The 54,202-nt window shown below is 66.6% G+C and carries 57 protein-coding genes and 2 pseudogenes (2 of these 59 cut by a window edge); 25 read left to right on the top strand and 34 right to left on the bottom strand.

Annotated elements, in window-relative coordinates; translation table 11 throughout:
* From QO058_RS15870 to QO058_RS15860, 3 genes are all read right to left on the bottom strand, one after another.
* Positions 1-326: the 5' end (the start) of an ammonium transporter gene (locus tag QO058_RS15870; protein WP_284172919.1), read on the bottom strand. The gene continues 1,099 nt to the left of window position 1, outside the view; only the first 326 of its 1,425 coding nucleotides appear in the window; the start codon lies at positions 324-326; its stop codon lies beyond the left edge, outside the window.
* An 80-nt stretch (positions 327-406) separates the two neighbouring features.
* Positions 407-745, bottom strand: coding sequence for a P-II family nitrogen regulator (locus QO058_RS15865; protein WP_057192020.1), 339 nt, complete (start codon positions 743-745; stop codon positions 407-409).
* Positions 746-976: 231 nt separating this feature from the next.
* A complete protein-coding gene (locus tag QO058_RS15860; RefSeq protein WP_284167280.1) occupies positions 977-1,843 on the bottom strand; it encodes an acyl-CoA thioesterase in 867 nt (288 codons plus the stop codon).
* Between the two features lie 113 nt (positions 1,844-1,956).
* Between QO058_RS15860 and QO058_RS15855 the strand changes: the two genes are divergently transcribed.
* Positions 1,957-3,210: a ubiquinone biosynthesis hydroxylase gene (locus QO058_RS15855; RefSeq protein ID WP_284167279.1), complete on the top strand. Its 1,254-nt coding sequence runs from the start codon at positions 1,957-1,959 to the stop codon at positions 3,208-3,210.
* Between the two features lie 143 nt (positions 3,211-3,353).
* Here the strand turns inward: QO058_RS15855 and QO058_RS15850 are convergent, their stop codons facing one another.
* Positions 3,354-3,563, bottom strand: a complete 210-nt coding sequence (locus tag QO058_RS15850) for a Trm112 family protein (RefSeq protein WP_284167278.1) — start codon at positions 3,561-3,563, stop codon at positions 3,354-3,356.
* 19 nt (positions 3,564-3,582) lie between these two features.
* Entirely contained in the window at positions 3,583-8,421 is a 4,839-nt protein-coding gene (locus QO058_RS15845) for an NAD-glutamate dehydrogenase (protein WP_284167277.1), read from the bottom strand.
* Positions 8,422-8,598: 177 nt separating this feature from the next.
* Between QO058_RS15845 and QO058_RS15840 the strand changes: the two genes are divergently transcribed.
* Together QO058_RS15840 and QO058_RS15835 are read left to right on the top strand one after the other, a co-directional pair.
* Positions 8,599-9,192, top strand: a complete 594-nt coding sequence (locus QO058_RS15840; RefSeq protein WP_432212067.1) for a peroxidase-related enzyme — start codon at positions 8,599-8,601, stop codon at positions 9,190-9,192.
* A 306-nt stretch (positions 9,193-9,498) separates the two neighbouring features.
* On the top strand, positions 9,499-9,867 hold the full coding sequence (locus QO058_RS15835) for a DUF2794 domain-containing protein (protein ID WP_284167276.1): 369 nt from the start codon (positions 9,499-9,501) through the stop codon (positions 9,865-9,867).
* Positions 9,868-9,952: 85 nt separating this feature from the next.
* Here the strand turns inward: QO058_RS15835 and QO058_RS15830 are convergent, their stop codons facing one another.
* The 3 genes from QO058_RS15830 to QO058_RS15820 form a co-directional block, all read right to left on the bottom strand.
* Positions 9,953-10,729, bottom strand: a complete 777-nt coding sequence (locus QO058_RS15830) for a Bax inhibitor-1/YccA family protein (RefSeq protein WP_284167275.1) — start codon at positions 10,727-10,729, stop codon at positions 9,953-9,955.
* A gap of 217 nt (positions 10,730-10,946) precedes the next feature.
* Positions 10,947-13,538, bottom strand: a complete 2,592-nt coding sequence (locus QO058_RS15825) for an ABC transporter permease (RefSeq protein WP_284167274.1) — start codon at positions 13,536-13,538, stop codon at positions 10,947-10,949.
* A gap of 1 nt (position 13,539) precedes the next feature.
* Entirely contained in the window at positions 13,540-14,244 is a 705-nt protein-coding gene (locus QO058_RS15820; protein WP_284167273.1) for an ABC transporter ATP-binding protein, read from the bottom strand.
* 148 nt (positions 14,245-14,392) lie between these two features.
* On the opposite strand from QO058_RS15820, the gene QO058_RS15815 reads away from it, so the two are divergent.
* From QO058_RS15815 to QO058_RS15800, 4 genes are all read left to right on the top strand, one after another.
* Positions 14,393-15,022, top strand: a complete 630-nt coding sequence (locus QO058_RS15815) for an arylesterase (protein ID WP_432212066.1) — start codon at positions 14,393-14,395, stop codon at positions 15,020-15,022.
* Positions 15,023-15,096: 74 nt separating this feature from the next.
* The gene (locus tag QO058_RS15810) at positions 15,097-16,152 is read left to right on the top strand and encodes an aldo/keto reductase (protein WP_284167270.1); all 1,056 of its coding nucleotides are present in this window, start codon (positions 15,097-15,099) and stop codon (positions 16,150-16,152) included.
* A gap of 88 nt (positions 16,153-16,240) precedes the next feature.
* The gene (gene thpR, locus QO058_RS15805; RefSeq protein WP_284167268.1) at positions 16,241-16,819 is read left to right on the top strand and encodes an RNA 2',3'-cyclic phosphodiesterase; all 579 of its coding nucleotides are present in this window, start codon (positions 16,241-16,243) and stop codon (positions 16,817-16,819) included.
* A 2-nt stretch (positions 16,820-16,821) separates the two neighbouring features.
* Positions 16,822-17,124 (top strand): 4a-hydroxytetrahydrobiopterin dehydratase, encoded by a 303-nt coding sequence (locus QO058_RS15800; RefSeq protein ID WP_284167267.1) that lies wholly within the window; start codon positions 16,822-16,824, stop codon positions 17,122-17,124.
* Here QO058_RS15800 and QO058_RS15795 read toward each other — a convergent pair.
* The 3 genes from QO058_RS15795 to QO058_RS15785 all read right to left on the bottom strand — a co-directional run bounded on the left by QO058_RS15795 (position 17,121) and on the right by QO058_RS15785 (position 19,798).
* On the bottom strand, positions 17,121-18,305 hold the full coding sequence (locus QO058_RS15795) for a GNAT family N-acetyltransferase (protein ID WP_284167266.1): 1,185 nt from the start codon (positions 18,303-18,305) through the stop codon (positions 17,121-17,123). The two genes, QO058_RS15800 and QO058_RS15795, sit on opposite strands and share 4 nt — an antisense overlap.
* Before the next feature lie 2 nt (positions 18,306-18,307).
* Positions 18,308-18,961: a DUF6875 domain-containing protein gene (locus QO058_RS15790; RefSeq protein WP_284167265.1), complete on the bottom strand. Its 654-nt coding sequence runs from the start codon at positions 18,959-18,961 to the stop codon at positions 18,308-18,310.
* A gap of 93 nt (positions 18,962-19,054) precedes the next feature.
* A complete protein-coding gene (locus QO058_RS15785; RefSeq protein WP_284167264.1) occupies positions 19,055-19,798 on the bottom strand; it encodes an RluA family pseudouridine synthase in 744 nt (247 codons plus the stop codon).
* A 71-nt stretch (positions 19,799-19,869) separates the two neighbouring features.
* Here QO058_RS15785 and ftsY point away from each other — a divergent pair.
* Positions 19,870-21,031: pseudogene (gene ftsY / locus QO058_RS15780) on the top strand (signal recognition particle-docking protein FtsY).
* Positions 21,028-21,654 (top strand): septation protein A, encoded by a 627-nt coding sequence (locus tag QO058_RS15775; protein ID WP_284167263.1) that lies wholly within the window; start codon positions 21,028-21,030, stop codon positions 21,652-21,654. Before ftsY ends, QO058_RS15775 begins: the two are co-directional and overlap by 4 nt.
* Before the next feature lie 9 nt (positions 21,655-21,663).
* Here QO058_RS15775 and QO058_RS15770 read toward each other — a convergent pair.
* A pseudogene (locus QO058_RS15770) lies at positions 21,664-22,450 on the bottom strand (SDR family NAD(P)-dependent oxidoreductase).
* A gap of 169 nt (positions 22,451-22,619) precedes the next feature.
* Between QO058_RS15770 and QO058_RS15765 the strand changes: the two are divergent.
* On the top strand, positions 22,620-23,000 hold the full coding sequence (locus QO058_RS15765; protein WP_284167262.1) for a YkvA family protein: 381 nt from the start codon (positions 22,620-22,622) through the stop codon (positions 22,998-23,000).
* Positions 23,001-23,004: 4 nt separating this feature from the next.
* Here QO058_RS15765 and QO058_RS15760 read toward each other — a convergent pair whose 3' ends face one another.
* Complete coding sequence (locus QO058_RS15760; RefSeq protein ID WP_284167261.1) at positions 23,005-23,976, bottom strand: NADPH:quinone oxidoreductase family protein; 972 nt, start codon at positions 23,974-23,976, stop codon at positions 23,005-23,007.
* A gap of 254 nt (positions 23,977-24,230) precedes the next feature.
* Here QO058_RS15760 and QO058_RS15755 point away from each other — a divergent pair, with 254 nt between their 5' ends.
* From QO058_RS15755 to QO058_RS15745, 3 genes are all read left to right on the top strand, one after another.
* Complete coding sequence (locus QO058_RS15755) at positions 24,231-24,830, top strand: hypothetical protein (RefSeq protein ID WP_284167260.1); 600 nt, start codon at positions 24,231-24,233, stop codon at positions 24,828-24,830.
* Positions 24,831-25,010: 180 nt separating this feature from the next.
* On the top strand, positions 25,011-26,234 hold the full coding sequence (gene rlmN, locus QO058_RS15750) for a dual-specificity RNA methyltransferase RlmN (RefSeq protein WP_284167259.1): 1,224 nt from the start codon (positions 25,011-25,013) through the stop codon (positions 26,232-26,234).
* Position 26,235: 1 nt separating this feature from the next.
* A complete protein-coding gene (locus QO058_RS15745) occupies positions 26,236-26,724 on the top strand; it encodes a hypothetical protein (protein ID WP_284167258.1) in 489 nt (162 codons plus the stop codon).
* A gap of 119 nt (positions 26,725-26,843) precedes the next feature.
* Here the strand turns inward: QO058_RS15745 and ggt are convergent, their stop codons facing one another.
* Positions 26,844-28,604: a gamma-glutamyltransferase gene (gene ggt / locus QO058_RS15740; RefSeq protein ID WP_284167257.1), complete on the bottom strand. Its 1,761-nt coding sequence runs from the start codon at positions 28,602-28,604 to the stop codon at positions 26,844-26,846.
* A gap of 182 nt (positions 28,605-28,786) precedes the next feature.
* Here ggt and QO058_RS15735 point away from each other — a divergent pair, with 182 nt between their 5' ends.
* From QO058_RS15735 to QO058_RS15725, 3 genes are all read left to right on the top strand, one after another.
* Positions 28,787-29,353 (top strand): LemA family protein, encoded by a 567-nt coding sequence (locus tag QO058_RS15735; protein WP_284172917.1) that lies wholly within the window; start codon positions 28,787-28,789, stop codon positions 29,351-29,353.
* Positions 29,354-29,469: 116 nt separating this feature from the next.
* On the top strand, positions 29,470-30,267 hold the full coding sequence (locus QO058_RS15730; RefSeq protein WP_284167256.1) for a TPM domain-containing protein: 798 nt from the start codon (positions 29,470-29,472) through the stop codon (positions 30,265-30,267).
* Position 30,268: 1 nt separating this feature from the next.
* Complete coding sequence (locus QO058_RS15725) at positions 30,269-30,916, top strand: TPM domain-containing protein (protein WP_284167255.1); 648 nt, start codon at positions 30,269-30,271, stop codon at positions 30,914-30,916.
* Positions 30,917-30,944: 28 nt separating this feature from the next.
* Here the strand turns inward: QO058_RS15725 and QO058_RS15720 are convergent, their stop codons facing one another.
* The 11 genes from QO058_RS15720 to acnA all read right to left on the bottom strand — a co-directional run bounded on the left by QO058_RS15720 (position 30,945) and on the right by acnA (position 41,429).
* Positions 30,945-31,691 carry a DUF1223 domain-containing protein gene (locus tag QO058_RS15720; RefSeq protein ID WP_284167254.1) on the bottom strand — a complete coding sequence of 249 codons (747 nt, stop codon included), beginning with the start codon at positions 31,689-31,691 and terminating at the stop codon, positions 30,945-30,947.
* Between the two features lie 69 nt (positions 31,692-31,760).
* Positions 31,761-32,789: a lipid A biosynthesis lauroyl acyltransferase gene (locus tag QO058_RS15715; protein ID WP_432211938.1), complete on the bottom strand. Its 1,029-nt coding sequence runs from the start codon at positions 32,787-32,789 to the stop codon at positions 31,761-31,763.
* Between the two features lie 62 nt (positions 32,790-32,851).
* Positions 32,852-33,874 carry a zinc-binding dehydrogenase gene (locus tag QO058_RS15710; RefSeq protein ID WP_284167253.1) on the bottom strand — a complete coding sequence of 341 codons (1,023 nt, stop codon included), beginning with the start codon at positions 33,872-33,874 and terminating at the stop codon, positions 32,852-32,854.
* Between the two features lie 13 nt (positions 33,875-33,887).
* Positions 33,888-34,172: a type II toxin-antitoxin system RelE/ParE family toxin gene (locus QO058_RS15705; RefSeq protein ID WP_284167252.1), complete on the bottom strand. Its 285-nt coding sequence runs from the start codon at positions 34,170-34,172 to the stop codon at positions 33,888-33,890.
* Entirely contained in the window at positions 34,169-34,420 is a 252-nt protein-coding gene (locus QO058_RS15700; RefSeq protein WP_284167251.1) for a CopG family ribbon-helix-helix protein, read from the bottom strand. Before QO058_RS15700 ends, QO058_RS15705 begins: the two co-directional genes overlap by 4 nt.
* 99 nt (positions 34,421-34,519) lie before the next feature.
* Positions 34,520-35,266: an SDR family NAD(P)-dependent oxidoreductase gene (locus QO058_RS15695; RefSeq protein ID WP_284167250.1), complete on the bottom strand. Its 747-nt coding sequence runs from the start codon at positions 35,264-35,266 to the stop codon at positions 34,520-34,522.
* Entirely contained in the window at positions 35,263-36,546 is a 1,284-nt protein-coding gene (locus QO058_RS15690) for a beta-ketoacyl-ACP synthase (protein ID WP_284167249.1), read from the bottom strand. The genes QO058_RS15695 and QO058_RS15690 overlap by 4 nt, the downstream gene beginning before the upstream one ends.
* A gap of 11 nt (positions 36,547-36,557) precedes the next feature.
* The gene (locus QO058_RS15685) at positions 36,558-37,688 is read right to left on the bottom strand and encodes a beta-ketoacyl-ACP synthase (protein WP_284167248.1); all 1,131 of its coding nucleotides are present in this window, start codon (positions 37,686-37,688) and stop codon (positions 36,558-36,560) included.
* A 1-nt stretch (position 37,689) separates the two neighbouring features.
* On the bottom strand, positions 37,690-38,151 hold the full coding sequence (locus tag QO058_RS15680; protein ID WP_284167247.1) for an ApeI family dehydratase: 462 nt from the start codon (positions 38,149-38,151) through the stop codon (positions 37,690-37,692).
* A 106-nt stretch (positions 38,152-38,257) separates the two neighbouring features.
* Positions 38,258-38,539 (bottom strand): acyl carrier protein, encoded by a 282-nt coding sequence (locus QO058_RS15675; protein ID WP_057191987.1) that lies wholly within the window; start codon positions 38,537-38,539, stop codon positions 38,258-38,260.
* A 190-nt stretch (positions 38,540-38,729) separates the two neighbouring features.
* Positions 38,730-41,429 carry an aconitate hydratase AcnA gene (acnA, locus tag QO058_RS15670; protein ID WP_284167246.1) on the bottom strand — a complete coding sequence of 900 codons (2,700 nt, stop codon included), beginning with the start codon at positions 41,427-41,429 and terminating at the stop codon, positions 38,730-38,732.
* 265 nt (positions 41,430-41,694) lie between these two features.
* On the opposite strand from acnA, the gene ccmA reads away from it, so the two are divergent.
* The gene (ccmA, locus tag QO058_RS15665; protein WP_284172915.1) at positions 41,695-42,282 is read left to right on the top strand and encodes a heme ABC exporter ATP-binding protein CcmA; all 588 of its coding nucleotides are present in this window, start codon (positions 41,695-41,697) and stop codon (positions 42,280-42,282) included.
* Positions 42,279-42,944, top strand: coding sequence for a heme exporter protein CcmB (gene ccmB / locus QO058_RS15660; protein WP_284167245.1), 666 nt, complete (start codon positions 42,279-42,281; stop codon positions 42,942-42,944). The genes ccmA and ccmB overlap by 4 nt, the downstream gene beginning before the upstream one ends.
* Positions 42,945-42,948: 4 nt before the next feature.
* Here ccmB and QO058_RS15655 read toward each other — a convergent pair whose 3' ends face one another.
* Entirely contained in the window at positions 42,949-43,176 is a 228-nt protein-coding gene (locus tag QO058_RS15655) for a hypothetical protein (protein ID WP_284167244.1), read from the bottom strand.
* A 199-nt stretch (positions 43,177-43,375) separates the two neighbouring features.
* Here QO058_RS15655 and QO058_RS15650 point away from each other — a divergent pair, with 199 nt between their 5' ends.
* From QO058_RS15650 to QO058_RS15635, 4 genes are all read left to right on the top strand, one after another.
* Positions 43,376-43,618 carry a hypothetical protein gene (locus tag QO058_RS15650; RefSeq protein WP_284167243.1) on the top strand — a complete coding sequence of 81 codons (243 nt, stop codon included), beginning with the start codon at positions 43,376-43,378 and terminating at the stop codon, positions 43,616-43,618.
* A gap of 108 nt (positions 43,619-43,726) precedes the next feature.
* The gene (locus tag QO058_RS15645) at positions 43,727-44,485 is read left to right on the top strand and encodes a heme ABC transporter permease (RefSeq protein WP_284167242.1); all 759 of its coding nucleotides are present in this window, start codon (positions 43,727-43,729) and stop codon (positions 44,483-44,485) included.
* Positions 44,485-44,655, top strand: a complete 171-nt coding sequence (gene ccmD / locus QO058_RS15640; protein WP_284167241.1) for a heme exporter protein CcmD — start codon at positions 44,485-44,487, stop codon at positions 44,653-44,655. The genes QO058_RS15645 and ccmD overlap by 1 nt, the downstream gene beginning before the upstream one ends.
* Complete coding sequence (locus QO058_RS15635; protein ID WP_284167240.1) at positions 44,652-45,248, top strand: DsbE family thiol:disulfide interchange protein; 597 nt, start codon at positions 44,652-44,654, stop codon at positions 45,246-45,248. Before ccmD ends, QO058_RS15635 begins: the two co-directional genes overlap by 4 nt.
* A gap of 10 nt (positions 45,249-45,258) precedes the next feature.
* Here QO058_RS15635 and purQ read toward each other — a convergent pair whose 3' ends face one another.
* The 5 genes from purQ to purC all read right to left on the bottom strand — a co-directional run bounded on the left by purQ (position 45,259) and on the right by purC (position 48,266).
* Entirely contained in the window at positions 45,259-45,954 is a 696-nt protein-coding gene (gene purQ / locus QO058_RS15630) for a phosphoribosylformylglycinamidine synthase subunit PurQ (RefSeq protein WP_284167239.1), read from the bottom strand.
* A 17-nt stretch (positions 45,955-45,971) separates the two neighbouring features.
* A complete protein-coding gene (locus tag QO058_RS15625; RefSeq protein ID WP_284167238.1) occupies positions 45,972-46,565 on the bottom strand; it encodes a hypothetical protein in 594 nt (197 codons plus the stop codon).
* A 3-nt stretch (positions 46,566-46,568) separates the two neighbouring features.
* On the bottom strand, positions 46,569-46,811 hold the full coding sequence (purS, locus tag QO058_RS15620; RefSeq protein WP_284167237.1) for a phosphoribosylformylglycinamidine synthase subunit PurS: 243 nt from the start codon (positions 46,809-46,811) through the stop codon (positions 46,569-46,571).
* A gap of 64 nt (positions 46,812-46,875) precedes the next feature.
* Entirely contained in the window at positions 46,876-47,409 is a 534-nt protein-coding gene (locus tag QO058_RS15615; RefSeq protein WP_284167236.1) for a hypothetical protein, read from the bottom strand.
* 62 nt (positions 47,410-47,471) lie between these two features.
* Positions 47,472-48,266 (bottom strand): phosphoribosylaminoimidazolesuccinocarboxamide synthase, encoded by a 795-nt coding sequence (gene purC / locus QO058_RS15610; protein WP_126114755.1) that lies wholly within the window; start codon positions 48,264-48,266, stop codon positions 47,472-47,474.
* A 342-nt stretch (positions 48,267-48,608) separates the two neighbouring features.
* On the opposite strand from purC, the gene QO058_RS15605 reads away from it, so the two are divergent.
* Together QO058_RS15605 and QO058_RS15600 are read left to right on the top strand one after the other, a co-directional pair.
* On the top strand, positions 48,609-48,932 hold the full coding sequence (locus QO058_RS15605) for a DUF1476 domain-containing protein (RefSeq protein WP_284167235.1): 324 nt from the start codon (positions 48,609-48,611) through the stop codon (positions 48,930-48,932).
* A gap of 143 nt (positions 48,933-49,075) precedes the next feature.
* The gene (locus QO058_RS15600; RefSeq protein ID WP_284167234.1) at positions 49,076-49,861 is read left to right on the top strand and encodes an HpcH/HpaI aldolase family protein; all 786 of its coding nucleotides are present in this window, start codon (positions 49,076-49,078) and stop codon (positions 49,859-49,861) included.
* On the opposite strand, the gene QO058_RS15595 is transcribed toward QO058_RS15600, so the two are convergent.
* On the bottom strand, positions 49,851-50,495 hold the full coding sequence (locus tag QO058_RS15595) for a DNA-3-methyladenine glycosylase family protein (protein ID WP_284167233.1): 645 nt from the start codon (positions 50,493-50,495) through the stop codon (positions 49,851-49,853). The two genes, QO058_RS15600 and QO058_RS15595, sit on opposite strands and share 11 nt — an antisense overlap.
* 89 nt (positions 50,496-50,584) lie before the next feature.
* On the opposite strand from QO058_RS15595, the gene gluQRS reads away from it, so the two are divergent.
* Positions 50,585-51,469 carry a tRNA glutamyl-Q(34) synthetase GluQRS gene (gene gluQRS, locus QO058_RS15590; RefSeq protein ID WP_284167232.1) on the top strand — a complete coding sequence of 295 codons (885 nt, stop codon included), beginning with the start codon at positions 50,585-50,587 and terminating at the stop codon, positions 51,467-51,469.
* Positions 51,470-51,500: 31 nt separating this feature from the next.
* Here gluQRS and QO058_RS15585 read toward each other — a convergent pair whose 3' ends face one another.
* Both QO058_RS15585 and QO058_RS15580 read right to left on the bottom strand, forming a co-directional pair.
* On the bottom strand, positions 51,501-52,418 hold the full coding sequence (locus QO058_RS15585) for an AEC family transporter (protein WP_284167231.1): 918 nt from the start codon (positions 52,416-52,418) through the stop codon (positions 51,501-51,503).
* Between the two features lie 24 nt (positions 52,419-52,442).
* A protein-coding gene (locus QO058_RS15580) for a M23 family metallopeptidase (protein ID WP_284167230.1) crosses the window boundary here: on the bottom strand, positions 52,443-54,202 show its 3' portion. It continues 271 nt past the right edge of the window; 1,760 of the gene's 2,031 nt are visible here — the last part of the coding sequence; the start codon falls outside the window, past its right edge; its stop codon occupies positions 52,443-52,445.

Raw genomic sequence — 54,202 nt, 5'->3', positions numbered from 1 at the left:
GCGGCGGTCGAGTTGCCGTCGACGCCGCGCAGGAAGGCCTTGGAGAAGCCGCCGACGAAGTCGTTGAGGCCGCCGCCATTGGTGAAGGCGAGCGAGTAGCCGAAGATGATCCACATCAGCGAAACGATGCAGACGATGGCGAAGACCTGGGTCAGCACCGAGAGCATGTTCTTGGAGCGGACGAGGCCGCCATAGAACAAAGCGAGGCCCGGCACGGTCATCAGCAGGACGAGGATCGTCGAGCTCATCATGAAGGCGACGTCGCCCTTGTTGGGCACGGGGGCGGGCGGCGCGGCCGGGGCTTGAGCCAGTGCGGCGCCGGCCATGGCGGCGAAGGCCAGCCCGACCAGCCCGGCCCGGTTAAGGGTCTTGTTGTTCATCGTGAAACTCCTGGGAAGGTCGGGGATCAGAGGGCGTCGCCGTCGGTCTCGCCGGTGCGGATGCGCACGGCCTTCTCGATCGACGAAACGAAGATCTTGCCATCGCCGATCTGGCCGGTGCGGGCGGCGGCGGTGATCGCCTCGATCACCTTGGCGACGAGATCGTCGGTGACGGCGACTTCGATCTTGATCTTCGGCAGGAAGCTCACGGCGTATTCGGCGCCGCGATAGATCTCGGTATGGCCCTTCTGACGGCCATAGCCTTTGACTTCGGTCACTGTCAGCCCGTGCACGCCGATGGCGGTGAGCCCGTCGCGCACCTCCTCCAGCTTGAACGGCTTGATGATAGCCATCACGATCTTCATGGCTGGCTTACCCCCGCTTGTGCGCGCCGGACCGCGGTCCAAGCGACGTCGTTGCGCCTCTCGCGCCCTTTCAAGACAGGCGCGTCGGGGTGAACCTATCAAGGCCCGTGCCAACCGGAAGATGTGGCGCGCGAGCGGGCAATGCCGCGATTCCGCCATGATCAGGCGGCGCTCAGCGAGCCGGAATGGCTAATATTTAGGCAGATGCCGTGAAAGCAGGCGGCTGCCTGCTCAGGCGCGGTCTGGGCGCGGCCGGATCAGGCCTTCCTGCGCGACCGAGGCGACGAGATGCCCCTCTCGATCGAAGATCAGCCCGCGTGAGAAGCCGCGCGCACCCGAGGCCGAGGGGCTGTCCTGGGCGTAGAGCAACCATTCATCGGCGCGGAAGGGGCGGTGGAACCAGAGCGCATGGTCGAGGCTGGCGCTCTGGATGCGTCGATCGAAGACGCTGGTGCCATGAGTAACCAGGCTGGAATCGAGCAGCAGCAGGTCGGAGGCGTAAGCGAGCACGCTCTGATGCAGCGCCGGCTCGTCCGGCAGCTTCTGCGCAGCCTTGACCCAGACATTGAATTTAGGTTCCCGCGGAGCGTCCGCAGCGTAGCGGCTCAACTCGACGGGGCGGATGTCGATCGGCCGCTCGCGCCGGTAATAGGCACGCACCGCCTCGGGCATGTGCGGGAGAACGTCGCGCTCCATGCCGTCGCGATCGGGCAGCTCATCGGGCGTTGGTACCATCGGCATCAGCATCTGGTGGTCATAGCCGGGCTCGGCGATCTGGAAGGAAGCCGACATCGCGAAGATCGCGGCGTCCTTTTGCAGTGCCAGCACGCGCCGCGTCGAGAACGAGCCGCCGTCGCGCAGCCGCTCGACCTCATAGACGATCGGAATTGTCGGATCGCCCGGCAACATGAAATAGGCATGCAGCGAATGGGGTTGGCGCTCCTCCACCGTCTTGCAGGCGGCATAGAGCGCTTGGCCGATCACCTGGCCGCCGAAGACGCGGGTCCAGCCATTGTCGGGGCTGCGACCCTGGAACCGGTTGTGTCCGAGCGATTCGAGATCGAAAATCGGGAGCAGTGTGTTCGCGGCTTGGTTCATCGGCAGGAAACCGGCTCGGCGCGGGCTTGCGGCCCGGGCCGGCTATGGGCAAGACGGGAAGCATCAGCAACGAGCGATCCGGCGGCGTCAAGCGGCGCGATGCGAGGAAGGCCATGATGCAAAGTCCAGAAAGCGCGAGCCGGTGTATCGTCATCGCCGGCGGCGGCGTCGCCGGGCTGACGCTGGCGGTAGCGCTGAAGCAGGCGCTGGGCGAGAGCTTCCGCATCATCATCGCGGATCCGGCCTTGGCCGGGCCGGTGCGAGCCGACAGCCGCGCCTATGCGGTCGCAGCGGCTGCGCGCAACATGCTGGAGGCGCTCGGCGTCTGGCGTCTGGTGGAGGCAGCATCCACGCCGATGACCGAGATGGTGATCACCGACAGCCGCACCTCCGATCTGGTGCGTCCGGTTTTCCTGAGTTTCGACGGCGAGGTCGAACCCGGCCAACCCTTCGCCCATATGGTCGAGAACGGCGCGTTGATGGCGGCGCTGCTCCAGGTCGCGCGGGCAAATGGCGTCGAGCTGCGGGCGGAGGGTGTCCGTTCCGGCACGGTGGATGAAGACGGCGCAGCAGCGGTGTCCTTCACGGGTGGCGAGAGCCTTGATTGCGCCTTGCTGGTCGCGGCGGACGGGGCGCGTTCCAAGCTCCGCGAGCAGGCCGGCATAGGCTGGGTCGGCTGGTCCTATCCGCAATCGGGGATCGTCGCGACCATCGGCCACGAGCGGCCGCATGAGGGACGGGCAGTCGAGCATTTCCTGCCGTCCGGCCCCTTCGCGATCCTGCCGCTGGCCGATGGCGGCAAGCTCGGCCATCGCTCCTCCATCGTCTGGACGGAAGCGAGCGACAACGTCGCGGCGCTGCTGGCGCTCGACGATAGCGACCTCCTCCTCGAAGTCGAGCGCCGTTTCGGCCTCGAACTCGGCGAGATCACACTGGAAAGCCGCCCGGGCGCCTATCCCTTGTCCTTCGGCGTGGCGCGTCGCTTTGTCGGCGAGCGGCTGGCGCTGCTCGGCGATGCCGCCCATGTCATCCATCCGATCGCTGGCCAGGGGCTCAATCTCGGACTGAAGGACGTCGCTGCCCTCGCCGAGGCGCTTGTCGATGCCGCTCGGCTCGGCCTCGATGTCGGCAGCTTCGATGTGCTGGAAGACTATGAGAAAGGCCGGCGCTTCGACACGGTCGCCATGGGCGTCGTCACCGACGGGCTCAACCGGCTGTTCTCAAACGATTCGACGCCGCTCAGGCTGGTTCGCGATCTCGGCCTCGGCCTGGTCGAGCGCATGCCGGGACTGAAGCGCTTCTTCATTCGTGAGGCGGCCGGCCTGGCTGGGCCAACGCCGCGCTTGCTGAAGGGCGAGATGCTGTAGGCCTTACCCGTCACCATGATCCAGAGTCAGACCCGGCCATACCGAGTCACGCCCAGCTGTTCTCGATAGCGCGGGTCAAGCTTCCCGTCGCCCTACCTGAATCATACTTGGGTCAGCCCAAGTAGGGCGCGCGATTTTCGGTACTACCCTTCGAGTTGCCGCGCCTCTTCCGGCAGCATGATCGGGATGCCATCGCGGATCGGATAGGCGAGCTTCGCGGCGCGGCTGATCAACTCCTGGCGGGCGGCGTCGTATTCGAGCGTTGCCTTGGTCACCGGGCAGACGAGGATCTCCAGCAGTTTCGGGTCGATCCGCGTCGCCGCCGGCACCGTGTTCTCGTCTTCGGGGCTCATGCCAACTCTCTCCTTGGCCTTATCGGCGCGGCAGATCGGCCAGCATGCCGGCCGCCACCATCAGCTTTGGCAGGGAGAGGCCGGACATGGCAATGGCTGAAACGGTGGCGCGGGTGCGTTCGGCGTCGGCGCCGCGCTCCGCCAGCCAGTCCTTCAGCGCGTCCGGGCCGGATTTGCCGGTGGCGATCTCCTGAGTCAGCCCGGCATGGGCGTCGGTGAGCGTCTCGACCGCGCGCTGACGCGCCAGGCGCTCGTAGTCGTCTGTCGCCGGTACAGCAGCGGCCGCCGACATCAGCGTCGAAAAGCCGAAGACCGAATCGGCGCCGAAATGAATTCGGGCGACTTCGACGATGTCGCGTTTGGTGCGACTGGCGATGTCGACGATGTCGGTCGCTTCGGCGAGCCAGGGCAGGCTGGCGACGCGCACCGCCAGCGGCTCGGGCACACCTTCGGCCGTCAGCGCGGCGATGCGGGCGGTGCGCGCCTGGGCCGCTGCCTCCGGCAGCAGCTCGGCCAACGCACCCTCCAGCGCCGTAACGCCCTTGGCATAGTGTGCCACGGTCTGCTCGATCGCGCCGGGCGTGGCGACACCGCGGCGCAGGAACCAGCGCATCCGGTCGACGACTAGCTCCTGCGCGGCAGCGTAGAGCCCGGTCTGGGTCTTGCCCGGCAGCTTGGCGTCGAGCGCGTCGATGGTGCCGTTCAGCGCGATCAGGTCGAAGGAATCGCGGGCGACGGCGTAGGCTGCGGCGATCGCCGGAGCCTCGGCGCGGGTTTGGTCGGCCAGCGTCGAGACGATGGCCGGGCCGCCGCGATTGATGATGGCGTTGGCAAGCTGGGTCGCGACGATCTCGCGGCGCAGCTTGTGGCCGGCGATCTCGGCGCCATAGCCCTCGCGCAGCGGTTGCGGGAAATAGCGGACGAGCTCGCTCTTCAGATAGGGATCGTCGGGAATGGCCGATTCGAGCAGCGCGTCGTGCAAAGCGAGCTTGGCATAGGCGAGCAGGACCGCGAGTTCCGGCCGGGTCAGACCCTCGCCACGTTTCTCGCGCTCGATGAGCACCGCGTCTGACGGCAGGTACTCGACGCTGCGGTCGAGCCGGCCGTCCTCTTCGAGCTGCACCATCAGCCGACGCAGATGCGGCGTCGCCTGGATGCCCTGCGCCTCCGTCAGCGAGAGCGCCAGGCTCTGCAGATAGTTGTTGCGCAGGACGAGCAGGCCGACCTCGTCGGTCATCTGCGCCAGCAGTGCGTTGCGCTTCTTCTCGGGCAGGCGGCCGTCGCGGACGGGATCGGCGAGTGCGATCTTGATGTTGACCTCGACGTCGGAGGTGTTGACGCCGGCGGAATTGTCGATTGCGTCGGTGTTGAGGCGCACGCCCTGGCGCGCCGCCTCGATACGGCCGCGCTGGGTCGCGCCGAGATTGGCGCCCTCGCCGATCACCTTGGCGCGCAGATCGGCGCCGGAGACGCGGATCGCGTCATTGGCGCGATCGCCGACCTGGGCGTCGCTCTCGTCGCCAGCGCGGATATAGGTGCCGATGCCGCCGAACCAGAGCAGATCGACGGGCGCCTTCAGGATCGCCGTCATCAATTCGGCCGGCGTGACCTGCGCCTTGTCGAAGTCGAGCGCCTGTCGCACCTCGGCCGAGAGCGCGATGCTCTTGGCCTGGCGCGAGAAAATGCCGCCGCCCTTGGAGATCAGCGACTTGTCATAGTCGGCCCAGGACGAGCGCGGCAGGGCGAAGATGCGCTGGCGCTCGGCCAGGCTCTTGGCCATGTCGGGATCGGGGTCGAGGAAGATGTCGCGGTGGTCGAAGGCGGCGAGGAGCTTGATCGCCGGCGAGAGCAGCATGCCGTTGCCGAAGACGTCGCCGGACATGTCGCCGACGCCGGCGACGGTGAAGGGCGTCGTCTGGATGTCGACGTCGATCTCGCGGAAATGGCGCTTCACCGCCTCCCAGGCGCCGCGGGCGGTGATGCCCATGCCCTTGTGGTCGTAGCCCTGCGAGCCGCCCGAGGCGAAAGCATCGCCGAGCCAGTGATGCTTCTCGGCCGAGAGCGCATTGGCGGTGTCGGAGAAGGTCGCGGTGCCCTTGTCGGCGGCGACGACGAGGTAAGGGTCGTCGCCGTCATGGCGGACGGTGTCCGGCGGCGGCACGACCGTCTCGCCGTCGAGATTGTCGGTGAGTTCGAGCAAGGTGCGCACGAAGATGCGGTAACTCTCGGTGCCCTCGGTGAGCCAGGCCTGGCGGTCGCTCGCCGGCGGCAAATGCTTGGGCACGAAGCCGCCCTTGGCGCCGACCGGGACGATGACGGCGTTCTTGACCTGCTGCGCCTTGACCAGCCCGAGCACCTCGGTGCGGAAATCCTGCGACCGGTCCGACCAGCGCAGGCCGCCGCGCGCGACCTTGCCGAAGCGCATGTGCACGCCCTCGACCCGTGGCGAGTAGACGAAGATCTCGTAGAGCGGGCGCGGCAGCGGCATGCCCTCGACCTGGCCGGAGGCGAACTTGAACGAGATCGTGCTGCGCGGATGCCCGTCGGGGCCGATCTGGAAGAAGTTGGTACGCTGGCCTGCGTCGATCAGATTGACGAAGCGCCGCAGGATGCGGTCCTCGTCGAGGCTAGTGACGTCGGCGAGCGCGGCTTCGATCCGCTCGCGCTCGGCTTTCACCTGCTCGGTCCGCTTCTTCTCGGACAAGCGCGGGTCGAACTTGGCGATGAAGAGCTTGACCAGTCCTGTAGCGATGCCGGCATGGCGGGTCAGTGCGTCGGCGATATAGTCCTGCGCATAGGGCGCGCCGACCTGGCGCAGATAGCGGCCGAGCGCCCGCAGCAGTGCAGCTTCCCGCCAGGCGAGGCCCGCGGCGAGGACGAGCTGGTCGAAGCGGTCGGATTCGGTGAGGCCGCGGAACTGCGCCATCAGCGCCGATTCGATCGTCGGATCGAGGTGCTCAATGTCGATCTCGCCGCCGCCGGCGCGCTCCAGCGCCATGTCATGCAGCCAGACGCGCATGTCGGGACTGCCGCCACCGTTCGGCTGCGGCGTGATGTTGAAGGTGCGCTCGTTGACGACGCGGAAGCCCATGTTCTCCAGCATCGGCACGCGCTCCGACAGCGAGATCGGGGCGCCGCGCGAGAACAGCTTGAGATTGGCATAGGTCGGGCCGTCGCCCTCGCGCCGATAGAGATTGACCGCCCGCGGCCGCTCCTCCGATAGCTTCTGCAGCATGTCGATGTCGATCAGCGCGTCCTCGGCGGCGTAGCGCTCGCGATAGGCGGCGCCGAAGGCCTCGGCATAGCGCTCGGCCAGGGCCCGAGCCGCTGGACCGGCCTTCTGCATGTCGAGCGCATCCTTAAGGCTGTCGCCCCAGGTCCGCACGATTGCAGTGATGCCGGCTTCCAGCGTCGCGCGCTCGATCCTGGGGGTGCGGCCCTCGTCGCGGCCGATGATGTAGTGCGTGCGGGCGAGCGGACCTTCCGGATAGGCCGGATAGGCGGCCGAAACGCGGCCCTGGTAGATACGGGCGAGGAAGTCACCGACGCGGCGGCGCACCGTGGTGTCGTAGCGATCCTTCGGGATGAAGACGAGCGCCGAGACGAAACGGTCGAACTCGTCGGCGCGGGCGAGCGCGCGGATGCGTGGCCGCTCGGTCAATTGCATGATGTCGAGGGCGAAGCGCTCGAGCGTCTCGATGTCGATCTGGAAGAGCTCGTCGCGCGGGAAGGCGTCGAGCACGTTGTAGAGCGCGCGGCCGGAATAGCTCGACGGATCGAATCCGGTGCTTTTCAGCACGCGCGCCACCTTGAGACGCAGATAGGGAATGGAGCGGGCGGTGCCGGTATAAGCGTTCGAGGTCAGAAGGCCGACGATGCGCAGTTCGCCGTCGAGCCGGCCATCGGGGGTGAAGAGCTTGATCCCGACATAGTCGAGATGGACCCGGCGGTGGACGCGGCTCTTGACGTTGGCCTTGGTGATGATCAGCGCCTGGGGCTTGGCCAGGAAGGCGCGAATCTCCGGCGTCATCACCACAAGCTCGCGATTCTTGCGCAGCACCCGCACATCTGGGTCGCGCAGGATGCCGAGGCCGGAGGAATCGACCGGATCGGCGGCGGTGTCGCCGCCGGCGAAGCGATAGGCGCGCACGCCGAGCAAGGTGAAATTGTCGCTGGCGATCCATTCGAGGAAGTTCAGCGCCTCGGTGACCTCGTCCTCCGGCAGCGGCGGCGGATTGGCGCGGTAGGACTGGATCACCTCGGTGATGCGGCCGCGCATCGCGGCCCAGTCGTCGACGGCGAGCCCGACATCGACATAGACGCGCGCAAGCCCGGTGGCGAGCCGCTCGCGCGCCTCGGCCGTGTCGATCCGGTCGAGATGAATATGGATCAGGCTCTCGCGGCGCGTGCCCTCGACGGCGCGGCCCGAGGCCTCGCCGGCGAGCGACTGGAAGGTGCCGTCGTCCTTGCGCACCACGGCGAGGATGGGATGGGCGACGAGACGTGGCTCGTAGCCCTGCTCGGCCAGTTCGGCGAGGGTGGAATCGAGCAGGAACGGCTTGTTGTCGTTGACGACCTCGAGGATCGTGATCTGGCGCTCGCGCCCATCCTCCTTCACCGCCTCGTCGCGGAAACGCAGATTGGGCTCGCCCGGCTTGCGTCGGGAGCTCAGATGGGCGTAGGCGGCGTCGGCGGCGCGGGCGAGCAGGTCCGGCGGCAGAGCGACGAGATCCTCGGCGACGGTTCGGCCATAGAGCAGCTTGGGGAATTCCGCTGGCATCGCCGAGCCGAGCTCGCGAGCGGCGGACTCGATTGCGATCACGGCTGCAGCCGTGGCATTCGCTTCCCGCTTGGCCATAGTCGTCTTCCCCCTGCTATTTTGCCGCAGCGATGACATAGCTCACCGGCGGCCGCAACTTTCGTCGTATCGCGACGGCCAGATTGCACCAATATGACGCAGCCGCGGCAGCACAGGCCGATCTGCGCCGATAGCAGCGCGAGGAGTGCAGAGATGACGAAGAAGCATGACAAAGCGATGGTGGGCGAAGTTCCTGCGAAGCAGGACGCGCCGCCGGCCGTGATGGCGCTCGCGCTGCCGCAGGCCGAGCTGTCGCAGGAGATGCAGGCCTATTTCGCCAAATGCGAGGAGAAGCTCGGCTATGTCCCGAACGTTCTGCTGGCCTATGCGCATGATGACGCCAAGCTCCAGGCCTTCGCCACCTTCTACAATGACCTGATGCTGGCGCCGTCCGGCCTGTCGAAGCTCGAACGCGAGATGATCGCGGTCGCGGTCTCCAGCGTGAACCGCTGCTATTACTGCCTCACGGCGCATGGCCAGGCGGTGCGGCAGCTCTCCGGTGATTCGGTCCTCGGCGAGATGATGGTGATGAACTATCGCGCAGCGCAGCTTTCGCCGCGCCATCGCGCCATGCTCGATTTCTCGGTGAAGCTGACCGAGACACCGCACGAGATCGAGGAGGAAGACCGGGAAGCCCTGCGCAAGGCCGGCTTCGGCGAGCGCGACATCTGGGATATTGGGGCGGTCGCCGCCTTCTTCAACATGTCGAACCGGATCGCCTCGGCGGTCGATATGCGACCCAATCCCGAATATCACAGCGCGTCTCGATAAGCGGCGACCAAAAGAAAAACGGCCGGCGGAAGCCGCCAGCCGTGAGTTGGCCTAGACCAAGTGGCCCGACCCGCCGCAGCGCCGGAGGGGCTGGGGGGCTGACGTGTCCAGAGCCGGACAGGTCGGGCCGTCTAGGCAACGAATCGGAGTTGAATGCCGCAACGGGGCGCTCGCTTGGCGCAAGCGCGGCGAAATCATGGCAATTGCGATGAAGGTGTAGGCGCGGTCATCAAGCTGTCTTGCCAGCGCTGGGGGGCAGGCGCATCATCCCTTGCTGGACAACGGCAGGTATGAAGAGGAGGAGCGATGAGCGAAAGCGAAACTCCGCCAGCGCAGCGAGCGGGTGCGGTCGTCGCCTTTCCGGCCGCTGCCGCGCCCTGTTCCGTCACCTTCGACCGCCGTGAGCTAAACGAACTGCTCAACCTTTATGGCCGGATGGTCGCGGCCGGCGAGTGGCGCGACTACGCCATCGATTTCCTGCGCAACAAGGCGCAGTTCTCGGTTTTTCGCCGCGCAGCCGAGGTGCCGCTCTACCGGATCGTCAAGGACCCGTCGCTGGCGAGGCGACAGGGTACCTATTCGGTGGTGACCGCGACCGGGCTGATCCTGAAGCGCGGAGCTGAGCTCGGCCGGGTGCTCAAGGTGCTCGACAAGCGTTTGAGCGTGGTGAGCTGATCTCGCGCTTTCCCACGACGAGGTAAGCGCAAAAAAAAGCCCCGGCCTTGCGGCCGGGGCTTCGGGTTTTCAGGCTTCCGCCCTATCACTCCTGCTTGGAGCCGAAGAGCGAGAGCAGCATCTGGAACATGTTGACGAAGTTCAGGTAGAGCGACAGGGCGCCGTTCACCGAGAGCTTCGCGGCCGACTCGGAGTCCATGTCCGAGTACAGATACATTTCCTTCAGGCGCTGCGTATCCCAGGCGGTCAGGCCAGCGAAGACCAGCACGCCGATCACCGAGATGGCGAAGGACAGAGCGCTCGAGGCCAGGAAGATGTTGACGACCGAGGCGATCACGAGGCCAATCAGGCCCATGATCAGGAAAGAGCCGATGCCCGACAGCGACTTCTTCGTGGTGTAGCCGAACAGGCTGAGGCCAGCGAAGGAGGCCGCCGTGATGAAGAACACCTTGGCGATCGATTCACCGGTGAAGACGACGAAGATCGAGGACAGCGAGACGCCCATCACCGCCGCGAAGGCGAAGAACATGGCGCGGGCCGTCGACGAGCTCATGCTCTCGGCCTTGAACGAGAAGAAGAAGATGAAGGCCAGCGGAGCCAGCATCACCACCCACTTCAGTGGGCTAAGGTAGAGCGCCTGGCCAAGCGGCGTCAGCGCGGTGACCTTGCCCGAGGGCGAGTAGCCGGCAATCGCCAGCATCGAGATGCCGATCGCCATCAGGCCGGTGATGGCCAGGCCGATCGTCATGTTGTTGTAGACGCCGAGCATGAACGAGCGCAGGCCCTGGTCCAGCTCAGCAGCGCTGGTCTGCTGTGCGCGGCCGGCACCCCAGACTTGAGCGTTGCGGTCGAAATCGCTCATGGAGAGAATTCCCCTTGAAACCTTGCCGGGCGGACATCGCCCTTGCGACGCCCACCGTCGCGCACCATCGTGGCGACAGTGCGAAATATGAGGGGGAACGAGCGGTCTTACAAGGGGCCAGCATGGTTAGCGGCGTCACCGGCATAGAAATTCGCTTGCCGAGCCATGCAACATTACCGTCAGTTCATGTTTATGCCTGACAGCGGTGAGTCAGAACTCATAAATTCCTCAGATGAGAAGCCGGCGCTTTCGATAGTATCTGCAGGGTTCCGACCAATCCGAACACGACGGTGACCACGACGGCCGCAGTCGCGGCGATAATAGCGCCCGTTGGATCGGGAACGAAATCTATCTTCATCACTTGCGTGACGACGCCCCAGCCGGCTGCGGCACCTGCCAGGAGCCCGAACAGGGCTGAAACGACGCCGATGCCTGCGTATTCGAGGACGTACGACGAAAGTATGAAGCGGCGAGTGGCGCCCAGCGTCTTCAGGATCATCGCGTCATAGAGCCGCGCCCTCTGCCCGGCGGCCAGCGCGCCAGCGAGAACCAGCAGGCTGGCGCTGATGGCGAGGCCCGAGGCGCCGCGAATCGCGCCGGCAAGCTGGCCGACAATGGTGTTGACCGCTTCGAGCGCGTCCTTGACCCGGACCGCCGTCACTGCCGGGAAGGAAACCGCGAGCTGGCGCATCAGGGCAGCGTCGCTGGTCGTAGGCGCCGCGCCGTTGTCGGTCACGGTGGCGAGGTTGGTGTGCGGCGCACCTGCGAAGGTGTTCGGCGAGAACACCATGACGAAGTTGATGCCGAGCGAGCGCCATTCGATGTCGCGGAAATTGGCGATGCGCGCGGTGATGTTGCGGCCGAGCACGTTGACGGTGAGCTTGTCGCCGAGCTTCAGCCCCAACCCCTCGACGGCGCGGGCATCGAAGGAGACCAGCGGCTCGCCGCGATAATCCGCCGGCCACCACTCGCCCGAGGCGAGCCTGGAGGCCTCGGGCATACCAGCGGAATAGGTGATGCCGCGATCGCCTTCGAGCACCCAGGCCATCTGCTCGCTCGCCTTGATCTGTTCGGCCGGGACGTCGTTCACGCTGACGATGCGCCCACGCATCATCGGAACGCGCTCGACATGCGCGCCGGGGCGCTGCTCGCTGAGGAAGCGGTCGAACTCGGCGGCCTGGGCGTTGGGGATGTCGAGGAAGAAGAAGCTCGGCGCCTTCTGCGGCAGCGACTGGGTCAGTTGCCGCCTCAGGCTGACGTCGATGAAGGCGAGGGTCGAGAGCAAGGCGACGCCCAGGCCCAGCGAGAGCACCAGCGACGATGTCAGCGCGCCCGGGCGATAGGTGTTGGCGAGGGCCATGCGCAGCGTCGGCTGGCGCGGGCGCCCGGCCCGGCGGGCCAGCGCCATCAGTCCCGAGGCCACCAGGCGCAGTAGCAGGAAGACGGCGCCGGCGGCGCCGATATAGATCAGCGCGATGCGCCGGTCATAGGCGAAGGCAAGCGCGACGCCGACAAGGCCGGCGAGCGCAGCCAGGAAGATCGCCCTGTAAATCCAGCGCGGCTGGCGCCGGTCAGGCTCGATCTGGTCGCGGAACAGAGCCGAGACCGGCACGTCATGAGCGCGGCCGAGCGGGATGATGGCGAAGACCAGCGCTGTCAGCAGGCCGTAGAGCGCGGCGATGGCGAGTTCGGCCGGGGCGAGCGTCGGCTCGAATGGCAAAGGCAGGATGTCGGCGAGCGCATAGCCCAGCGCAAAGGGTGCCGCCGCGCCGAGCGCGAGCCCGATCGCGATGCCGAAACCGGCGACCAGCATGACTTCGATCAGATGGATGGCGACGACCCGGCCGCCGGTGGCGCCGATCGCCTTCAACGTCGCGAAATCGAGCCGTTTGGCTTCGACGAAACGGCGGGCCGCATTGGCGACGCCGACGCCGCCGACCAGAAGCGCGGTCAGGCCGACGAGCGTCAAGAACTGAGTGAAGCGCTCGATATTGCGCTGGAAGTTCGGCGCCGCATTGGCGCGCGAGCGGACTTCCCAGCCCGCATTCGGCTGTTCGCGCGTGGCATTGGCCAGCAGCGCATCGAGGGCGGCGTCGGTGTTCGCTCCGGCCGGCAGGACCACGCGAGCCGTCCAGCGCACCAGGCTGCCGGGCTGGAGCAGCTCGGAGGCGCGAAGAGCGTCCTGCGAGACGATCAGGCGCGGGCCGAAGCCGACGCCGGCTGCGATCTTGTCGGGCTCGGAGACGAGGCCGGCGCGCAATTGCACCCGGGCGGAGCCGATCAGCACGGTGTCGCCGGGCTTGAGATCGAGCCGGCCGAGCAGAACGGGATCGGCGATGCCGCCATAGGCACCGTCACGCAATGCGAGCAGGTCGGCGGCCGGCTGGGCCGGCTCGGTGCGCAGTTCGCCGATGCTCGGATAAGAGCCGTCGACGGCCTTGAGCTCGACCAGGGCGGCGCCCTTCTCGCCGGCATTGGCCATGCTGCGCAGGGTCGCGATGGTCGAGACGTTGCCATGGCGGGCGAGGAAGGCATGCTCCTCTGCCGTCGGCTCGCGATGGATCAGGCTGAAGGCGGCATCGCCACCGAGAATGCGCCGACCCTCGCGGCCGAGACCCTCGCTGAGACCGCGCGAGGCCGAGGACACCGCGGCGATCGCCATCACGCCAAGGGCGAGACAGGCGACGAAGACACCGAAGCCGCGCAGGCCGCCGCGCAGATCGCGCCAGGCGAGGCGCAAAGCGAGCTTCAGGCCGACGGGCCCGCGTTTCGGAGAAGGCGTCACCGACGGTTTGACGGGAGCGTGCATGTCAGATCGCCAGCGCCTCAGTTCCGGCCTCGGTCTCGATGCGGCCGGCCCGCAGACGCACGGTGCGGTCGCAGTTCGCCGCCAGCGAGAGATCGTGGGTGACGAGCACCAGCGTGGCACCGCGCTCGCGCCGGAGCGCGAAGATCAGGTCGACGATCGAGCGGCCGGTGCTCTCGTCGAGATTGCCGGTCGGCTCGTCGGCGACGAGGATCGCCGGGTCGGGTGCGACGGCGCGGGCGATGGCGACGCGCTGCTGCTCGCCGCCGGAGAGCTGGGCCGGGTAATGGTCCATGCGCTCGCCCAGGCCGACATTGCGCAGTTCGGCGGCTGCACGCTCGAAGGCGTCATCCGCACCAGCCAATTCCAGCGGCAGCGCGACATTCTCGCGCGCCGTCATGGTCGGCACGAGGTGGAAGGACTGGAAGACGATGCCGATATGGCGGCCGCGGAAGATGGCGAGCGCGTCCTCGCCGAGCACGCCAAGATCCTGGCCGGCGACCTTCACCAGTCCGGAATCGGGGCGCTCCAACCCGGCCATCGTCATCAGCAGCGTCGATTTGCCGGAGCCGGAGGGACCGACGAGGCCGGTCGCCTGCCCTTGCGGGATGGTCAGCGAGACGCCTTTGAGGATATGGACGCGGGCGGCGCCGCGCCCCAGACTAAGCTCGACGTCGCTGAGTTCGATCGTTGGGGTTGTCTCGCTCACCGCCATGTTTCCGCTTTCATCCCATCCGATGCCGCGGCTTCGACTTTCATTCCGAGCCGAAGGGATCAGAACCGCCATGCGTCGCGCCGCCACCCGATATGGGCGCTTAGCTGCCCGAATCCAGCTGTCGCCGCGCATTTGGGCAGCGATGCTGCTCGTCTTCGCCAGCCTGGGTTCTTTTTTGATGAGCAATCCGACCTTTGCCCAGACCAAGCCTCTCAAGCTGGTCGCGTTCGGCGACAGTCTGACCGCCGGCTACAACCTGCCGGGCAGCGCCGCCTTTCCGACGGTGTTGGAGAAGATGCTGCGCGACAAGGGGATTTCGGTCGAGATCGCCAATGCCGGCGTCTCCGGCGACACCTCGCAGGGCGGGCTCGAGCGCCTCGCCTGGTCGGTGCCTGACGGGACCGACGGCGTCATCCTCGAGCTCGGCGCCAATGACGCCCTGCGCGGCATCGATCCGGCGCTGACCGAGAGGTCGCTTGACGCAATCGTGACCGGGCTGAAGGCGCGCGGCATTTCGGTCCTGCTCGCCGGCATGTACGCGCCGCGCAGCAACGGCCCGGACTATGTCGCCCGCTTCGATGCGATCTATCCGAAGCTGGCCGAGAAACACGGTCTCGTCCTCTATCCCTTCTTTCTGGACGGGATCGCCGGGGACCGGGTATTGAACCAGCCCGACATGCTGCATCCGAAGGCTGAAGGCGTGCGCGTCATCGCACAGCGCATCCTGCCGACGGTGGAGCGGTTCCTGTCCTCCCTGCGCCCGCGTTCCTGAGCACGGTCGTATCCTGCCATCACCTCAGTCATGCGCGGCGCGTCCCGGTGCGTCCGCCATCGGAGCCTTTCGCCATGGAATACCGCCGTCTCGGCCGCACCGACCTGAAGGTCTCGGCGATCTGCCTGGGTACGATGACCTGGGGCCAGCAGAACACCGAGGCCGAGGGCCACGAGCAGATGGATTACGCGCTCGACCAGGGCGTGAACTTCTTCGACACGGCCGAGCTCTACGCGATTCCGCCGAAGGCGGAGACGCAAGGCTCGACCGAGCGGATCATCGGCTCCTGGTTCAAGGCGCGCGGCAATCGCGACAAGGTGATCCTCGCTTCCAAGGTGGTCGGCCGCTCGGCCAATGACTGGTTCCGCGACGACAAGGGCCCGACCCGCGTCAACCGCAAGCAGATCGAAGAAGCCGTCGACAAGAGCCTGAAGCGGCTGCAGACCGACTATATCGACCTCTACCAGATCCATTTTCCCGACCGGCCGATGGCCTGGGGCTCGAATCCGACGCGCTTCAACCAGGCGGCCTTCACGCAGGCCGAGGACGAGACGCCGATCGCCGAGCAGCTCGACGCCTTCGCGGACATCGTCAAGGCCGGCAAGATCCGCCATCTCGGCCTGTCGAACGAGAGTGCCTGGGGCACGATGAACTTCCTTGCCGAGGCGAAAGGCAATGATCGCCCGCGCGTGCAGTCGATCCAGAACGCCTACAACCTGCTGAACCGGACCTTCGAGACGGCGCTGGCCGAGATCGCCATGCGCGAGCAGGTCGGGCTGCTGGCCTATTCGCCGCTGGCCCAGGGCTATCTCTCCGGCAAGTATCTCGACGGTGCCCGGCCGGCCGGCGCGCGCACGACACTGTTCGACCGCGGCCAGCGCTATCAGATGCCGGGCGCGGAATTGGCGATCAAGGCCTATATTGCGCTCGCCGAAGAGGCCGGGCTCGATCCCGTGCAGATGGCACAGGCCTTCGTCACCTCGCGCGGCTTCGTCATCTCGAACATCATCGGGGCGACCAGCATGGCGCATCTCAGGACAGCGATCGGGTCTGCTTCGGTCGCGATCTCGCCCGAGCTCGAGGCGAAGATCGACGCGATCCACCAGCGCGTCGGCAATCCCTGCCCATGAGCGGGAAGCAGAGCCGGCTTGTCGGCAGCGGCGCAGGGTGCGAGGCTGCCGTCTCGCTAGAGTCACAAATGCTTGGCACTGATTCGCCATGCCCCGGCTATTCACCGCCCTGGAAGTTCCCGCTGAGGTCGCCTCGAGCCTGACGCTGCATCGCGGCGGATTGGTCGGCGCCCGCTGGATCGAGCCCGCCGACTATCACATCACCTTGCGTTTCCTCGGCGATGTCGACCGGCGCACGGCCCATGACGTCGACAGCTTTCTGAACGATGTCGGCAGCGAGCCGCTGGTGATCACGCTCGATCAGCTCGGCAGTTTCGGTGGCGACCGGCCGCGCGCCGTCTTCGCGCGGGTTCAGCCCTCTCCAAAGCTGAACGAGCTGCAGGCCGAGCTGGAGCGCTTGATGCGCCGGCTCGGAATGCCGGCCGAATCGCGCAAGTTCACGCCGCATGTGACGCTGGCGCGGCTGCGTGATGCCTCGCCGGCCGATGTCGCGCACTATCTCGCCACGAATCCGATCGTGCGCCCGATCAGCTTCACGGCACGTCGGTTAGCGCTGATGTCCTCGCGTGATTCGATCGGCGGCGGCCCCTATGTGCTGGAGGCTGCCTATCCGCTGGGGTTGCACTATCCGAATCGCCCACTCGGCGCGATGTCGCAGCGGAGGTGACAATGGGACATGATCGTCCAAAGCGCCTGAGCCCCGAGGCCCGCAAGGAGGCGTTGTCGATCTTGACCGGGTGGACGCTGGTCGAAGGCCGCGAGGCGATGAGCAAGCGCTTCGTCTTCCGCGACTTCAACGAGGCTTTCGGCTGGATGAGCCGGGTGGCGCTACTCGCTGAAAAGCTCGACCATCACCCGGAATGGTCGAATGTCTACAAGACAGTCGAGGTGACGCTATCGACGCATGATGCCGGCGGCCTGACCGAGCTTGACGTCAGGTTGGCGCGCGGGATGGACGCGATGGCGAGCTAGCCTGGACCAACGAAGCGCCTAACCCAGCCGGCCGGCAGTCGCTTTGCGATCGCCTTCAGCGTCGGGCGCAGATGCGGCAGGGCGAAATCGCAGGCGAGCTGTCCGCGCCAGCTCAGCGGCACCGTGAAATCGCGCACCGGTACGGCCCCGTCGGCATGCTCGTGCTTGTAGGGATCGGCAGGCGCCAGCAGGTCGAAGATCGAGCTGCCGCGTGCCCTGGCACCGGCAAAGGCGTGGTGAACCAGAACGCGGCCCAGCCCCTCCCGCTCAAACCCCGGATCGCTGGCAATGACGTGACCGAAGCTGCGGCCTTTGCAGTCGAATGACAGGTCGATCCCGATCGGACGCCCATCGCAGCTGACGACGGAGAGGCGTAGGCCCGCCTCGTCATCCAGGTCGGCAGCGAGCTCGCCGAAGAAGCGACCGAAACGCGGATCCGCAACCGCAGGCGCGATGACGCCGTGCTGGACGAGCGATGCCCGTTTCATCGCGACGGCCTGCTCGGCCAAAGCGCGCGCCTCTTCGCCTGGCCCGATGCTGCTGAAGGCGATCTCACCGCGCTCTGTGAGGCGACGCAGGCGACGACGGTAGCTGGACCGGTCGCGCGCGGGATAGGCGAGGCTCGGCCCGTCCGGTGCCACGCGCAAGGCCAGATCAGTGAACGGCGCCTCCTGGCTTACCACCGGAGTAGCCACGGCGAGCCTGTTGCAATGGCCGAGCGCCCCGTCGTCCCGCACGAGGCGCAGCTCGACCAGATCGACACCGCGCCGACGCAGCGCCTCCCAGCCACGCTCCAGCCAGACTTCGCGCTGCGGACCGGGCTCGATGAGGACATCGCCGAACTGCGCGACCGGCGCTCCCAGCAGGCGCACCAGGTCCAGGCCAAGGCGGTGCCGGCGCTCCAACGGCCAGAGCATGACCAGGCGCCCGGCCGCGCGACCAACGACAAGGCAGAGCCGGCTGTCGGATACCAGATAGTGGTCGCACCAATGCCGCAGGAAGGCATGACGTTGAAAAAGCTGATGCGGCAGGCCGGCGCGGGCGAAGAGTGCGTCCCATTCCGGCTTCAGGGCCAGGAAGGCGTCAAGCCCGGTCAGGATCTCGACGCTAAAGCCGGCGCCTGCCCTACCATCAGGCGAGGGCAATCCTTCGGCGGCCGCATACGCGAGTCTGGCGCGCATGCTCAGCCCTGTCCGCGGAGATGGTCGATCAGGCGCTTCGTACCCGCCAGGCGGAACTTCGCGAGATAGGGCACGAGCAGGAGCGGATGACGGGCAGCGAAGGGCGCGTCATGCTCGACCATATGGCGGATGGCGAGGACCGGCAGCGGCGCCCGCAGGGGACGGAAGTCGCGGTTCCACAACCCCGGCGCCTCCGAGGTTTCGTGCATCAGCCCGATCATGCGGCCACGGGCCAGCGAGTAGACTTTGTGCCGCTTCTGGACACGCTGCAGCATGTCGACGCCGCGCTCGTCGGCACAACCGGGAAAGCCAACGATGACAGTGCGAAAATGCGCCATGCCCGGTTTGCAGGGAATGGCGTCGAGCGCGCCGAAACAGCTGCGGATCAGCGTGAAGGCCCGCTCCTCCTCCTCCTGGCCGGCGGTGCAGATCGCGACGCGCGCCGTATCGATACGGGCGGCCTGGCGGGTGAAGGGACAGACAGCGCCGGTGCGGCCGAGATCGAGATGCTCGCGCATCAGATAGCTCTCGACCCAATTCAGCAGTGTGGCGAGTGCAGCATTCGTCTGGGGTTCGGCGGCGATGTCGGCGTGCGCCTGCGCGAAGGTCAGGAGCGCATCGCGCGCTTCCCCCGTTCTCGCCACCTTGTCCAGCATGAAAGGCCCCGCAGTCTCTGCAACCGGGGATAGCAGGAACGCCTTAGGGAATGGTTGACGAGGTCTTGTCGCAAGCCGTCGCGGCGTTAGGGTTTAGGAAAGCTTATCGCCGCCGGGCCAGCCGCAGGCCGCGAGCGCCGCGTGCATATGCTGTGGCGGCGGGGCGTTGGCCTGTATCGGCTCGCGCTTCGGGTTGAGCGGAATCGAGACACTCCGCGCATGCAGGTGCAGCCCCGGCCCGGTGTCGCGCGGCGCCGTGCCGTAGATTTCGTCACCGTGGATCGGCCCGAAGCTGGCGGCGCAGTGCACGCGCAATTGGTGCGTGCGACCGGTCAACGGCTCGAGCGCCAGCCAGGCGGCAGCCTTGTCATTGAAACGGCCGCGACCGAGTACGCGGTAGCGCGTCTGCGAGGGCAGGCCGGCCGGATCCGGCTTCATCCACCAGCCGCGGTCCGGCGCACGTTTGCCCAGCGGCAGATCGATCAGGCCCTCGTCCTCGGCGGGATCGCCTTCCACCACCGCCCAGTAGGTCTTTTCGATGCGGCCGTCGCGGAAGAGCTGGTTGAGCTGCGCCATGGCGCGCGGGTGACGGCCGAGCACGAGGCAGCCCGACGTGTCCTTGTCGAGACGATGCGCGGCCTCCGGCCGTCGCGGCAGACCGAAACGCAAGGCGTCGAGATAATCGGTCAGCACCGGGATGATGCGGCCCTTCGCCGCCGGGCCGCGATGCACCGGAAGTCCCGCCGGCTTGTCGATGACGAGCATCATCGCGTCGCGATGTAGCAGCGCGAAGGGCAGGTCGTCCTGCGAAAAGGCTGGTCGCTCGGGCGTGGTCATGGCATTGCGCTAAACAAGGCCGCGAGGCCATGCAACCTGAAGCGTTGCCGCGCATCGCGGCAGGACGGGCGATGAGCGAGACCGAACCGAAGAAACGCGGCTTCTTCTCGAAGCTGTTCGGGCTGGATCAGCCGGCGGAGACGCCGCTGCCGGAACCGGCGCCCGCTCCTGCTCCCGAGCCGGTCGAGCCGGTGGTAGAGACGGCGTCCGAAGCCGAACCCGAGACGGCAGTCGCGCCCGAGATCCTGCTCGGCGAGGACGCGCCCCTGCCGATCGTGGCGTCGGAGCCGGCACCGGTACAGCCCAAGCGCAGCTGGTGGCGCCGGCTGCGGGACGGACTGTCGCGCACCTCGTCCGCACTGACGACCGGCATCAGCGACCTCTTCACCAAGCGCAAGCTCGATGCGGCGACGCTTGAAGACCTCGAGGACATCCTGATCCAGGCCGATCTCGGCCTCGCGACCTCGGCCCGGATCGCGAAGGCGGTGGGCGAAGGTCGCTATGACAAGCAGATCGAGCCCGAAGAGGTGAAGGCGATCCTGGCGCGCGAGGTCGAGGCGATCCTGACGCCAGTCGCCACGCCGCTGGCGATCGACGCCACCAAAAAAGCCGTTCGTGATCCTGATGGTAGGGGTCAATGGCTCGGGCAAGACAACGACGATCGGCAAGCTCGCGGCCAAGTTTCGGGCCGAGGGCAAGTCGGTGATGCTGGCGGCGGGCGATACCTTCCGCGCTGCGGCGATCGAGCAGCTCAAGGTATGGGGCGAACGGACGGGTGCCGAGGTGGTCTCCGGCCAGCAGGGGGCAGATGCGGCCGGGCTCGCTTTCGAGGCGTTGCAGAAGGCCAGGGCCAACGGCACCGATGTGCTGCTGATCGACACGGCCGGACGGCTGCAGAACAAGACGGGTCTGATGGACGAATTGGCCAAGGTGGTGCGGGTGATCCGCAAGCTCGATGCAGAAACGCCGCACGCAGCCCTGCTCGTGCTCGACGCCACCGTCGGCCAGAACGCGGTCAGCCAGGTCGAGGCCTTCCGCGAGACCGCCGGTGTCACCGGGCTGGTGATGACCAAGCTCGACGGCACGGCGCGTGGCGGCATCCTCGTGGCACTGGCGGCGCAGTTCGGCCTGCCCGTGCATTTCATCGGCGTCGGCGAGAGCGTCGACGACCTCGAACCGTTCTCGGCGCGTGATTTCGCCCGCGCTGTGGCAGGATTGGGAGAAGCGGCATGAGCGAAACGGCGACGAGCACGACGGGGGCGGCAAAGCCGATCAATCCGGTGCTCAAGCTCGCGCTCGAATTCGGGCCGCTGGCGATCTTCTTCTTTGCCAATTCCTATGGCGATCGCTGGTTCGGCGTGGCCGAGGACCGGCGCATCTTCGTCGCCACCGGCATCTTCATCGCGGCCTCGCTGCTTTCGCTGCTGCTGTCGAAGATCCTGATGAACCACCTGCCACGCATGGCGATCGTCAACGCTGTGGTGGTGACGGCCTTCGGCGGACTGACGCTCGCGCTCGACGATGCCTTCTTTATCAAGGTCAAGCCAACCATAGTGAACACGCTGTTCGGCTGCGTGCTGCTCGGCGGGCTCTATTTCGGCCGCTCTCTGCTGGCACTGGTGCTCGACAGCGTGCTGCAGCTCGATGAGGAGGGCTGGCGCAAGCTGACCTTGCGCTGGGGCCTGTTCTTCTTCGTGCTCGCCGCGCTGAACGAGGTGGTCTGGCGGACGCAGACCCAGGATTTCTGGGTCGCCTTCAAGGTCTGGGGCGTGATGCCGCTGACCATGATCTTCGCCCTCGCCCAGACCCCGCTGATCCTGAAGCACGAGATCAAGCGACCGGAAGCGGCCGAATAACCTTCGAAGCTATTTCGGCGCGAGCCGGATCGCGCCGTCGAGCCTGATCGCGGTGCCGTTCAGCATGTCGTTTTCGACGATGCTCTCGACCAGAGCGGCATATTCCGATGCCCGACCGAGGCGCGAGGGATGCGGCACCGAGACGGCGAGCGAGGCGCGGGCCCTCATCGGGCAGGCCGGCGAACATCGGTGTCTCGAACAGGCCGGGCATGATGGTGACGACGCGGATGCCGACGCCTGCGAGATCGCGGGCGACGGGCAGGGTCAGGCCGACGACGCCGGCCTTGGAGGCGGCATAGGCGGCCTGGCCGATCTGGCCGTCCTCGGCGGCGACGGAAGCCGTGCAGACGAAGACGCCGCGCCCGCCGTCCTCGGTGACGGGTTCGAGCGCGGCCAGCGCGACCGCCGATTTGGCGATCAGGCGGAAGGTGCCGGTGAGATTGATCGCGACCGCCTTCTCGAAGGTGGCGAGGTCATGGGCGACGAGTTCACCGGTGTCGCGCTTCTTCGAGACGACGCGGCGGCCGGGCGCGACGCCGGCGCAGTTGACGACGATGCGGGCGATGCCATGGGCGGCGCGAGCCTTCACCAGGGCTGCGTCGACCGATTGCTCGCTGGTGACGTCGCAGGGGCAGAACAGTCCGCCGATCTCCCTGGCAACCTCTTCGCCGCGCTCGGCGTTGAGATCGAACAGGGCAACCTTGACGCCATGGCTGGCGAGCATGCGCGCCGTGCCCTCGCCAAGGCCAGAGGCGCCGCCGGTGACGATGGCCGCGAGGGAGGAGTCGAGCTTCATGGCGTTCCCCAAGCTTTTGACATTGCTGAATGGGCTTTAGAGGCCTGATGCTCAGCCTCCAAGAGTGTTTGGCGTGCGATTCTGAGTCGATCCCTTGTGCAGCCTTCCATGCGGGGCCACATTTTGCGTCGATGGCGGGCTAGAACTGGCCTGCCAAGGGAGAGGATGGATGAGCGACAGCTTCGGTTTCGGACAGAGTTTCACTCGCGAGGAGATGGCGGAAATCCGCAAGAGCTTGCGCGACGAGGCACGTTTCGGCTCCGAGTTCATCGGCCGACTGAAGCGGGTGGCCAAGCGCATCCCCTTCGCCGAAGACCTGCTCGCAGCCTGGGTCTGCACGCGCGACCCGTCGACACCACGGCGCGTCAAGCTGACGCTGCTGGCGGCGCTCGGCTATTTCGTGCTGCCGCTCGATGCGATCCCCGACGTGATGCCGCTGCTCGGCTTCACCGACGATGCCGCGGTGATCGCGGCGGCGCTGGCCGCCGTCGCCGGCTCGATCACCCAGCAGCATCGCGACAAGGCCAAGGAGATGCTGACCGATCTCTGATCGGTCAGGGAACCAGCACGACCTTGCCCTGGACCTTGCGGCCGGCGATCAGCGCCAACGCTTCGGCCGCCTGCTCGAGCGGGAAGGCGGCATGGACATGGGCGCGGATCTTCCCGGCCGCGGCCCAGGCGAGCAGGCGCTCCATATTGGCGCGGTGGCCGGCTGGATCGCGCCTGACGAAATCGCCCCAGAACACGCCGCGCAGGTCGCAGCCCTTCAGCAGCAGCAGATTGAGCGGGATTCTGGGGATCTCACCGCCGGCAAAGCCGACGACGAGATAGCGCCCGCCCCAAGCCATTGACCGCAGTGCCGGCTCGGCGAGCTCGCCGCCGACTGTGTCATAGAGCGCGTCGAGCCCGTCGGGCGCCAGACGCCGTAGGCCTGCCCGGAGATCGTCGGCGGCGTAGTCCAGTCCCTCCTGTGCGCCATGCTCGCGAGCGAGCGCGAGCTTCTCCGGTGAGGAGGCGCAGGCGATCACCCTTGCGCCGAGCAGAGCGCTGATCTCGACCGCGGCGAGGCCCGCGCCGCCGGCGGCGCCGAGGATGGCGAGCGTCTCGCCTGGCCGAACCTCGCCGCGCTGGATCAGCCCGTGCATCGCCGTGCCGTAGGTGACGAAAAGGCCGGCGGCCTGATGGTCGTCGAGCTTGTCGGGAATGCGAATGGCCGCGTCAGCGGGGACCACGACGGTCTCGCGGGCCGCGCCATGGCCGAGCCAGGCAGCGACGCGTTCGCCGGCCCGCCATCCCTTAACGCCTTCGCCGATGGCGCTGACCACCCCGGCGCACTCGGCCGAGGGCGAGAAGGGCAGTGGCGGCTTCACCTGGTAGCGACCCTGGATCACCAGCGTATCGAAGAAGTTGAGCGCCGCTGCTTTGACCCGAATCGCGATCTCGCCGGGTCCCGGCTTCGGCTCGGGCAGGTCGCGGATCACGAGATTTTCCGCCGGCCCGAGGGCCTCGCACAACAGCGCCTTCATCGAGCCTCCATCCCATCAGGCCGGTCTCTTCGCATCTGCACAAGGCTGACACAGGCGCAAGCCGAACGGAACCAGCTCGGAGCTCTTCCTAAACTATTGAAGGAGAAGGCGTCGCCCGTCCGGTGCAGCTGCAGCGGACGTTCGCATTTTCGCCAGGATCGTGACATCCTATCCGTCGCGTTGCGTCAATCCGGATCGCTGATCCCGCGCATTCTCCATTCGGCGTTAAGGTTTTTGTTGGTTACTGGCGATCCATGATTTGCATCCCGGCTCTCTCTTCCGCCCGCTGTTCGCTCCAGGCCGCTGCCCTGCTCGGCCTGGCGGTCCTGACCTTTGCGGCCGTTCCGGCGCTGGCCCAGCGCGCTCCAGCCGCCAAGCCAGCATCGGCGAAGCCCGCCGCGGCCGGTGGGCAGGGCCAGGCGCTCCTGCTCGAAACCGCCGGCAAATGGCAGGCCTTCTCCTCGCAGCAGGGTCGCTCGAAGATCTGCTACGCCCTGTCCAAGGCCGAAACCCGCATCCCCGCCAATCTCAAGGATGTCGAGGGGCTGCTGTTCATCTCTAGCCGTCCGGGCGAGGGCGTGCGCAACGAGATCAGCTTGGTGATGAATTTCGACCTCAAGGAAGACGTCGAGCATCAGGCGATCATCGGCAGCGATCGCTTCGCGCTGGTCGCCAAGGGCCAGAATGTCTGGCTGAAGAACCCGGCCGAGGAAGGCCGCATGCTCGATGCGCTGCGCAAGGGCGCTGGGCTGGAGATCAAGGGCACCTCGAAGCGCGGCAATGCCACCAGCGACAAGTATTCGCTCGCTGGCATCTCGCAGATCGTCAAGCGGGCCGAGGACGCCTGCAAATAGATCGCCGCGCGCCCTTTCGGGCGCGAAGTGGCGATCTATCACTTTGATGATGCATCGGATTTGTCCGAAAAGTGGATTCCACTTTTCGGACTGATGCCTAGGGCGATTTCGCGATGGGCCGCTCTCGTGCTATGAGGCGGCGAATTCCGGGCGATATCGCCTGTTGCGAGCCGAGTTCCGATGAATCTCTCTGTTGCTGAAGCCGCCCTCCCGGCGGCCGAACCTGTTATGCGGCGACCGTCACTGGCCGGGCGCACGCGCGCCGGCCTCGCTGAGGCGCTGGCCGAGATCGGCGTTCCCGAGAAGGAGCGGCGCATGCGCGTCGGCCAGCTCTGGAACTGGATCTACCATTATGGCGTCCGCGACTTCGCGGAGATGACGACGATCGGCAAGGGTCTGCGGGCGCAGCTCGCCGAGCATTTCACGCTCGACCTGCCGGAGGTCACCGCCGAGCAGGTCTCGACCGATGGCACCCGCAAATGGCTGCTGCGCATGGCGCCGACTGGTCCGCGCGATCGCGGCGCCGAGATCGAATGCGTCTACATCCCCGAGGTCGACCGCGGCACGCTCTGCGTCTCCAGCCAGGTCGGCTGCACACTGACCTGCACCTTCTGCCATACCGGCACGCAGCGCCTGGTGCGCAACCTCACCACCGAGGAAATCGTCACGCAGCTGATGGTGGCGCGCGAGCGGCTCGGCGATTTCCCGAATCGCAGCGCGCCGGAAGGCGCCTTCGTCCCAAATGATGGCGGGCGCTTCATCTCGAACATCGTCTTCATGGGCATGGGCGAGCCGCTCTACAATTTCGACGGCGTGCGCGACGCGATCGGCGTGATCTCCGACGATCAGGGGCTGTCGCTCGGCCGGCGGCGGATCACCGTCTCGACCTCGGGCGTGGTGCCGCAGATCGGTCCGCTCGGCGGCGAGATGGGCACGATGCTGGCGATTTCGCTGCATGCGGTGCGCGACGAATTGCGCAACGAACTGGTGCCGCTCAACAAGAAGTACCCGATCAAGGATCTGCTCGAGGCCTGCCGGAACTATCCCGGCCTGTCGAACGCCAAGCGGATCACCTTCGAGTATGTGATGCTGAAGGGCGTCAACGACTCCGACGCCGAGGCGCGCGAGCTCGTCCGTCTGCTCAAGGGCATTCCGGCCAAGATCAACCTGATCCCGTTCAATCCCTGGCCTGGCACGCGCTATGAATGCTCGGATTGGGAGCGGATCGAGCGCTTCTCCGAGATCGTTTTCAAGGCCGGCTATGCCTCGCCGGTGCGCACGCCGCGCGGTCGCGACATCCTCGCCGCCTGCGGCCAGCTCAAGAGCGAGACCGAGAAGCTTTCGGCCCGTGCCCGGCTGATGCTGGAGCAGGACGAGGCTGAAACCGCGCCGGCTCAGCACTGATATGCTGCGCTGGTTCCTGCTGATTCCGTTTGCATTGCTGTTCGCCATCGGCTTCGGCCTGGTCGCGCTGATGGTCGCCGGCGTTGCCTCGCCCGATCTCGGCCTGCTGATTGGCGGGGGATTCGAACGGTTGATGTCGGCGCTGTTCGACCAGGCCGAGCGCGGCTTCGACCCCGGCCCGACCGCCGCCGCGGCCTTTTCCCTGCTCGGCCGGCTCGGCTTTGCCATCCTGGTCCTGCCGGTCGTGCTGGTCGCGGTCGGGTCCGAGCTGTTCCGCTTGCGCAGCGGGCTGATCCAGAGCGGACTCACCGGCCTCTTGGCGGCGCTGCTGCCGCTCGCCATGCTCGGCATGGCGAGGACGCCGAGCGCCCGCGAGCTGCAGGTCGTGGCGGCGCTCTTCCTGGTCGGCGCCGCGAGTGGCTTCGTCTATTGGGTGATCGCCGGACGCGGCGCGGGCGGTGAACCGAGGACGCCGCCGCAGCGGATCTGACCTGGTGCGTCATGCTCGGGCTTGACCCGAGCATCTCAGGCCTGGAGAGGCTCTGGAAATCGCGTTCTGGTCATCAGATTCTCGGGTCTGCGCTTCGCTTCGCCCGAGAATGACGATCGTCAATCCCCGATCGCGACGCCCTCACGCCTTCCGTCCGCGCCGCCGAGATAGCCTTCCGGCGTCTTGACGATGGCCTGGATACCCGAGGTCATCTCGATGAGGCGGATATCGTGGCCCTTGGCCTCCAGCGCGGTCTTCCAGGCCTCGGCCTCGCTGTTCTTCTCGAGTTCGGTCGGGCCGTTGCGGTTGCCGAAATTGGCGAGGTCGACAGCGCGCTGCGGGTCCATCTTCCAGTCGAGCAGCGCGACCAGCGTCTTGGCGACATAGCCGATGATCTGGCTACCGCCGGGCGAGCCGGTGACGGCATATAGCCGGCCGAAGGCATCGAAGACGATGGTCGGCGCCATCGAGGAGCGCGGGCGCTTGCCGGGCTCGACCCGGTTGGCGACCGGCTTGCCGTCTTCCGACGGCGCGAAGGAGAAATCGGTCAATTCGTTGTTGAGCAGGAAGCCGCCCTTGGTCATCAGGCGCGAGCCGAAGCCGTCTTCGATCGTCGTCGTCATCGAGACGGCATTGCCCTCGCCGTCGATCACCGAGATGTGGCTGGTGCCGTTCTCGATGCCATCGGAGGGCGCGAGCAGCATGGCGCGCTTGTTCGGCGGATCGCCGGCGACGGCCTTGCCCATCGCCTTGTCCGGGCTGACCAGCTTCGCCCGATCCCCGATATAGCCCTCGTCGATCAGGCCGAGGGCCGGAACGCTGACGAAGGCGGGGTCGCCGAGATAGAGCGCCCGGTCGGCGAAGGCGAGCTTGCCGGCTTCGGCGAACCAGTGGGCTGCTTCCGCCCCGGCGCCGAGGCGGGCCATGTCCCTGGTCGCGAGGACGCCGAGGATCTGCTGCACGGCGATGGCGCCAGAACTCGGCGGGCCCATGCCGCAAAGCGTATAGGCGCGATAGCGGCCGCAGAGCGGCGCGCGCTCCTCGACCTTGTAGTCGGTGAGATCGCCCAGCGTCATATCGCCGGGATTGTCCTTGTGACCGGTTACCGTCGCGACGATGTCCTGCGCGATCGCACCCTCGTAGAAGGCGTCGGCGCCACGCCCGGCGATGGCGCGCAAGGTCGCCGCGAAAGCCGGGTTCTTCAGGATCGTGCCGACCCCCTTGGGCTTGCCGTCGGCTTCGTAGAAATAGGCGGCCGCCTGAGCGTCCTTGCCGAGGTTCTTTTCCAGCGCGAGGAGGCCACCCAGACGCGGCGAAATCGCGAAGCCCTCTTCCGCCAGCTTGATCGCCGGGGCGAAGACCTCGGCCCAGGGCAGCTTGCCCCAGCGCTGATGCGCCGCCTCGAGCAGCCTGACCGTGCCGGGTACGCCGACCGAGCGGCCGCCGACCACGGCATCGACGAACTTCATCGGCTTGCCATCGGCGCCGAGGAAGCGCTCGGGCTTTGCCGCCTTCGGCGCGGTCTCGCGCCCGTCGAGCGTGGTCAGCTTGCGGCCGGCCTCGTCCCAGTAGACGAAGAAGGCGCCGCCGCCGATGCCGGAGCTCTGCGGCTCGACCAGGTTGAGCACGAGCTGGATTGCGATCGCCGCATCGGTGGCACTGCCGCCGGCACGCAGGATGTCGCGCCCGGCCGCGGCGGCGAGCGGGTTAGCGGCGGCGGCCATGTAGCGCTGGGCGGTGCCGAGCGTCTTGGCAGTCCGGCCGGTCGCGGCTTCTGGCGCTGGCGCCGTGGTTTGAGCAGGGGCTGCGGTCACTGCGGTGAACCAAAGGCCGAGAGCAATGATCGAGCGGGTACCCAATGCGGACGATGTAAGCGACATGGTCCACTCCTCCTCGTTGGCTGCGCAGACTAGCGCGCTTGCGGACTTGCGCGCCATGCTTGTGGCGCTGGTTTGATCTGCCGGGCGGCGCAGCTATGGTCGGCATCCAATTTGTTCTGCCCAAGCCGAAGGGGTTCGTCATGGTGCTCTCGCAGTCTCCGGTTGTTCGCCGGCCCCTCGTCATGCTTTTGGTCGGGCTGTTCGGCCTCGCGCTGGCGGGGTGCGGCTACAACAATGTGCCGACGCTGGAGGAGAAGGCCAAGGCGGCCTGGGGCGAGGTGCAGAACCAGTATCAGCGCCGCGCCGACCTGATCCCGAACCTGGTCGAGACCGTGAGGGGCTATGCCCAGCAGGAGCGCGAGGTGCTGACCCAGGTGATCGAGGCGCGCGCCAAGGCGACGCAGGTCAAGGTCGACGCCTCGACCATCACCGATCCCGCGAAGTTCAAGGAATACCAGGACGCGCAGAACCAGCTCAGCGGCGCGCTTGGGAGGCTGATGGTGACGGTCGAGCGCTATCCCGACCTCAAGTCGAACCAGAACTTCCTGGCGCTGCAATCGCAACTCGAAGGCACCGAGAACCGCGTCGCGGTGGCGCGGCGCGATTACATCCAGACGGTGCAGGCCTTCAACACGGAAATCCGGACCTTCCCGGGCGTGATCTGGGCGAAGCTGTTCTGGGGCGCCAAGCCGATGGAGAGCTTCTCGGCGACGGCAGGAGCGGAGCGGCCGCCGGCGGTGAAGTTCTAGCCTCGTGATCTTGCGTGACCTCGTCCGCCGATACCGCTGACGTGCCGTCATTCTCGGGCGGAGCGAAGCGCAGACCCGAGACTCTCGATCAGGAGATGCTTGGGTCAAGCCCGAGCATGACGCTTTTCAGTCGTCTGGCGATTCTGCTCCTCTTCTTCGTCTTCCCCTTCCTGGCCACCGCAGCCGAGCCGACTTATCCGGCGCTTACCGGCCGCATCGTCGATAATTCGAATCTGCTCGACGCCGAGGCCTTCGCCCGGATCGAGCAGAAGCTGAAGGCGCATGAGGAGAAGACCAGCGACCAGGTCGTGGTCGCGACGTTGCCGTCGCTGCAGGGCTATCCGATCGAAGAGTTCGCCAACGGCTTGTTCCGGGCCTGGAAGCTCGGCGACAAGGCGAAGAACAACGGCCTGCTGCTGCTGGTCGCGCCGAACGAGCGCAAGGTGCGCATCGAGGTCGGCTATGGACTGGAGGGCGCTCTGACCGACGCGCTCTCCAAGGTGATCATCACCACGGCGGTCGCGCCCAAGTTCAAGAATGGCGATTTCGCCGGCGGCATCGAAGGCGGCGTCGACGCGATCCTCTCGATCCTGACTGGCGATGCCGAGGAATGGCAGCGGCGCGCGCAGATCCGCAGCGACGAATCGTCCTGGATCGAGACCGCCGCGGTGATTTTCGTCATGATCATGGTGTTCATCCTGATCGTGAGCTTCATGCGGCAGCTCGGCCGCTCGTCTGGCGGTTCGCGCTCGCATCGGACGCGGGACGGGCGCTGGATCGTCCTGCCGCCGTCCGGTGGCTCGGGCTGGGGCGGCGGCTCCTCCTCCGGCGGATGGGGATCCGGTTCGAGCTCGGGCGGGTTCTCGGGCGGTGGCGGCTCGTCCGGCGGCGGCGGTGCTTCGGGGGATTGGTGAGATGCTGGATTCCGACGATCGCGACGCCATCGCCGAGGCCGTGCGCGAGGCCGAGCGCCAGACCTCCGGCGAGATCGTCGTCGTCGTCGATCGCGCCGCGGGCAGCTATGTCGCGGTGCCGCTCGTGCTGGCGCTGGCGCTCTCGCTGTTCGTGCCCTGGCCGTTCCTGCTGCTGACGACGCTGAGCGCGGCGAGCATCTTCCTGACCCAATTGATCGCGGCGGCGCTGCTGCTCGCGACCTTGCTATGGTACGGGCGCGGCGGGCGTTTCGTGCCCGGCTTCGTCAAGCGGCGCCAGGCGCATGAGACGGCGCTGCGCGAGTTCACGGCACGCGGGTTGACGCTGACGCGCGGGCGTACCGGCGTTCTGCTCTACATCGCCGTGCAGGAGCGCTATGCCGAGGTGGTGGCGGATGCTGGAATCTCGGCCAAGGTCGATGGCGAGGCCTGGCAGAAGATCGTCGAACCCCCTGCTCGCTGCGGCGGCGCAGGGCGCTCTGCGCGAGGGGCTGATCGCGGCGGTGCGCGATGTCGGCGCTGTGCTCGCCGCACATGCGCCACCGGCGGCCGACGATGTCGACGAGCTGCCGAACAAGGTGGTGATTCTCTAGAGCCGGATCCGATCAGGTTGTTTCAACCTGATCGGTGAATCCCTCTCTCACTTTGGGCTCTAGCGCTTACTTCGCCGGACCGCGCGCGGCGCCTATAATCGCGCTCTGGCGGGCGTAGAGGTCGCCCTGGACCAGCACAACGTAGCTGTCGGCTTTCGCTGTGCGGACAGTCTCCAGCGGCACGCTCAGGGTCGCAGCTGCGCCATTCCATTCACCGATGCGGCTGATGCCGCGCACGACATTCGCATAGGTCACGGTCTTGCCGCTGTTCTCGCCGCGCTCGATTGGCACGCTCGCGGTGCGGCTGACCTGTAGCAGCCAGACCACCGCCGGCTTCTCGCTCGGATAGGGCGATGCCCCCAAGGCGACGCGTAGCGCGCCGTCTGTTTCGGCGAGGTCGATCTTCACCGGGAAGCCGTCCTTGCCCTGCTCCTGGACGAGCTTGTCGATGCCGCCCTTGTCGGAGCCGACGATATGGGCGGCGCCGTTGACCACCGCCTGCGGCGTGTAGATCTGACCGTCGCCGCGCGCCTTGGCATAGAGCTTCTGGCGCTTGCCGAAGACCTCCTGGCCGAGGGTGTCCTTCCAGCCGAGATAGTCCCAATAGGTCACCGGCAAGGTGAGGGTGATCAAGCGCGGGTCCTTTGCGAGCTCGACGAAGAGCGCGTCCGCGGCCGGGCAGGACGAGCAGCCCTGGCTGGTAAACAGCTCGACCACCGCCTTCGGCCGGGCCGCAGGCTGCTGGGCATGCACCGGCAATCCTGCGAGCAGGAGAAGGGCGGCGGCAGCGATCTTGCGGGTGTGGCGGACCATCAGTTCGAACTCGACGCCTGTATAAAAGCAGGCGGTTACCAAAAGCGCTACTCTCCACTCAATTGGAAATCACGTTGCCTTGAAAACAGGCTTCTGCGGCGCCTGATCGCGAAAACGTGCCAGCGCCTCGGCTCCGATCAGGTTCGGGCGCCAGCGCCGGTGCATCCAGAGCCATTGCTCGGGATGCTCGCGGACCCAGCCCTCGACCACAGCCGTCATCATCGCCATGGCGCCGGTGACGTCGATCTCGCCATTGGCGTCACGCGGCAGGTCGAGCGGCGGCGTCAGTTCGATGCGGAAGCGCCGGTTGGGCAGGCGGATGACGCGCACGCCGTGCACCGGGCACTCGAAGCGGCGAGCGAACTTGCCGAGGATCGGATTGGTCAGCGCCGGACGCCCCAGGAAGGGCACGAGCACGCCGCGGGTGAAATGCTGGTCGATCAGCATGCCGAGATGGCCGCCATTCTCGAGCACGCCCTGCATGGCGAAAGCGGCGCCCTGCTTGGCGGCGGCGAGCCCGCCCATGGCGCCGGAGCGGATCTCGTGGACCACGGCGGCGATCGCCGGATCGTTGGGAGCACGGAACACGGCGGTGGTGTCGAGGTCGTAGGTGGCGGCGCAGATGGCCGGCAATTCCCAGTTGCCGAGATGGGTCGAGAAAATCAGGCCCGGCCTCTCGTCGTCCTTCAGCGCGATGAAGTGCTCGATGCCGACGACCTCGATCCGGCCGTTCGGATCGGGGTTGTGGTAATCATAGTCGAACAGAGTCTTGAGATGGGCGTATTCGGCGACTGTGCGGCCGAGATTCTCCCAGGCGCCGCGGGCGATGCGGCGAACCTCGGCCTCGGCGATCCCTGGGAAGGCGGCGCGGATATTGGCATAGGCGACGCGGTTGACCGGGATCAGCGGGCTGACGCTGCGCAAGAGCCAGCCGCCGAGATCAGAGGCCTTTTCCGGCCCGAGCGCACGCAGGAAGGCGAAGACCGCGCGGATGAGCCCGATCATCAGCGCAGCGCCGATGCGCGTCGCAAATTGCTTCAGCTGCCTCAAAATCCCAGCCCGGTCCGCCGGCGCCACGTCCGGACCGGACCTCGCCATTGCGGCGCGACTTGCGGGATTGCGGCCGGCACGTCAAGTCGCGCCGGCTTATCGACGCCGGCTCAGAGCGTGACGATGACCTTGCCGAAGACCTTTCGGCCCTCGATTCGGGCGAGGCCCTGCTCGAATTCGGCGAGCGGGAAGACTGCATCGATCACCGGCTTCATGCCGGCCGCCATCTTGTCCAGTGACTGCGCGATATTCTCCATTCGGCAGCCGAAGGAGCCGGTGATCCGGTATTGTTGCTGGAAGAGCTGCATCAGGTTGATCGTTGCGGAGGGACCGGAGGTCGCGCCGCAGGTGACGAGGCGGCCGCCGCGCTTCAGGCAGAGCAGCGAGCCGTTCCAGGTGTCGGCGCCGACATGTTCGAAGACGACGTCGACGCCCTTGCGCTTGGTCAGGCGCCGGACCTCGCCCTCGAAGCGCTCGGTCTTGTAGTTGACGACGAAATCGGCACCGAGCTCCTTGGCTTTCGCGCCCTTCTCGTCATCACCGACCGTGGTGTAGACGGTGCAGCCGATCGCCTTGGCCATCTTGATCGCGGCCGTGCCGATGCCGGAGCCGCCGGCATGGACGAGGATCGATTCGCCGGGTTCGAGCCTGGCATTGTCGAACAGCATGTGCTGAACCGTGCCGAAGCCGATCGGGGCGCAGGCAGCCTCCTCGAAAGAGACGCCCTTCGGCGCCTTGATCACCAGGCGCTCGGGCCGGTTGATCAGCTCGCGCGCGAAGCCATCGATGTGGAAGCCCATGATGCCGGAGACGTTCTCGCAAAGATTGTCGCGGCCCTCACGGCAGGCCTTGCACTGGCCGCAGGTCTCGGCGCCATACATGGTCACCGTGTCGCCTTCACGGAAGCGCGAGACGCCCTCGCCGACGGCGACGACTTCGCCGGCTGCCTCGACGCCGGCAGCCTGCGGCATCTTGCGCTTGGCGAAGGCCATGCCGCGGAAGCCCCAGAGGTCGAGATAATTCAGCCCGACGGCGCGCACGCGGATCTGGACCTCGCCGGCAGCCGGCGGCGGCGGCGGCTCGATCTGTTCGAGGCGGAGATCGCGGTCGCCATGGAGCTGGAGAGAGAGCATGGGTCGTCGTCTTTCAGAGCTGGTCCGGCCATTGCCGCGAGGCGTGCAGGACAGCGAGGATTTCGACGCGTCCATCTCGGACGCGATAGGGGAGGATGTAGCTGGTGCCGGCTACCACGAGTTCACGCGTCTCTTCTACCCGTCCGGCTCGGCCACTATGCGGGTAGTCGACCAACTGGGCGGCGGCTGAGCGGAGTCGGCGGACGAGGGCGAGCGCTGCCGTTGGACTGAAGTCGGCGACATAGAGAGCGATAGCGCGAAGGTCAGCCTTTGCTCTTGCGGTCCAGACGAGCTTCATCTGGTCGAATCGATGCGCGCCTGCAGTTCCGTCTCGATGGCATCGAGCTCTGCCTCCGTGGCGAATTCACCGCGATCGGCTTGGGAGATGCCTTCCCTGATCCGCGCGATCTGCCAAGCATTGAGTTCGATATAGTTCTCGATCGCCTTGGCGGCGAGCCAGTTGCGCGACCGGTCAGTGTCAATTGCCAACGCATCGAGCTTGGCGAGGGTCTCGTCGTCGAGGCGGATTGTGAAAGCTGCCGTCATGATGGTTCACTCCGGTTCGAAGTGAACATAGGTGGTTTCCGGCTCCTCGCCAAGCGCTGGCCGTTTACCATGTTTCACGTGAAGCGTTGGCGCTCAACGTTAGCGATGCACGCCCATCTGCGCCGTGATTCCACCGTCGATCGGCAGGACCGCACCGGTGATGTAAGCGGCCGGAGGGCTCAGCAGGAAGGCGGCGAGGCCGGCGACCTCCTCCGGCTTGGCGAAGCGGCCGGCGGGGATCTGGCCTTCCATCTTCTCGCGATAGGCAGCGTAGGGCGCCATCATGTCGGTGTCGACGAAGCCCGGCGCGATCACGTTGACGGTGACGCCGCGCTTGCCGGTCTCGACCGCGAGCGTCTTGGCATAGGAGATCAGCGCGCCCTTGGAGGCGGCGTAGGCGGCGTTGCCGGGGTTGCCGCGCAGCGCCGCGACCGAACCGATCGCGACGATGCGGCCGGCCTTGGCGCGGATCATGCCGCGCATCAGGCTCTTGGCGAGACGGGTGAAGGCCCAGAAGTTGACCTGCATCGCCGCTTCAGCCTTGTCCTGCACCAGCATGGCGGCGAGCGCGTCATAGGGCTGGCCGGCATTGTGGACGAGGCCGAAATAGGTTTCGCCCTCGCATTGCTCGCAGAAGCCGTCGAGCGCCGCCTTGTCGGAGAGGTCGAGCGGCAAGGCGCGCACGCTGCGGCCCGGCGCGGTGGCGATAATCTCGGCGGCGAGAGCCTGCGCCTGCTCGCCGGAAGAGCGGTAGGTGAAGTCGACATCATGGCCGGCTGCGGCCAGAGCCCGCACGATCGCGGCGCCGACGCCCTTGGCGCCGCCGGTGACGAGAACCCGGCTCATGCTGCTTTCGGCCCGGCGGTCAGGACGAGGCAGGTGTTCTGGCCGCCGAAGCCGAAGGAGTTCGACAGCACGGTGCGCACCTTGGCGTCGCGGGCCTGGTTGGGGACGACGTCGATCGCGATCGCCGGGTCGGGCTGGCTGTAGTTGATCGTCGGCGGGATGCGGCCATTGGCGATGGTCAGCAGCGAGATCACAGCCTCGACCGCGCCGGCGGCCGTCAGCGTATGGCCGAGCATCGACTTGTTCGACGAGATCGGCAGCTTCGCCATGCGCTCGCCGAAGACGGCCGAGCAGCTCATCGCCTCCATCTTGTCGTTCTCCGGCGTCGAAGTGCCGTGGGCGTTGATGTAATCGACGTCGTCAGGGGTCAGCCCGGCATCGGCGAGGGCGTCCTGCATGGCGAGGATCGCCGGCTTGCCGTCCGGGCTCGAGCGGGTGCGGTGGAAGCCGTCGCCACGCTCGCCGCAGCCTGCGACGATGCCGAGGATGGTCGCGCCGCGTGCCAGCGCGTGGTCGTAGTCCTCCAGCACCAGCGCGCCGGCGCCCTCGCCCATGACGAAGCCGTCGCGATTCTTCGAGAACGGCTTGGCGGAGGCTTCCGGCGGATCGTTCTGGGTCGAGAGGGCAGACAGCAGCGAGAAGCGGATCAGCGCCTCGGCATGGACCGAGCCGTCGGTGCCGATGCACAAGGCAGCTTCAGTCTCGCCCCTTCTGATCGCCTCGACACCCATCTGGATTGCGGTCGCGCCGGACGAGCAGGCGGTCGACAGCGAGATCGGCGAGCCCTTGGTGCCGAATTTCTCGGCGATGTGCTCGGCGACGCCGCCGAACAGGAAGAGCTCGTGCATCGCCTGGTGCTTGTGGCCGGCGGCAATGCGCAGCAGCGCGTCGTAGTCGGTATCGCCCTCGATCGCCTGCGCCAGTTCCTGCTTCTGGGGCCATTCCATCTCGACCGGCGGCACCGCCATGAAGAGCTCGCCGGGAAAATCACCGGCCTCGCCGAGACCGCTCTGCGCGACGGCTTCGTCTGCGGCGAGCGTGGCAAGCTTCTCGGAGAGCTCCGGAGCGGCGAACGACCCATCGAACAGGAAGTCGACGGTCGCGGCGATGGTGGTGCGCAGGCCCTCGGTCGGGAAGCGCTCGATGCGGTGAATGCCGGAACGCCCGGCGGTCAGAGCCTCCCAGTTGGCGTCCTTGCCCTGTCCGAGCGAGGTGACGATACCGAGGCCGGTGACGGCGACGATCGGCCGGCCCTGGCTGTCGCGATGGCTTGCACCCATGACGCCTCTCCTCAAGCCTTGACCAACCGGGCGGCGCCTTCGCCGCGCCAGTGCGCCGCGCCGGTGACGATCGCTTCTTTCGCCGCGCCGGTCGAAAGCGCTGCCGCAGCGAGCGCGACCGAGACCGGGAAGGCGGCTTCGACGGAATGGCCGACGAGATCGCCGGCGGCGACACGGCGTGCCTGGGGGACGGCCTTGGCGATCGCGGCTGCCTCTTCGTCGGTGATGCCGGCGCAGCCGGTCGCGGCCGATATCACGAGTGAGTCGGGCGCGAGCGGGCCGAAGCCGGCGAGCAGTTCATCGAGCGCCTTGGCGACCGAGCCGGGCTGGCGACGGCTGCGATGGGCGCCGGCATGGCTCAGACGGGCATGGACCCTGGCGCCGCGCGCAGAAGCGCGCTCGGCCGATTCGAGCACGAGGAAGGCGCCAGCGCTGCCGGTGATCAGGCCGGGCACATCGGTTCGCGCGAAAACGGGAGCGAAGTCCGCGGCACGCAGAAAGCCGCCGAGCTCGAACAGCAGCAGCATGTCGCGGCGTTCGGCATTGTAGGCGCCGCCGACGAGGATGAGATCGGCCTGGCCGGCCGCGATGCGGGCCTGCGCGGTGCGGATGGCGTCGACGCCGGCCTGCTCCTCGCCCATCAGCGTGCGCGAGGCGCCGGTGATGCCGTGGACGATACCGATATTGCCGGCGAGCAGGTTGGAAAGCTGGGCCAGAAACAGCGTCGGCCTGAGATCGCTCATCAGCCGTTCGTTGAGGAAAGCACCCGGCTGGTTCGCATTGCGCAGGCCGGCCAGTACGGCGGCGTCGACAGCGTGGTCGCGCTCGCCGCCGCCGGCGGCGACGATGACCTGAAGCTCGCTCTTGGCCTCGGCGTCGTCCTTGAGGGCGGCATCATCGAGCGCGAGACCGGCGGCATAGACGCCGAGGCGCTGCCAGGGCTCCATCTGGCGCTGGTCGGACTTCTTCGGGATCTGCCGGTCGAGCTCGACGGGTTTCAGCGGGTGCAGCGGGTAGGGCGCAAATCCTTGTGCATCGATGACGGGCGCTGCGTTCGTCGCAAGCGCCTGCGCATGGGTCTCGACGCCCTCGCCAAGGCTGGAGGCGAGACCGATGCCGGTGATGACGACGTCGCGGGCCATGTCAGGCTGCCTCCGGGGAGAGGCCGATGGCTTTGAGCCGGGCCTGCATCAGAACGTGCATATCGGCGGGGAACGGCATCAGGCGGAAGCGCAGCTCGGCATCGCAGATCGGCTTGCCGGCGATCGCAATCTTTGCCTTTGTCGCAGCGTAACCGGAGCCCTCATGGACGAGCTCGGCGCTGACGTCGAGCACAGCTTCTGGTTCGACGAAGGTCCGGAAGCGCGCCTTGTCGACCATCATCAGGAACGGCATCTGCGTCAGGCCGTTCAGTCCCAGAAGAAGGAAACCCGAGGCCTGGGCCATGGTTTCGGTGAGCAACACGCCCGGAACGAGCGGATGGCCGGGGAAGTGGCCGTCGAAGACCGGGCTTGTCGCCGGAACGGTCGAGCGGGTCAGGATCCGCTTGTTCGCCGGATCGAAGCTCTCGACCTTGTCGATCATGTCGAAATATTCGAGGCGCATGCGGCTCCAACCCGTCTCGCCGCGATCGGAGTCTTGCCCCGCCTGCGGCGTGTCAACGTCCAGTAGCGGCCCTGGCGGACCAAGGCTCGCTCAGCGGCCCCTTTGCTCAGGCGGCCTTGGCGGCGACGAGATCGTCGATGCGCTTGCACAGGTTCTCGAGCACGAAATACTGCTCGGCCGGCGCCTTGCCCTCGTTGACCTCCTGGGTCCACTGCTCGAGCGGCAGCTTGATGCCGAAGGCCTTGTCGATCGCGAAGGCGATGTCGAGGAAGGCGAGGGAGTCGATGCCGAGATCTTCGATCGCGTGGCTTTGGGGCGTGATCTTCTCGCGAGGAATGTCGCAAGTCTCCGAAATGATGCCGGCGACCGTCTCGAACGTGGCGGACATGCGGGTGCTCCCGTCGTGGATGATGATGGCGGATGGCATCCGGGCGCGTTCGCCCCGCGCCTGCCCCGAGCCCCCCGCCGAGGATGGCTGTGACGCCCCCTTACACCTCGGTGCAGAATAGGACAACCGTTGGGGCCAAAGAGAGACGCCCGGCTTGCGGCCGGGCGTCCAGTATCGCCGATGCCGAACCTTACGCTGCGATGCCGCGCAGCACGTAATGCAAGATGCCGGCGTTCTTGAAGTAGTCGAGCTCGTCCAGCGTATCGATGCGGCAGAGGATCGGCACCTTCTTCACCGTGCCGTCGGCATAGGTGATCTCGGCTTCGAGCGTCTGGCGCGGCTTGACGGTGGCGAGGCCCTTGATCGTCACGCTCTCGTCGCCCTTGAGGTTGAGCGAGGCCCAGCTGGTGCCCTCCTGCAAGGTGAAGGGTACGACGCCCATGCCGACCAGGTTCGAGCGGTGGATGCGCTCGAAGCTCTGGGCGATCACAGCCTTGACGCCGAGCAGGTTGGTGCCCTTGGCGGCCCAGTCGCGCGACGAGCCGTTGCCGTATTCGACACCGGCGAAGATCACCAGTGGCACCTTCTCGGCCTGGTAGCGCATCGCCGCGTCGTAGATTGGCAGCTCTTCCTTGCTGGGATAGTGGATGGTGTAGCCGCCCTCGCGCCCGTTCGGCCCCATCATGTGGTTGCGGATGCGGATATTGGCGAAGGTGCCGCGCATCATCACCTCATGATTGCCGCGGCGCGTGCCGTATTGGTTGAAGTCGGCAACCGCGACGCCATGCTCGCTGAGATAATGGCCGGCGGGCGAGGCCGCCTTGATCGAGCCGGCCGGCGAGATGTGGTCGGTGGTGATCTTGTCGCCGAACAGGCCGAGCACGCGGGCGCCGACGATGTCGGTGACCGGCGACGGGGTCTTGCTGATGCCCTGGAAATAGGGCGGGTTCTGCACATAGGTCGAGGCGTCTTCCCAGGCATAGGTCTGGGAGGACGGAGTCTTGACCGCCTGCCAGTGCGCGTCGCCCTTGAAGACGTCGGCGTATTTCGCCTCGAAGATGGCGCGCGTGACGTTCTGCTGGATGAAGCTCTGGATCTCCTTGTTGGAGGGCCAGATATCCTTGAGATAGACCGGCTTGCCGTCCGAACCGGTGCCGAGTGGCTCGCTCGTCAGGTCCATCTGGACCGAGCCGGCCAGCGCATAGGCGACGACGAGCGGCGGCGATGCCAGATAGTTCGCCTGCACGTCGGGGGAGACACGGCCCTCGAAATTGCGGTTGCCGGAGATGACGGCGCCGGCGATCAGGCCCTGCTCGTTGATCGCCTTCGAGATCGGGCTCGGCAGCGGGCCGGAATTGCCGATGCAGGTGGTGCAGCCGAAGCCGACCAGGTTGAAGCCGAGCGTGTCGAGATCGGTCTGCAGGCCGGACTTGGCGAGATACTCCGCCACGACCTGGGAGCCGGGGGCCAGCGAGGTCTTGACCCAGGGCTTGACCTTGAGGCCCCTGGCGACCGCGTTGCGGGCGAGCAGGCCCGCCGCCATCAGCACCGACGGATTGGAGGTGTTAGTGCAGGAGGTGATGGCGGCGATGACGACATCGCCATGCCCGAGATCGAAGGACTGGCCCTCCACGGGTACACGGCGCGAGATCTCGGCCGCCTTTTTGTAGTCGGTCTCCATCGCCGCGGCGAAGCCCTTGGCGACGGCGCCGAGATCGACGCGGCCTTCAGGGCGCTTCGGACCGGCCATCGAGGGCTGCACGGTCGAAAGGTCGAGTTCGAGCGTGTCGGTGAAGACCGGATCGGCCATCTCGATCGTGGCGAACAGCCCTTGCGCCTTCGAATAGGCCTCGACCAGTGCGATGCGCTCGGGCGCACGGCCGGTCGTGGTGAGATAGTCCAGCGTCTCGCCATCGACCGGGAAGAAGCCGCAGGTCGCGCCATATTCCGGGCCCATATTGGCGATGGTCGCGCGGTCGGCGAGCGTCAGGTTGTAGAGGCCGGGGCCGAAGAACTCGACGAACTTGCCGACGACGCCCTTCTTGCGCAGCATCTGGGTGACGGTCAGCACGAGGTCGGTGGCGGTGATGCCTTCCTTGAGCGAGCCGGTCAGCTTGAAGCCGATCACCTCGGGCAGCAGCATCGACTGCGGCTGGCCGAGCATGGCGGCCTCGGCCTCGATGCCGCCGACGCCCCAGCCGAGGACGGCCAGGCCATTGACCATGGTGGTGTGCGAATCGGTGCCGACGACGGTGTCGGGGTAGGCGACCTCGACCTCGACGCCGTCGATGGTCTCCTTACGAGTCCAGACGGTCTGGGCGAGGTATTCGAGATTGACCTGGTGGCAGATGCCGGTGCCGGGCGGAACGACGCGGAAATTGTCGAAGGCGCCCTGGCCCCATTTCAGGAAGCGATAGCGCTCGCCATTGCGCTCATATTCGAGCTCGACATTCTGCGCGAGCGCCTTGGGCGAGCCGAATTCGTCGACGATGACCGAATGGTCGATGACGAGATCGACCGGGACGAGCGGGTTGATCTTGGCGGGGTCGCCGCCGAGTGCGACGACGCCGTCGCGCATCGCGGCGAGATCGACGACGGCGGGGACGCCGGTGAAATCCTGCATCAGCACGCGGGCGGGGCGAAAGCCGATCTCCTTGCCGGCGGTGCCCTTGTCGGTCAGCCAGGCGACGAAGCCTTCAATGTCGGCCTTATACACCGAGCGGCCATCCTCGAAGCGAAGCAGGTTCTCGAGCAGCACCTTCATCGAGAAGGGCAGCTTCGAGATGCCGGTCAGGCCGTTCCGCTCGGCGAGCGGCAGCGAATAATATTCATAGGTCTTGTCGCCGACGGTCAGCGTCTGGCGGCATTTGAACGAGTCGAGCGAAGCCATGCGGGCTATCCTGATCAAGGGGTTGCGGTCGCGAGCCGGACCGTCCTTGCGGATGAATCCGGTCGAAGGCCTATTGCGCATGTCGCGCTCGCCGCCCCGGGAGTGCCCGAGCCCCGCGCCGGATCGGCGTGCGGCGTAGCCACGGGTTCTATAGATCAATTCCAAGAAGCCCGCTACAGGCTCGATATGCGTTGGGCGAAACGGTAATGACGTCCGGGATGACAGGCTCGCCGTGACGCAGATTTCCTTCCAGACATTCGCCTTGATGGCCGAAGGGCTCGTCTGCCGCCGTGGCGGCCGCGCGATCTTCGAGGGCGTGGACTTTCACCTGGGCAATGGCGAAGCGATCGCGCTGACCGGCCGCAACGGCGCCGGCAAGTCGAGCCTGATCGCCATGCTGTGCGGACGCTTGCGCCCCGAAGCCGGCGCGATCCGTCTTGACGGTCTCGACGACATGCCGCTGACGGAAGCAGCCCATCTGGTCGGCCACCGCGACGGGCTCAAGGTTGCGCTGACGGCGACCGAGAACCTGCAGTTCGCGCAGGATCTGCTTGGCACGCCGGGCCTCAGCCCAGCCGAGGCGCTCGCCGCGGTCGGCCTGCCGCATGTGGGAGCCCTGCCGGTCGGCTATCTCTCGGCCGGCCAGCGCCGGCGCGTGGCGCTGGCGCGGCTCCTGGTCTCGTCGCGGCCGATCTGGCTGCTCGACGAGCCTTTTGCCGCACTCGACATCGGCTCGCAGGCAATGCTGTCCGGGCTGATGAAGGCGCATCTTGCAGCAGGCGGGGCGATCCTCGCGGCGACCCATGGACCGCTCGGCCTCGATGGCGCGCGCGAACTCAGGATCGGGCCGTGAGGCGCGCCTTCCTCGCTATCCTGAAGCGAGATCTCGCGCTGGCGGTAAAGGCCGGCGGCGGCGGCGAACTCGCGCTCGTCTTCTTCCTGACCGTGGTCGTGCTGATCCCGTTCGCGCTCGGGCCCGACCTCAACCTGCTGTCGCGGATCGGCCCGGCGATCCTGTGGCTGGGAGCGCTGCTGGCGACGCTGATCGGGCTCGACCGGCTGTTCCAGGCCGATGAGGAAGACGGTTCGCTCGATCTCATCCGCGGTGCGGGGCTGCCACTGGAATTTGCGGTCTTCGCCAAGGCGCTGGCACACTGGCTGACAACCGGCCTGCCGCTTACTTTGGCTGCGCCCCTGCTCGGGCTGCTCGTCGCCTTGCCGGCGGAGGGGGTGCTGCCGCTGGCGGCGAGCCTGGCGCTCGGCACGCCGGCGCTGAGCTTCATCGGTACGGCGGCGGCCGCGTTGACCGCGAGCTTGCGTCGTGGCGGATTGATCCTGCCCATATTGGTCGCGCCGCTTACCGTACCGGTGCTGATTTTCGGCGTCTCGGCCTCCAGCGCAGTGCGCGGGCCGATGTCATTGCAGAGCCCGCTGCTGATCCTCGCGGCGTTGTCGCTCATGGCGGCGGCCGTGGGCTGCGTGGCGGCGGCAGCGGCTCTGCGCCAGCCCGACTGACGATTCAGACCCCGGACCGCTCGCCCCGGTCGAGTTCCAGCGCACAGCCGGACTGAGATGCCAGACGGGTGACGACGGCAACGATATCCTCAAGCGCGACATTGTAGTCGACGAAGCGAAGCTGGACCTCTTCGGCCACGCCGAAGACATCGACGACACGCGATTCACCGACCTTCGAACGCAGGGTCGTCTCGATATCGCGCCGCATCGGATCAGATAGCGTGATGAGCATGACAATCCCTCCTACACAGGAGGTTAATGGAACCCCGTTTCAGGCGCAAATAAAAAATCAAATGATTTCAAATAGTTAGTAAGTTACGCCGTAGGCGGCTGAGTGGCATGACGCTAAGGTACCACCGCCGCCGCCGGCACTTGCGAATGAGCGTTTTGCGCCTATATAGTCACTTACTCATTTTGCGCGGGGGCGCGTCATGTCGGACCTGGAACGCGGCGAACGCCTACAGATCATGCTGAGCGCGGAAGAACTTCGCGCCGTCGAGAATTGGCGCTTCGACAAGCGTATGCCGAGCCGCGCGGCGGCGGTGCGGGAATTGCTCAGGCGCGGTCTGAGTGCCGAGGGCTTTAACGTCGCCGCCGATGGTGCCCGTTCAGGCAGTTTCAGTGTTGTCGGCAAGGGCGAAGATGAAGGGTCGAGAGCGTCCGAGAAGGACTAGCGCCCGTCCGGGCCTCATCGTCGCAGGGGTAGCTCATCGATTGTGAGCCGGGCCGGCGATTGCTACATCCTGTCTCGTCGAAAGAAGAGCAGAGCCGTCCACCGCTTCATGGCGAGCCTTACCGAACTGGCCAATCCGGCGCGTTTCATGCGCCTGTCGAGCGTGCTGCTGCCTTGGTTTGCGGGCGCGGCTGCGCTTCTGCTCGCTATCGGCTTCTATCTCGTCTGGTTCGTCGCCCCGGCCGACTACCAGCAGGGCGAGACCATCAAGATCATGTACATCCATGTGCCGGCCGCCTGGCTGGCACTGATGTTCTATTCGATGATGTCTCTCTCGGCGCTGGGCGTCCTGGTCTGGCGCCATCCGCTCGCCGACGTCGCCCAGCAGGCGGCGGCGCCAATCGGCGCGTGTTTCGCCTTGATCTGCCTGCTCACCGGCTCGTTCTGGGGCAAGCCGATGTGGGGCACCTACTGGGTCTGGGATGCGCGCCTGACCTCGATGCTGGTGCTGTTCCTGCTCTATCTCGGCGTCATCGCGCTGCGCCGTGCCATCGACGAGCCGTCTCGCGCCGGCCGCGCCGTCGCGATCCTGACGCTGGTCGGTTGCGTCAACATCCCGATCATCAAGTTCTCGGTCGACTGGTGGAGCACGCTGCATCAGCCGGCCTCGGTGCTGCGGCTCGGCGGGCCGACCATCCATGCCTCGATGCTCTGGCCGCTCGTGATCACGGCGCTCGGCTTCACGCTGCTGGCGCTCTCGCTTCACGCCGCCGCGATGCAGGCCGAAATCATCCGCCGCCGGGTCAGGACGCTGACGATCTTCGAGGCCGAGCGGCTCGACCGGTTGTCCTTGCAGGCGGCGCAATGATGGGCGCGCTCGGACCCCATGCCGGCTTCATCCTCGCCGCCTATCTGGCGGCAGCAGTGGTTCTCTCCGGTCTCGCGGCAATGATCCTGCTCGACCGGCGCGCGCAGAGGCGGGCCTTGGCAGCGCTGGAGGAACGTGGAGCGGGCCGCCGCGGCGGAGGCACGTCATGAGCGAGGCTACGACCCCAGCCCCGCGGGGCTCGCCCTGGCTCTTCGCGATACCGCTCCTGATCTTCGCGGCGCTGGCCGCGGTGTTCGCCAAGGGACTGTTCTCCGGCGATGCCAGCAAGGTGCCCTCGGCCCTGATCGGCAAGCCGGCACCGGCGATCACGCTGCCTCCGCTCGAGGGTCTGCAGCGCGACGACCAGCCCGTGCCTAGCTTCAACATGGCGGACCTCGCCAAGGGCAAGGCCACGATCGTCAATGTCTTCGCGAGCTGGTGCGCGCCCTGCCGGGTCGAGCATCCCTTCCTCCTCGCCATGGCAGATTCAGCTGCGGTGAAGCAGGGCAAGGTTGCGGTGGTCGGCCTCAACTACAAGGACGAGGCCGAGAACGCCCGCCGCTTCCTTGGTGCGCTCGGCAATCCCTACTCCGCTGTCGGCGTCGATCGAAACGGCCGCGCCGCGATCGACTGGGGCGTCTACGGCGTGCCCGAGACCTTCCTGATCGGCCCGGACGGACGCATCATCGACAAGCATGTCGGCCCGCTCGACGGCCCGGCGGCGTCGAAGCTGCTGGCGAAGGCGGCAGCGCTGGTGAAGTGACGGCGGGAGGTCAGGCCGCCTTCTTGCCGCCGACCAGACTCTCGAACATGCCGCGACCGTCGGTGCCACCGACGAGACCGTCGATCAGGTTCTCCGGATGCGGCATCAGGCCGAGCACGTTGCGACCGGGGGAGTAGATGCCGGCGATGCCGCCCAGCGAGCCGTTCGGGTTGGCGTCAGCCGTCACCTTGCCGTCGGCGTCGCAATAGCGAAAGGCGACCAGCCCCTCGCCTTCGAGCCGGGCAAGTGTTTCCGGGTCGCAGATATAGTTGCCCTCGCCATGGGCGATGCAGACATCGATCACTTGGCCCTTGGCATAGGCCGAGGTGAAGGCGGTGTCGTTGCGCTCGACCTTGAGGTGCTGGCGCTTGCAGACGAATTTCAGATCGGCGTTGCGGGCGAGCACACCCGGCAGCAGCCCGGCCTCGCAGGCGATCTGGAAGCCGTTGCAGATGCCGAGCACGAGGCCGCCGCGCGCCGCATGCGTCCGCGTCGCGTCCATGATGTGGGCGCGCCCGGCGATGGCGCCGCAGCGCAGATAGTCGCCATAGGAGAAGCCGCCCGGCAGGACGACGAGGTCGGTCCCGGCCGGCAGCTCGTGGTCGGCATGCCAGACATGCTCGACGGTCGCGCCGGCCTGGCGCAGCGCCTTGGCGACGTCGCCGTCGCGGTTCGAGCCGGGGAAGGTGATGACGGCGGCGCGCATGGGATGCCCCTTTCCTATCAACGGCTGGCGGTACGGCGCGGACCGCCATCGACGATCTCGACCGCTCTGAGGAACTCGTCGAGATGGCGGCCGGCGGCCGCCTCGTTCTGCGAGATCGACAGGATATTGAACGCGAGCGAGCCGGCGAAAACCGAGGTCGACCTGCCGAATTCCGTCTTGCCGTCGCGCTGCTTTGTGTAAGCGAAGTTGAAGGAGGGGAAGCCCTTGGTCGTTCCGGTCCGTGGCGCAGCCGTGATGGTTGCGCCCTCTTGTGCCGCCTTGTCGGCTACACTCTGCGCCAGATTGAGCAGCGCCTGCGGATCGGGCTTGCGGGTCGGGCTGTTGAGGCGTGCGTAGATCACCCCCGAAGGAGCCGGGCAGGCCAGCGGCCGGCAGACGAAGGCAGTGCGTGCGGCGCTCAGCGTGTCAATGCCGCGGCTCTGCCACTTCTCGCGATCGAAATTCTGAAGGCGCAGCCGGGTCTCCCCGGGCCTGATCGCCGTCTCGAACTCTCCTTCGGCCAAGCGTTTCGGTTTGGTGGCAGTCGTCTGGCAGGCACCGAGCGCGAGCGCCAGCAGGGCGGCGGCGCCAATCTTGATTATCTGAGGCATCGGTCAGCCGACCAGCTCGACGCGATAATTCTCGATCACGGTGTTGGCGAGGAGCTTCTCGCAGGCTGCTTTCAGCGCGGCTTCGGCGGAAGCCTTGTCGGCGCCGTCGAGCTCGATGTCGAAGACCTTACCCTGGCGGACCGAGCCGACACCGTCGATGCCGAGCGATTTCAGCGCGCCCTCGATCGCCTTGCCCTGTGGGTCGAGCACGCCGGTCTTGAGGGTGACGGTGACGCGGGCTTTCATCGTGATCTCCGGAACAGGGCGCTTGCGGTTCGCTTAGCGGCGAATCGGTGCAGGCTCAACCTTTTCAGCGGCTCGCCCAGGTGGCGCGGGCAAAATCCTGGGCGGCTTGCGAATCGTCTGTCACCGCGATCGCCATGGCGAGCGTATTGTCCTTGCGGGCGTAAAGGATCGCGGTCGAGGCCAGGCGGCCGCCTTCCTTGGCGCGGATCTCGACGAGGATGCCATCGGTGCCCTCCTGCCTGAAGCGGGAGACGGTGGTCGTGCTCGCCGGCTTGTCGGCCTGCTTCGCCTTCGGGCGCTTCGAGAATTCGCGTGCCAGCCGGGCCGGGTTGAGAGCAAGCGTCCTTGCCATGTCGGCGGCTTCGCGGCCTTCGAAACTGATCAGCCCGGCGACGCCTGGACGCTGGCAGTCCTGCGGCGTGCAGAAGACCATCGCCTTCGGGTTGATGCCGTCGTTGACCACCCAGTTCTGGATCGGCAGCGGCTCCCAGCCCCGGCCGGCGGCGAGCTGGACCAGGCCGGGGCCGAAATGGTCGGCGCAGCCGGCGATCAGCAGAACCCCCAGCGCGAGCGCACCCAAACGCAAACGGGAGCGCAAGCGCCCCCGTCCAACAATCAGAGTCTCGTGAACCGCGGCGGTCACTGCACCAGGCGCGGCAATTATTGCACCAGCCGGGGGCCTGCCGGGCCCGGCTTCTCGTTTTCGCCGAGAATGCCGAGGCGGCGCGCCACTTCGGTATAGGCCTCGATCAAACCGCCCAGGTCGCGGCGGAAGCGATCCTTGTCCATCTTGTCCTTCGACCGGATGTCCCAGAGACGGCAGGAATCGGGGCTGATCTCGTCGGCGACGACGATGCGCATCATCTCGCCTTCCCAGAGCCGGCCGCACTCGATCTTGAAGTCGACGAGACGGATGCCGGCGCCGAGGAAGAGGCCGGAGAGGAAGTCGTTGACACGGATGGCGAGCGCCATGATGTCGTCGATCTCCTGCGGCGTCGCCCAGCCGAAGGCCGTGATGTGCTCTTCGGAGACCATCGGGTCACCCAGCGCATCGTTCTTGTAGTAGAATTCGATGATCGAGCGCGGCAGCTGCGTGCCTTCCTCGATGCCGAGCTTGGTCGAAAGCGAGCCGGCCGCGACATTGCGGACCACGACCTCGAGCGGAATGATCTCGACCTCGCGAATCAGCTGCTCGCGCATGTTGAGCCGGCGGATGAAATGCGTGGGCACGCCGATGTCGTTGAGATTGCTGAAGATGTGCTCGGAGATACGGTTGTTCAGCACGCCCTTGCCGTCGATCACTTCATGCTTCTTGGCATTGAAGGCGGTCGCGTCATCCTTGAAATGCTGGATCAGCGTTCCGGGCTCCGGTCCCTCATAGAGGACCTTCGCCTTGCCTTCGTAGATGCGACGGCGGCGGTTCATCGGGATATACCGTGGCTTGAGGAAATCCAAAGGGTCGGCCTCTCTCTGGTCGCGGTTGCCCGCGGCGGGATCATGGCCCTTTTCAGCACGCTCTCGCGCAATCTCGTTGCTCTGTCGAGTTCGATCCTGGCGCGCCGGTCCGGCTGGTTCATGCGGGCCTTGCTCTTAAAGAACTGGCCACACTCGCGCTATATGGGCCTTTCATGCTGCAAACGCAACAAAGCGCCGGAGGCGAGGTTTTGGCGCCCGATTCGACCCGAGTGGATCGGCTTGAAAGGCATGGCCTCTAGCCCCCACTGCCATCACCTTGCTATATGGCAAAGCTGATATCGCGCCGCACAAGATTGCCGCTCCGAAGAGGATAAGAACCACATGACCACCTTCGACCAGCGCAAGGACGCCTACGAGAACAAGTTCGCGCATGACGAGGAGCTGCGCTTCAAAGCGACGGCCCGGCGCAACAAGCTGCTCGGTCTGTGGGCCGCAGAGAAGCTCGGCAAGAGCGGCGCCGATGCCGATGCCTATGCCAAGTCGGTCGTGCTCGCCGATTTCGAGGAGGCCGGCGACGACGATGTGCTGCGCAAGGTCAAGGCCGATTTCGCGGCAGGCAGCGTCACGGTCGCCGACGACGAGATCCGCCGGACCATGACGGAGCTGCTGATCAAGGCGGCCGACGAAATCCAAGCCGGCCGCTGAGGAACGCTCGGGCGCAAGGCGGCCTTGGCCGCATTGCGCCCTTGAGCATAGCGCATGCCGGAGCGTTTGCCTTTCACCGCCGGTTCGGTTCAGGGTCGGTGGACCCGCCAGTGGTGAGAGCGGGCAACCGGATGAATGCGCTCATGACCGCCGCCAAGCCGACCGTGCTGTCCTCGCTCGCTGATCGCCTCGCCAAGGGCGAGACGTTGCTCTCCGCCTGGTGCGGACTGCCCGATCCGAGCATCGCCGCGATCCTGGCGCAGGAAGGCTTCGACGCGGTCACGCTCGACATGCAGCATGGCCCGATCACGCTGGCAGAGGTCATCCGGGCGATCCCGCTGATCAACGCTGCCGGCAAGCCGGCGATCGCGCGCATTCCGGTCGGTGAGTTCCAGAACGTCTCGAAACTGCTCGACTCCGGCGCCTCGGGTGTGATCGCGCCGATGATCAACACGATCGAGGATGCGCGCCGGCTCGCGGCCTATGCCAAGTACCCGCCGCTCGGCGAGCGCAGCTGGGGCAGCTATGGCGGCCTCGGCGCCTCCGGTCTCGACCAGAACAGCTATCTCAAGCAGGCCAACGATTTCTCGCTGACCTTTGCGATGATCGAGACCCGCGAGGCGATGGCGATCGTCGACGACATCCTCGCCATCGACGGGATCGATGCGCTCTTCGTCGGCCCGTCCGATCTCTCGATCGCGCTCTCGGGCGGGGCCGCCGTCAACGCCTCGGCCAAGGAAGTCGACGATGCGCTCCGCCATATCGTGGCGCGGGCCAATGCGGTGAAGAAGCCGGTCGCCTTTTATGCCGCGAGCGCCGAACGCGCCAAGCAGGGCGTCGAGTTGGGCGCACGGCTTGTTACGGTGATGAGCGATACCGGCCTGCTGCGTGCGGCGAGCCAGGCGGCGCTCAAGGTGATCAAGGGTTGATGCCCTCGCGCGATTTCAGCGCGGCATAATAGGCCCAAAGCAGGCGCGCGGCGACGCCGCGCCACGGCCGCCATGCCTCCGCCAGTTCGGCCAGTTCGGCCGGTTTCGGCCGCGTCGGCAGATTGAAGGCGACCTTCGCCGCTTCCTGGACCGCGAGGTCGCCGGCGGCGAAGCCGTCGCGATGGCCGAGGCAGAACAGCAAATAGACATCCGCCGTCCACGGGCCGATGCCGGAGACGGCCGTCATATGCTGATGGACGAATTCCGGCGTTGCCGCCTCGAGACCAGCGAGATCAAGCCGGCTCTCGACGATAGCGGCTGCGACGGCGCGCATCGTCTTCTGCTTCGGCCGCGACAGGCCCGAGAGCCGCATCTCCTCGTCGCTGGCAGCAAGGACGCGTTCCGGTGTCAGGGGGCCGAGCACGCTTTCGACCCGGGCCCAGACGGCGCGCGCGCTCGCCACCGAGAGCTGCTGCTGCGAGACGATGATCGAGGCAAGACTCAAGAAGCCGCTCTCGCGACGGCGCAAAGGCGGGATGCCGGTGCGGGCGATGATCCGCTCCCAAGCGGGATCAAGAGCGATGAGGGTCGCCATGCCCTCTTCGAGATCGGTTGTGCTGGATATAGTCGTCATGCTGCTCTGGTCTATCGCTGATCGCCGATCCGGGTTCTGTCAGCAGGCCGCACTTGGCGAGGCAAGCGGGGGACCATAGACAGGAGAGGATGGCATCGTCTTCCCCCGTCTTCCGGTTTGCGCCGAGCCCGAATGGGCAGCTGCATCTCGGGCATGCCTATTCGGCCTTGGCCAATGAGCGGCTGGCGGCACGTTTTGGTGGCGAGCTCCTGCTGCGGATCGAGGATATCGACCGCACCCGCTGCCGGCCTGAGTTCGAGCAAGGCATCCATGACGACCTCGCTTGGCTCGGGATATCGTTCTCGCCCGATACCAGGCGGCAATCCGAGCACTTCGACGATTATCGCCGGGCGCTGGATCGGCTCGATGCGATGGGACTGGTCTATCCCTGCTTCTGTTCGCGCCAGGAGGTGAAGGACGCTGTGCGTCAGCGCGAGACCGAGACCGGAATGCCCTGGCCGCGCGATCCCGACGGCGCGCCGCTCTATCCGGGGACCTGCCGTGCTTTGAGCGCGGCGGAAGCGCACCGACGCTGCGAGGCAGGCGAACCGCATGCGCTGCGGCTCGCGATGGACCAGGCGCTGGCCCGAACCGCGAGCGGCGCACTCACCTACCGCCTCTTTGACGAGAATGGAGAGGAGCGCAAGGTCGCGGTCGATCCGGCGCGCTGGGGCGATGTCGTGCTGGCGCGCAAGGATGTGCCGACGAGCTATCACCTTTCGGTGGTCACCGACGACGCGCTGCAGGGTGTGAGCCACGTCGTCCGCGGGCAGGATCTGGAGGCTGCGACCGACATCCATGTTCTGCTGCAGCGCCTGCTCGGCCTGGCGACGCCGCGCTATCATTTCCATGCGTTGCTGCTGGATGAGGGCGGTCACAAGCTTGCGAAGAGTCGGCTGTCGCAAAGCCTCGCCGATCTGCGGGCGGAGGGGGTGACGCCGGCGGCGATCCGGTTGCAGCTTGGTTTCACGTGAATCGCTGCCGATCGGGTAAGGGCCAGCTCGGTTAACCGACGCCCAGAAAGGTCAGCCAGCCTATCGTCGTGAAGAGCGAGAGCGCGGTCGAGAGCGCGATCGCGCTGGAGGCGTCGGCGACCCCCTGCTTGTAACGCTCGGCAAAGAGATAGGCGTTGATCCCGCAGGGGCAGGCGGCGAAGAGCACGGCGACGCCGGCCCAGGCCGGGGGCATGGCGAACACCTTCGTCGCCAGCAGGAAGACGATCAGCGGGTGCAGCACGAGCTTGAGGAAACTCAGCACCGCCGGCAGGCCGATGCCGGAGGCGAGGCCGTAGCGCCTGAGCGCAATGCCGAGGCTGATCAGTGCGCAGGGAACGGCCGCACCCGCGATCAGGTCGACGATCGACCAGAGTGGCGTTGGAACCAGGGCGACGAACGGGCGCGCGGCGCTGCCGAGCAGGATGCCGACGACGATCGGGTGGGTGAACAGTCGCTTGAGCAACAGGAGCAGCGAGGTGCCCCTGCCTTCGGCGAGCAGGGTTGCGGCCGTCATCGTCACCGGCAGATGCACTGCTAGCAACAGGCCGAGCGGGACTGCGCCGGCTTCGCCATAGGCCTTCAGGATCATCGGCACGCCGACGAAGACCGTGTTCGACTGCGCCGCGGCAAAACCCGAGACGACGAGTTCGGGGCCCTTGCGGGCGAACAGCTGTCGCGCCACGAGCTGGGCGATCACCCAGACGATGGCGAGGCCGGTGAAATAGGAAATCCAATAGCCCCAGGGCTGGTCCGGCGGGATCGCGGCCGTCGCCAGCGTCTTGAACAGCAGGCAGGGGACGGCGAGGACGAAGACGAAGTCGGAGAGACCCTCGCCGGTGGTTTCGCGTAGCAGCTTCACCCAGCGCGCAGCATAGCCGATCGCGATCAGGCCGAAGACGGGCAAAACGATGAGCAGTGAGGAGAGCATCTGGCCGGTAACAGGAGTGAAATGTCAGCGCAATTGCGCGGTCTGGCCTCCGGCCTTTTCGATCAGGCCCTGGACCTCGTCGCGCTGGCGCTTGAATTCGGCGAGGGCCTTGCCGTCGAGCTCGCGGCCGCGCGGCACCTTGATCTTCATCGGGTTGACGAAATTGCCGTTGACCATGACCTCGTAGTGCAAATGCGGGCCGGTCGAGAGGCCGGTATTGCCGAGGAAGCCGATGACCTGGCCCTGGCGGACCTTGACGCCGGGCGCGATGCCCTTGGCGAAGGCCGATTGGTGCGAATAGGCGGTGACGTAGCCGTTGGCGTGCTGGATCTCGATACGGCGGCCATAGCCGGAATCCCATTCCGCCTTGATGATCGTACCATTGCCCGCGGCCAGGATCGGCGTGCCGATCTTGTTGGCCCAGTCGACGCCGGTATGCATCTTCGAATAGCGCATGATCGGGTGGTAGCGCATGCCGAAGCCCGAGCGCATTTCGGCGTCCGTGATCGGCTTGCGCAGCAGGAACTTCTTCAACGACCGGCCTTCAGGGTCGAAATAGTCGATCAGCCCGTCCTCGGGCGCCTGATAGCGGAAAACCTGCCTGGTTTCACCGCCGATGGTGAGCGTGGCCGAGAGGATCTCGGAGCGCTCGCCCTCGTCCTCGTCGGTGAAGATGACCTCAAGATTGTCGCCGCCGCGCACGCGCTGCTGGAAATCGAGGTCGTAGGAGAAGATGCGGACGAGCTCGTCGATCAGCGGACGCGGCAAATCATGGCGCAGTCCGGTCTCGTAGAGGCTCTCATAGAGGCGTGCACCCGTGCCGCCTTCCTCTTCATCCTCTTCGTCGTCCTGCGAACTGGCCTGCGATTTCGGCTGCGGGCCGACCGCTTCCGTCCTCGGCAAGGCCACGGGGACGAACAGGCCCTTGTCGTTGACCGCGATCACCGCCGAGGGGCGCCCGTTCTCGAGCAAGGCGAGGCGGACGATCTGGCGCGGCTCGCCGGGGCGCGTGCCGGGCGCGAACAGCGCCTGCAGCACCTGTCCCTCCGGCAACGCAGCGACCTTCACCCGCCCGTCGAAGGCCTTCATCATCGAGACGATCTGGTCGCGGTTGGCGCCGGCATTGCGTACCACCGTCTCGAAGTTCTCGCCGCGGCGGGTGATCAGCAGCTTCTCCTCGACCAGCGGCTCGCGCGAAGCGGCGATCGGGGTCTTTGGCGCGTTTGTCACGTTCTCCGGGACGACACGGACCTCGATGCCGGAGAACGAGGTATCGGTCGCGGGTGCATAAGAGAGCAGGCTGCTGGCACCTGAAACCTGGTTGCCTTGAGCAAGCGTACGGCTCAGCATCAGCTGTGGCGGGATCGGCAGGGCGGCCCGCCGGTCGGCCGCGGCGAGATTGGCGCGCTCTTCCTCCATCTGGTTGATCACGTCGGCGTCGGTCAGATTGGCCTTGCCCGGCGTGACCGGCAGATCGGCGAGATCGCGCTTGGTGATCGAGACATCCGCATCCGGCATCTCGGTGACCGGTTCGGCATAGCGTTCGCTGCTGGGAGCCCCTTCGGCGAAGAGGCGCAGTGGATTGAAAGGCGGGATGTTGGTGGCGTAGACGCCGCTGGTCAGTGACAGATTGGTCGAGAGCCGGACGAACGGGCGAACCCTGATGACTTCACGGTCGCCGATACGCTGGGACATCGGCGCGCGCAGGGTGTGCCGTGCGGAGGCGATCGGCTGCTCGGCGACGAGCTTGTCGCCCTTGCGGGCGCCGCCCCCGACCGAGGTGG

Source organism: Bosea vestrisii, from assembly GCF_030144325.1.
GTDB classification, from domain to species: Bacteria; Pseudomonadota; Alphaproteobacteria; order Rhizobiales; family Beijerinckiaceae; genus Allobosea; species Allobosea vestrisii_A.
This window is presented reverse-complemented; position numbering and strand designations above follow the sequence as displayed.

Excerpts from the sequence above, each read along its gene's own strand:
- QO058_RS15680 (WP_284167247.1), bottom strand. The coding sequence starts at position 38,151 with ATGCGCCTCGAATATTTCGACATGATCGACAAGGTCGAGAGCTTCGAT.
- QO058_RS15605 (WP_284167235.1), top strand. The coding sequence starts at position 48,609 with ATGACCACCTTCGACCAGCGCAAGGACGCCTACGAGAACAAGTTCGCG.
- ggt (WP_284167257.1), bottom strand. The coding sequence starts at position 28,604 with ATGTCGCTTACATCGTCCGCATTGGGTACCCGCTCGATCATTGCTCTC.
- QO058_RS15585 (WP_284167231.1), bottom strand. The coding sequence starts at position 52,418 with ATGCTCTCCTCACTGCTCATCGTTTTGCCCGTCTTCGGCCTGATCGCG.
- QO058_RS15655 (WP_284167244.1), bottom strand. The coding sequence starts at position 43,176 with ATGCTCATCACGCTATCTGATCCGATGCGGCGCGATATCGAGACGACC.
- QO058_RS15795 (WP_284167266.1), bottom strand. The coding sequence starts at position 18,305 with ATGCGCGCCAGACTCGCGTATGCGGCCGCCGAAGGATTGCCCTCGCCT.
- acnA (WP_284167246.1), bottom strand. The coding sequence starts at position 41,429 with ATGGCTTCGCTCGACTCGTTCAAATGCCGCCAGACGCTGACCGTCGGC.
- QO058_RS15760 (WP_284167261.1), bottom strand. The coding sequence starts at position 23,976 with ATGAAGGCGCTGTTGTGCGAGGCCCTCGGGCCGGCGGAAAATCTCGTG.
- QO058_RS15845 (WP_284167277.1), bottom strand. The coding sequence starts at position 8,421 with ATGGCCAAGCGGGAAGCGAATGCCACGGCTGCAGCCGTGATCGCAATC.
- rlmN (WP_284167259.1), top strand. The coding sequence starts at position 25,011 with ATGAATCTCTCTGTTGCTGAAGCCGCCCTCCCGGCGGCCGAACCTGTT.
- QO058_RS15720 (WP_284167254.1), bottom strand. The coding sequence starts at position 31,691 with ATGGTCCGCCACACCCGCAAGATCGCTGCCGCCGCCCTTCTCCTGCTC.
- thpR (WP_284167268.1), top strand. The coding sequence starts at position 16,241 with ATGCCCCGGCTATTCACCGCCCTGGAAGTTCCCGCTGAGGTCGCCTCG.
- QO058_RS15690 (WP_284167249.1), bottom strand. The coding sequence starts at position 36,546 with ATGGGTGCAAGCCATCGCGACAGCCAGGGCCGGCCGATCGTCGCCGTC.
- ccmD (WP_284167241.1), top strand. The coding sequence starts at position 44,485 with ATGGGCGCGCTCGGACCCCATGCCGGCTTCATCCTCGCCGCCTATCTG.
- QO058_RS15825 (WP_284167274.1), bottom strand. The coding sequence starts at position 13,538 with ATGCACGCTCCCGTCAAACCGTCGGTGACGCCTTCTCCGAAACGCGGG.
- QO058_RS15865 (WP_057192020.1), bottom strand. The coding sequence starts at position 745 with ATGAAGATCGTGATGGCTATCATCAAGCCGTTCAAGCTGGAGGAGGTG.
- QO058_RS15695 (WP_284167250.1), bottom strand. The coding sequence starts at position 35,266 with ATGAGCCGGGTTCTCGTCACCGGCGGCGCCAAGGGCGTCGGCGCCGCG.
- purQ (WP_284167239.1), bottom strand. The coding sequence starts at position 45,954 with ATGCGCGCCGCCGTCATCACCTTCCCCGGCTCGAACCGCGACGGCGAC.
- QO058_RS15595 (WP_284167233.1), bottom strand. The coding sequence starts at position 50,495 with ATGACGACTATATCCAGCACAACCGATCTCGAAGAGGGCATGGCGACC.
- QO058_RS15810 (WP_284167270.1), top strand. The coding sequence starts at position 15,097 with ATGGAATACCGCCGTCTCGGCCGCACCGACCTGAAGGTCTCGGCGATC.
- QO058_RS15715 (WP_432211938.1), bottom strand. The coding sequence starts at position 32,789 with ATGGCGAGGTCCGGTCCGGACGTGGCGCCGGCGGACCGGGCTGGGATT.
- purS (WP_284167237.1), bottom strand. The coding sequence starts at position 46,811 with ATGAAAGCCCGCGTCACCGTCACCCTCAAGACCGGCGTGCTCGACCCA.
- QO058_RS15675 (WP_057191987.1), bottom strand. The coding sequence starts at position 38,539 with ATGTCCGCCACGTTCGAGACGGTCGCCGGCATCATTTCGGAGACTTGC.
- QO058_RS15850 (WP_284167278.1), bottom strand. The coding sequence starts at position 3,563 with ATGAGCCCCGAAGACGAGAACACGGTGCCGGCGGCGACGCGGATCGAC.
- QO058_RS15635 (WP_284167240.1), top strand. The coding sequence starts at position 44,652 with ATGAGCGAGGCTACGACCCCAGCCCCGCGGGGCTCGCCCTGGCTCTTC.
- QO058_RS15840 (WP_432212067.1), top strand. The coding sequence starts at position 8,599 with ATGGTGGGCGAAGTTCCTGCGAAGCAGGACGCGCCGCCGGCCGTGATG.
- QO058_RS15710 (WP_284167253.1), bottom strand. The coding sequence starts at position 33,874 with ATGCTCTCTCTCCAGCTCCATGGCGACCGCGATCTCCGCCTCGAACAG.
- QO058_RS15745 (WP_284167258.1), top strand. The coding sequence starts at position 26,236 with ATGCTGCGCTGGTTCCTGCTGATTCCGTTTGCATTGCTGTTCGCCATC.
- QO058_RS15730 (WP_284167256.1), top strand. The coding sequence starts at position 29,470 with ATGACGCTTTTCAGTCGTCTGGCGATTCTGCTCCTCTTCTTCGTCTTC.
- QO058_RS15650 (WP_284167243.1), top strand. The coding sequence starts at position 43,376 with ATGTCGGACCTGGAACGCGGCGAACGCCTACAGATCATGCTGAGCGCG.
- QO058_RS15755 (WP_284167260.1), top strand. The coding sequence starts at position 24,231 with ATGATTTGCATCCCGGCTCTCTCTTCCGCCCGCTGTTCGCTCCAGGCC.
- QO058_RS15735 (WP_284172917.1), top strand. The coding sequence starts at position 28,787 with ATGCTTTTGGTCGGGCTGTTCGGCCTCGCGCTGGCGGGGTGCGGCTAC.
- QO058_RS15800 (WP_284167267.1), top strand. The coding sequence starts at position 16,822 with ATGGGACATGATCGTCCAAAGCGCCTGAGCCCCGAGGCCCGCAAGGAG.
- QO058_RS15790 (WP_284167265.1), bottom strand. The coding sequence starts at position 18,961 with ATGCTGGACAAGGTGGCGAGAACGGGGGAAGCGCGCGATGCGCTCCTG.
- QO058_RS15785 (WP_284167264.1), bottom strand. The coding sequence starts at position 19,798 with ATGACCACGCCCGAGCGACCAGCCTTTTCGCAGGACGACCTGCCCTTC.
- QO058_RS15705 (WP_284167252.1), bottom strand. The coding sequence starts at position 34,172 with ATGAAGCTCGTCTGGACCGCAAGAGCAAAGGCTGACCTTCGCGCTATC.
- QO058_RS15600 (WP_284167234.1), top strand. The coding sequence starts at position 49,076 with ATGACCGCCGCCAAGCCGACCGTGCTGTCCTCGCTCGCTGATCGCCTC.
- ccmA (WP_284172915.1), top strand. The coding sequence starts at position 41,695 with ATGGCCGAAGGGCTCGTCTGCCGCCGTGGCGGCCGCGCGATCTTCGAG.
- QO058_RS15860 (WP_284167280.1), bottom strand. The coding sequence starts at position 1,843 with ATGAACCAAGCCGCGAACACACTGCTCCCGATTTTCGATCTCGAATCG.
- QO058_RS15645 (WP_284167242.1), top strand. The coding sequence starts at position 43,727 with ATGGCGAGCCTTACCGAACTGGCCAATCCGGCGCGTTTCATGCGCCTG.
- QO058_RS15835 (WP_284167276.1), top strand. The coding sequence starts at position 9,499 with ATGAGCGAAAGCGAAACTCCGCCAGCGCAGCGAGCGGGTGCGGTCGTC.
- QO058_RS15855 (WP_284167279.1), top strand. The coding sequence starts at position 1,957 with ATGATGCAAAGTCCAGAAAGCGCGAGCCGGTGTATCGTCATCGCCGGC.
- gluQRS (WP_284167232.1), top strand. The coding sequence starts at position 50,585 with ATGGCATCGTCTTCCCCCGTCTTCCGGTTTGCGCCGAGCCCGAATGGG.
- QO058_RS15815 (WP_432212066.1), top strand. The coding sequence starts at position 14,393 with ATGCTGCTCGTCTTCGCCAGCCTGGGTTCTTTTTTGATGAGCAATCCG.
- QO058_RS15685 (WP_284167248.1), bottom strand. The coding sequence starts at position 37,688 with ATGGCCCGCGACGTCGTCATCACCGGCATCGGTCTCGCCTCCAGCCTT.
- QO058_RS15775 (WP_284167263.1), top strand. The coding sequence starts at position 21,028 with ATGAGCGAAACGGCGACGAGCACGACGGGGGCGGCAAAGCCGATCAAT.
- QO058_RS15700 (WP_284167251.1), bottom strand. The coding sequence starts at position 34,420 with ATGACGGCAGCTTTCACAATCCGCCTCGACGACGAGACCCTCGCCAAG.
- QO058_RS15765 (WP_284167262.1), top strand. The coding sequence starts at position 22,620 with ATGAGCGACAGCTTCGGTTTCGGACAGAGTTTCACTCGCGAGGAGATG.
- QO058_RS15625 (WP_284167238.1), bottom strand. The coding sequence starts at position 46,565 with ATGCCTCAGATAATCAAGATTGGCGCCGCCGCCCTGCTGGCGCTCGCG.
- QO058_RS15725 (WP_284167255.1), top strand. The coding sequence starts at position 30,269 with ATGCTGGATTCCGACGATCGCGACGCCATCGCCGAGGCCGTGCGCGAG.
- QO058_RS15830 (WP_284167275.1), bottom strand. The coding sequence starts at position 10,729 with ATGAGCGATTTCGACCGCAACGCTCAAGTCTGGGGTGCCGGCCGCGCA.